49 protein-coding genes and 1 pseudogene (2 of these 50 cut by a window edge) are annotated in these 57432 nt (G+C 64.0%); 23 read left to right on the top strand and 27 right to left on the bottom strand.

The features are described 5' to 3' along the window. A pseudogene (locus HH213_RS30415) lies at positions 1-334 on the top strand (PAS domain-containing protein); its annotated part reaches 2 nt to the left of the window's first position; the annotation flags it as partial. Positions 335-529: 195 nt separating this feature from the next. Continuing rightward, the gene (locus tag HH213_RS29720; protein WP_229263501.1) at positions 530-1609 is read left to right on the top strand and encodes a methyl-accepting chemotaxis protein; all 1080 of its coding nucleotides are present in this window, start codon (positions 530-532) and stop codon (positions 1607-1609) included. A 19-nt stretch (positions 1610-1628) separates the two neighbouring features. On the opposite strand, the gene HH213_RS29715 is transcribed toward HH213_RS29720, so the two are convergent. The 3 genes from HH213_RS29715 to HH213_RS29705 are packed head-to-tail and all read right to left on the bottom strand — an operon-like array spanning position 1629 to position 3248. Beyond that, positions 1629-1856: a hypothetical protein gene (locus HH213_RS29715; RefSeq protein ID WP_169114840.1), complete on the bottom strand. Its 228-nt coding sequence runs from the start codon at positions 1854-1856 to the stop codon at positions 1629-1631. A 19-nt stretch (positions 1857-1875) separates the two neighbouring features. After that, complete coding sequence (locus HH213_RS29710) at positions 1876-2793, bottom strand: PaaX family transcriptional regulator C-terminal domain-containing protein (protein WP_169114838.1); 918 nt, start codon at positions 2791-2793, stop codon at positions 1876-1878. After that, positions 2790-3248 carry a hemerythrin domain-containing protein gene (locus HH213_RS29705; RefSeq protein WP_169114836.1) on the bottom strand — a complete coding sequence of 153 codons (459 nt, stop codon included), beginning with the start codon at positions 3246-3248 and terminating at the stop codon, positions 2790-2792. Before HH213_RS29705 ends, HH213_RS29710 begins: the two co-directional genes overlap by 4 nt. A gap of 131 nt (positions 3249-3379) precedes the next feature. On the opposite strand from HH213_RS29705, the gene ubiU reads away from it, so the two are divergent. The 3 genes from ubiU to ubiT are packed head-to-tail and all read left to right on the top strand — an operon-like array spanning position 3380 to position 5779. Continuing rightward, complete coding sequence (ubiU, locus tag HH213_RS29700) at positions 3380-4399, top strand: ubiquinone anaerobic biosynthesis protein UbiU (RefSeq protein ID WP_169114834.1); 1020 nt, start codon at positions 3380-3382, stop codon at positions 4397-4399. 13 nt (positions 4400-4412) lie between these two features. Further along, positions 4413-5312: a ubiquinone anaerobic biosynthesis protein UbiV gene (gene ubiV, locus HH213_RS29695; protein WP_169114832.1), complete on the top strand. Its 900-nt coding sequence runs from the start codon at positions 4413-4415 to the stop codon at positions 5310-5312. Then, entirely contained in the window at positions 5309-5779 is a 471-nt protein-coding gene (ubiT, locus tag HH213_RS29690) for a ubiquinone anaerobic biosynthesis accessory factor UbiT (protein ID WP_169114830.1), read from the top strand. Before ubiV ends, ubiT begins: the two co-directional genes overlap by 4 nt. A gap of 34 nt (positions 5780-5813) precedes the next feature. Here ubiT and HH213_RS29685 read toward each other — a convergent pair whose 3' ends face one another. The 3 genes from HH213_RS29685 to HH213_RS29675 are packed head-to-tail and all read right to left on the bottom strand — an operon-like array spanning position 5814 to position 9567. Continuing rightward, complete coding sequence (locus HH213_RS29685) at positions 5814-7124, bottom strand: c-type cytochrome (RefSeq protein ID WP_169114829.1); 1311 nt, start codon at positions 7122-7124, stop codon at positions 5814-5816. Then, positions 7121-8860 (bottom strand): GMC family oxidoreductase, encoded by a 1740-nt coding sequence (locus HH213_RS29680; protein WP_169114828.1) that lies wholly within the window; start codon positions 8858-8860, stop codon positions 7121-7123. The genes HH213_RS29685 and HH213_RS29680 overlap by 4 nt, the downstream gene beginning before the upstream one ends. A 2-nt stretch (positions 8861-8862) precedes the next feature. Further along, the gene (locus HH213_RS29675) at positions 8863-9567 is read right to left on the bottom strand and encodes a gluconate 2-dehydrogenase subunit 3 family protein (RefSeq protein WP_169114827.1); all 705 of its coding nucleotides are present in this window, start codon (positions 9565-9567) and stop codon (positions 8863-8865) included. 145 nt (positions 9568-9712) lie between these two features. Here HH213_RS29675 and HH213_RS29670 point away from each other — a divergent pair, with 145 nt between their 5' ends. Both HH213_RS29670 and HH213_RS29665 read left to right on the top strand, forming a co-directional pair. After that, positions 9713-10579: an alpha/beta fold hydrolase gene (locus HH213_RS29670; RefSeq protein WP_169114826.1), complete on the top strand. Its 867-nt coding sequence runs from the start codon at positions 9713-9715 to the stop codon at positions 10577-10579. Position 10580: 1 nt separating this feature from the next. Next, on the top strand, positions 10581-11519 hold the full coding sequence (locus HH213_RS29665) for an AEC family transporter (RefSeq protein WP_229263228.1): 939 nt from the start codon (positions 10581-10583) through the stop codon (positions 11517-11519). On the opposite strand, the gene HH213_RS29660 is transcribed toward HH213_RS29665, so the two are convergent. After that, positions 11520-12515, bottom strand: a complete 996-nt coding sequence (locus HH213_RS29660) for an OmpA family protein (RefSeq protein ID WP_110849273.1) — start codon at positions 12513-12515, stop codon at positions 11520-11522. A 121-nt stretch (positions 12516-12636) separates the two neighbouring features. Here HH213_RS29660 and HH213_RS29655 point away from each other — a divergent pair, with 121 nt between their 5' ends. Next, positions 12637-13140: a hypothetical protein gene (locus tag HH213_RS29655; protein ID WP_169114825.1), complete on the top strand. Its 504-nt coding sequence runs from the start codon at positions 12637-12639 to the stop codon at positions 13138-13140. Here HH213_RS29655 and HH213_RS29650 read toward each other — a convergent pair. Both HH213_RS29650 and cadR read right to left on the bottom strand, forming a co-directional pair. Then, the gene (locus HH213_RS29650) at positions 13137-14258 is read right to left on the bottom strand and encodes a mechanosensitive ion channel family protein (protein ID WP_169114824.1); all 1122 of its coding nucleotides are present in this window, start codon (positions 14256-14258) and stop codon (positions 13137-13139) included. The two genes, HH213_RS29655 and HH213_RS29650, sit on opposite strands and share 4 nt — an antisense overlap. Positions 14259-14342: 84 nt before the next feature. Continuing rightward, positions 14343-14738 (bottom strand): Cd(II)/Pb(II)-responsive transcriptional regulator, encoded by a 396-nt coding sequence (cadR, locus tag HH213_RS29645; protein WP_169114823.1) that lies wholly within the window; start codon positions 14736-14738, stop codon positions 14343-14345. Between the two features lie 60 nt (positions 14739-14798). On the opposite strand from cadR, the gene HH213_RS29640 reads away from it, so the two are divergent. Both HH213_RS29640 and HH213_RS29635 read left to right on the top strand, forming a co-directional pair. Then, positions 14799-15422, top strand: coding sequence for a cation efflux transmembrane domain-containing protein (locus tag HH213_RS29640; RefSeq protein WP_169114822.1), 624 nt, complete (start codon positions 14799-14801; stop codon positions 15420-15422). 81 nt (positions 15423-15503) lie between these two features. Further along, entirely contained in the window at positions 15504-17849 is a 2346-nt protein-coding gene (locus tag HH213_RS29635) for a glycoside hydrolase family 31 protein (RefSeq protein WP_169114821.1), read from the top strand. Position 17850: 1 nt separating this feature from the next. On the opposite strand, the gene HH213_RS29630 is transcribed toward HH213_RS29635, so the two are convergent. Together HH213_RS29630 and HH213_RS29960 are read right to left on the bottom strand one after the other, a co-directional pair. Further along, positions 17851-20112, bottom strand: a complete 2262-nt coding sequence (locus HH213_RS29630; RefSeq protein ID WP_169114820.1) for an acyltransferase family protein — start codon at positions 20110-20112, stop codon at positions 17851-17853. Beyond that, positions 20109-21680: an arsenate reductase/protein-tyrosine-phosphatase family protein gene (locus HH213_RS29960; protein ID WP_217363481.1), complete on the bottom strand. Its 1572-nt coding sequence runs from the start codon at positions 21678-21680 to the stop codon at positions 20109-20111. Before HH213_RS29960 ends, HH213_RS29630 begins: the two co-directional genes overlap by 4 nt. Before the next feature lie 187 nt (positions 21681-21867). Between HH213_RS29960 and HH213_RS29620 the strand changes: the two genes are divergently transcribed. The 3 genes from HH213_RS29620 to HH213_RS29610 all read left to right on the top strand — a co-directional run bounded on the left by HH213_RS29620 (position 21868) and on the right by HH213_RS29610 (position 26495). Next, complete coding sequence (locus HH213_RS29620) at positions 21868-23388, top strand: PAS domain-containing hybrid sensor histidine kinase/response regulator family protein (RefSeq protein WP_169114818.1); 1521 nt, start codon at positions 21868-21870, stop codon at positions 23386-23388. Positions 23389-23466: 78 nt separating this feature from the next. Then, positions 23467-24420: a methyltransferase gene (locus tag HH213_RS29615; protein ID WP_174864445.1), complete on the top strand. Its 954-nt coding sequence runs from the start codon at positions 23467-23469 to the stop codon at positions 24418-24420. A 2-nt stretch (positions 24421-24422) separates the two neighbouring features. Beyond that, positions 24423-26495 carry a Mur ligase family protein gene (locus tag HH213_RS29610; RefSeq protein WP_169114816.1) on the top strand — a complete coding sequence of 691 codons (2073 nt, stop codon included), beginning with the start codon at positions 24423-24425 and terminating at the stop codon, positions 26493-26495. A gap of 52 nt (positions 26496-26547) precedes the next feature. On the opposite strand, the gene cphA is transcribed toward HH213_RS29610, so the two are convergent. From cphA to HH213_RS29590, 4 genes are all read right to left on the bottom strand, one after another. Continuing rightward, complete coding sequence (gene cphA / locus HH213_RS29605) at positions 26548-29199, bottom strand: cyanophycin synthetase (RefSeq protein ID WP_169114814.1); 2652 nt, start codon at positions 29197-29199, stop codon at positions 26548-26550. A 4-nt stretch (positions 29200-29203) separates the two neighbouring features. After that, positions 29204-30031, bottom strand: coding sequence for a cyanophycinase (locus HH213_RS29600; RefSeq protein WP_229263227.1), 828 nt, complete (start codon positions 30029-30031; stop codon positions 29204-29206). A gap of 1 nt (position 30032) precedes the next feature. Next, positions 30033-31436 (bottom strand): iron-containing redox enzyme family protein, encoded by a 1404-nt coding sequence (locus HH213_RS29595; RefSeq protein ID WP_110849284.1) that lies wholly within the window; start codon positions 31434-31436, stop codon positions 30033-30035. 108 nt (positions 31437-31544) lie between these two features. Next, positions 31545-32006: a MarR family winged helix-turn-helix transcriptional regulator gene (locus HH213_RS29590; protein ID WP_169114812.1), complete on the bottom strand. Its 462-nt coding sequence runs from the start codon at positions 32004-32006 to the stop codon at positions 31545-31547. Between the two features lie 32 nt (positions 32007-32038). On the opposite strand from HH213_RS29590, the gene HH213_RS29585 reads away from it, so the two are divergent. Next, on the top strand, positions 32039-32743 hold the full coding sequence (locus HH213_RS29585; protein WP_169114808.1) for a siderophore-interacting protein: 705 nt from the start codon (positions 32039-32041) through the stop codon (positions 32741-32743). Between the two features lie 3 nt (positions 32744-32746). Here HH213_RS29585 and HH213_RS29580 read toward each other — a convergent pair whose 3' ends face one another. From HH213_RS29580 to HH213_RS29565, 4 genes are all read right to left on the bottom strand, one after another. After that, positions 32747-33832, bottom strand: a complete 1086-nt coding sequence (locus tag HH213_RS29580) for a porin (RefSeq protein ID WP_169114806.1) — start codon at positions 33830-33832, stop codon at positions 32747-32749. Between the two features lie 20 nt (positions 33833-33852). Continuing rightward, positions 33853-35136 (bottom strand): gallate dioxygenase, encoded by a 1284-nt coding sequence (locus HH213_RS29575; RefSeq protein ID WP_169114804.1) that lies wholly within the window; start codon positions 35134-35136, stop codon positions 33853-33855. A gap of 8 nt (positions 35137-35144) precedes the next feature. After that, positions 35145-36473: an MFS transporter gene (locus HH213_RS29570; RefSeq protein ID WP_169114802.1), complete on the bottom strand. Its 1329-nt coding sequence runs from the start codon at positions 36471-36473 to the stop codon at positions 35145-35147. Positions 36474-36604: 131 nt separating this feature from the next. Next, positions 36605-37810: a LysR family transcriptional regulator gene (locus HH213_RS29565; RefSeq protein WP_169114800.1), complete on the bottom strand. Its 1206-nt coding sequence runs from the start codon at positions 37808-37810 to the stop codon at positions 36605-36607. A gap of 120 nt (positions 37811-37930) precedes the next feature. Here HH213_RS29565 and HH213_RS29560 point away from each other — a divergent pair, with 120 nt between their 5' ends. The 3 genes from HH213_RS29560 to ligK are packed head-to-tail and all read left to right on the top strand — an operon-like array spanning position 37931 to position 40777. Next, the gene (locus HH213_RS29560) at positions 37931-39043 is read left to right on the top strand and encodes a 4-oxalomesaconate tautomerase (RefSeq protein WP_169114798.1); all 1113 of its coding nucleotides are present in this window, start codon (positions 37931-37933) and stop codon (positions 39041-39043) included. Positions 39044-39056: 13 nt separating this feature from the next. After that, a complete protein-coding gene (locus HH213_RS29555) occupies positions 39057-40082 on the top strand; it encodes an amidohydrolase family protein (protein WP_169114796.1) in 1026 nt (341 codons plus the stop codon). Between the two features lie 11 nt (positions 40083-40093). Beyond that, complete coding sequence (gene ligK, locus HH213_RS29550; protein ID WP_169115508.1) at positions 40094-40777, top strand: 4-carboxy-4-hydroxy-2-oxoadipate aldolase/oxaloacetate decarboxylase; 684 nt, start codon at positions 40094-40096, stop codon at positions 40775-40777. A 5-nt stretch (positions 40778-40782) separates the two neighbouring features. Here the strand turns inward: ligK and HH213_RS29545 are convergent, their stop codons facing one another. Continuing rightward, positions 40783-41670: a LysR family transcriptional regulator gene (locus HH213_RS29545; protein WP_110849292.1), complete on the bottom strand. Its 888-nt coding sequence runs from the start codon at positions 41668-41670 to the stop codon at positions 40783-40785. Positions 41671-41775: 105 nt separating this feature from the next. Between HH213_RS29545 and HH213_RS29540 the strand changes: the two genes are divergently transcribed. Then, a complete protein-coding gene (locus HH213_RS29540) occupies positions 41776-43146 on the top strand; it encodes an MFS transporter (RefSeq protein WP_169114794.1) in 1371 nt (456 codons plus the stop codon). Here HH213_RS29540 and HH213_RS29535 read toward each other — a convergent pair. Genes HH213_RS29535 through HH213_RS29515 form a run of 5 tightly spaced genes read right to left on the bottom strand, consistent with a single transcriptional unit; the run spans position 43139 to position 47838 of the window. After that, on the bottom strand, positions 43139-43858 hold the full coding sequence (locus HH213_RS29535; RefSeq protein ID WP_169114792.1) for a hypothetical protein: 720 nt from the start codon (positions 43856-43858) through the stop codon (positions 43139-43141). The two genes, HH213_RS29540 and HH213_RS29535, sit on opposite strands and share 8 nt — an antisense overlap. Before the next feature lie 18 nt (positions 43859-43876). Continuing rightward, the gene (locus HH213_RS29530; protein ID WP_110849295.1) at positions 43877-44410 is read right to left on the bottom strand and encodes a hypothetical protein; all 534 of its coding nucleotides are present in this window, start codon (positions 44408-44410) and stop codon (positions 43877-43879) included. Then, complete coding sequence (locus HH213_RS29525) at positions 44407-44862, bottom strand: (2Fe-2S)-binding protein (protein ID WP_169114791.1); 456 nt, start codon at positions 44860-44862, stop codon at positions 44407-44409. The genes HH213_RS29530 and HH213_RS29525 overlap by 4 nt, the downstream gene beginning before the upstream one ends. A gap of 13 nt (positions 44863-44875) precedes the next feature. Beyond that, positions 44876-47020, bottom strand: a complete 2145-nt coding sequence (locus HH213_RS29520; RefSeq protein ID WP_169114790.1) for a xanthine dehydrogenase family protein molybdopterin-binding subunit — start codon at positions 47018-47020, stop codon at positions 44876-44878. Then, on the bottom strand, positions 47017-47838 hold the full coding sequence (locus HH213_RS29515) for an alpha/beta fold hydrolase (RefSeq protein ID WP_169114789.1): 822 nt from the start codon (positions 47836-47838) through the stop codon (positions 47017-47019). The genes HH213_RS29520 and HH213_RS29515 overlap by 4 nt, the downstream gene beginning before the upstream one ends. Positions 47839-48040: 202 nt before the next feature. Here HH213_RS29515 and HH213_RS29510 point away from each other — a divergent pair, with 202 nt between their 5' ends. Next, positions 48041-48973, top strand: a complete 933-nt coding sequence (locus HH213_RS29510; protein WP_169114788.1) for a GlxA family transcriptional regulator — start codon at positions 48041-48043, stop codon at positions 48971-48973. On the opposite strand, the gene HH213_RS29505 is transcribed toward HH213_RS29510, so the two are convergent. Beyond that, positions 48970-50259 carry an MFS transporter gene (locus HH213_RS29505; protein WP_169114787.1) on the bottom strand — a complete coding sequence of 430 codons (1290 nt, stop codon included), beginning with the start codon at positions 50257-50259 and terminating at the stop codon, positions 48970-48972. The genes HH213_RS29510 and HH213_RS29505 overlap by 4 nt on opposite strands. 93 nt (positions 50260-50352) lie before the next feature. On the opposite strand from HH213_RS29505, the gene HH213_RS29500 reads away from it, so the two are divergent. Then, complete coding sequence (locus HH213_RS29500; protein ID WP_110849301.1) at positions 50353-50988, top strand: response regulator transcription factor; 636 nt, start codon at positions 50353-50355, stop codon at positions 50986-50988. A gap of 21 nt (positions 50989-51009) precedes the next feature. Continuing rightward, a complete protein-coding gene (locus HH213_RS29495) occupies positions 51010-51915 on the top strand; it encodes a catalase (RefSeq protein ID WP_110849302.1) in 906 nt (301 codons plus the stop codon). Here the strand turns inward: HH213_RS29495 and HH213_RS29490 are convergent. Next, positions 51882-54497, bottom strand: a complete 2616-nt coding sequence (locus HH213_RS29490; protein ID WP_169114786.1) for a sensor histidine kinase — start codon at positions 54495-54497, stop codon at positions 51882-51884. The genes HH213_RS29495 and HH213_RS29490 overlap by 34 nt on opposite strands. Before the next feature lie 227 nt (positions 54498-54724). Between HH213_RS29490 and HH213_RS29485 the strand changes: the two genes are divergently transcribed. Together HH213_RS29485 and HH213_RS29480 are read left to right on the top strand one after the other, a co-directional pair. Next, positions 54725-55219 (top strand): gluconokinase, encoded by a 495-nt coding sequence (locus HH213_RS29485; protein ID WP_229263226.1) that lies wholly within the window; start codon positions 54725-54727, stop codon positions 55217-55219. Positions 55220-55261: 42 nt separating this feature from the next. Next, a protein-coding gene (locus HH213_RS29480; protein WP_169114785.1) for a TonB-dependent receptor plug domain-containing protein crosses the window boundary here: on the top strand, positions 55262-57432 show its 5' portion. 817 nt of this gene lie beyond the right edge of the window; only the first 2171 of its 2988 coding nucleotides appear in the window; its start codon is at positions 55262-55264; the stop codon falls past the right edge of the window.

The following is a 57432-nucleotide window of genomic DNA, read 5'->3' as shown; positions in this document are numbered from 1 at the left end:
GTTGTTGTGGCGACTATATAATTGCCAGCTTAATTTTACGCTGAAAGCGATTATGCGTTTAAACTTGCCTATTAGTGATGTGGAATATGTGCTGGATGCCAGTGAGACGATTGTTTCAAAAACCGATCTGCAGGGGAATATCACTTACGTCAATCGGGACTTCATCAAGATCAGCGGCTACACGGAAGAAGAATTGCTCGGCGCACCGCAGAATATCTTGCGCCACCCGGACATGCCATCGGCCGCATTCGCCGATATGTGGGGCGCGCTGAAGGCGGGCAGGGCGTGGACGGGGATGGTCAAGAATCGTTGCAAGAATGGCGATTTCTATTGGGTTGAGGCGAATGCCGCCCCGTATCTGGAAAATGGCCGCATCGTCGGATATACGTCGGTTCGAGTAAAGCCATCGCGTAAACAAATCGAATCCGCTCAGCGTCTTTATAATACGGAAAACCTTCACTTTCCAGAAAAGCGTAGTATATCGCTGACGTTTAAATTAAATACGCTATTCTTCTTAATAATCGTCCTGATGCCGGCGGCATTGCTATCGCCGGCGATGATGGGCTTGGATATGATGCTGGCGCTGGCAGGATGGATGATGCTGCGCAAAGCCGCCATCCAGCCGCTCAATGACATGCGCGCGCACCTGGAGCAGATGAGCGGCGGCGACCTCACCGCCCGCATCGCGACGCGCGGCAGCAGCGAGGCGACCGAGATGCAGCATGCGCTGCGCATCCTGCAGACCAACCTGAAATCGCTGGTTGGCCAGATCAAGGAGGCCAGCATCTTGGTCAGCGCCGGTGCCGACGATATCGCGCACGGTAACGCCGACCTGTTCGCGCGCACCGAAGGTCAATCCAGCTCGCTGGAACAAACAGCCGCGTCGATGAAGCAGATGACCAGCACTGTGCGCCAGAACGCCGACGCCGCGCATGACGCCAACGAGCTGGCGCTGGCGGCAGCCCGCGTGGCCGGCGAGGGCGGCGCCGCCGTCAACGCTGTGGTGCACACCATGGACTCGATACGCGCCAGCTCCAACCGTATTGCGGACATCATCACCGTCATCGACAGCATCGCTTTCCAGACCAATATCCTGGCGCTGAACGCCGCAGTGGAGGCAGCGCGCGCCGGCGAGCAGGGACGCGGCTTTGCGGTGGTTGCCACCGAGGTGCGCAATCTGGCGCAGCGTTCGGCGACGGCGGCGCGCGAGATCACGCAGCTGATCACCCATTCGGTCAGCGAAATCGAGAGCGGCAGCCGCCAGGCCGCCGACGCGGGCCGCATCATGGCCGGCATCGTGGAATCGGTGGGGAAGGTGGAGCAGTATATGGGCGATATCAGCAATGCCAGCAAGGAGCAAAGCAGCGGCATCGCGCAGATCAACCAGGCCGTGGCGCACATCGACGCCATCAACCAGCAGAACGCGGTGGTGGTGGAAGAAGCGGCGCTGGCGGCGCGCCGCATGCAGCAGCAGGCAGTGCAACTTGGTAGCTTGATCGGCCAGTTCAAGCTGGTGGCCGCCAGCGATGCGTCGAATGTGCTGCGCCTTGTTGCTCGCCGCACGCAGGCGGTGATGCCGGTTGCAGCGCAAGGACAGGCATCCGCATAAGCCTATCCCTCCGATGCAGTCAGCGTCGGCCGGCCTTGATCTTGCGCGCGGGGGCTGCCTTTGGCGCGTGTTCGGCGGCGGCGCCGAACAGCGCCTCCACCATCGGATCGCGGCGGATGCACAGCTTCTTGGCGCGGGTGGGGTAGGTGGTGTCATCGATCAGGCGGTGCACGCGTGCACCTTCGCGGTTAACGGTCACGCTCAAGGTCGGGCCGTCGTAGTATTCCTGTGCCATTTCCAGTTCCATCTTGATTGTCTTTCGATGATTAAGCAGTCATGTAAACGCTGGACCGGCGCACCACTTGCCGGGGCGGCGGCGCTGCAATGACTGGCTGTTCCAGCGCCGGCGGTTCAGTGATTTTGAGGATGTGCCGGCGTGCCTGCGCCGCGCAGCCCGCGTACAGGGCGACATAGGTCTGGTAGGCGGCCATCGCCGGCCACTCTGGCGGCAGCAGTTCCTGTGGCAGCAGCGGATCGCTGCGGCGGCTATGCTGGTAGCCGTGGCTGACAAGCAGCCGCACCATGTAGGCTTGCTGGTCGGTGAGGGCGCCGCGCTTGCCCAGCATCGCGCGCAAAGGCGTAAAGCGCTGCTGAAATTCTTCGTACAATTCCTTCGGCGTCTCCAGATCCCAGTCCATCTTGCCGAACAGCGGTTGGCGCACGGCCGCCGCCAGCTGGCTGCCGTTCACCTCAAACAGCGCCAGGCCGTGGTCTTCGCCGGACTGCACGCCGCGCGCGTAGGACGCCGGTCGCGCCATGATGTTCGGCGCCAGCACGCAGTAGTCCAGTTCCAGCAGCTGCTTGCGCGCGGTGGCGTAGCGCGCGGCGCTGAAGCCGCCCGTGTGTACCAGCATGCTCCAGTCTTCGCCGAAGCTACGCGCGGCAGGCGTGTTGAGACGCTGGCGCGCGGCCTGGATGGCGGCCGCCGTCGATGGCGTCAACATGCACAGGCTGCGGCGACCGTGGCGTTCGATCTTGATCAATTTGCTCTCGGCGAGGCGGAACAGGGCGGTGCGGATGGTGCGCTCCTGGAAGCCGAGCGGCTCGATCAAGGCGATCACGCTGCCCAGCCATTGGGTTTTCTGACCGAAAGCCTGCGCTTCGCTGAACATCAATTTCAGCAGGGTGCTGAGGCGCGGCTTGGCCTGGCGCAGCACGGCCTCGATATGGAATTGGCTGTTCATGCGACGCTCCATGCGTTTTGTTCGAGATTCTCCATGCTGGCCAGGACTTCATCGGCCTGCTGCGCCAGCACGAAGTCGGCCTGCGGATACAGGATGCCTTCTTCTTTCAGGCTGTGTTGGCGCATCAGGAGGCGCAGCATGTCGGCTTGGTCGAAGAAGGCGTCGCAGTCGTGGCGGGCGATGGCGGTTTTCATCTGGTTCAGCATCTCGCGCATGCGGCGGTGCTCGGCGCGCATCACCACCGTGGGGCCGTAGCCGTTGCCCAAGGCGTGACCCAGGCGCGGGAACAGCACGCGTTCTTCTTTATCCAGGTGGAGGCCGAACATGGTCAGGAAACTGCTGAATTGAGCAGTGGCGGCGTCCCAGTGGTGCAGGATGACTTCCGATTCCGCCAGGGCGTATTGATCGTCGCAACGGCGATGATCGTGATCGAGATAGGTGGCGATCTTTTGCATCTTGTTTGTCCTTCATTAAGCGTGCGCACATTGTCCCACCCGATAAAGGTCAAATTCTTTGATTCACATCAAGGATTTCCGGGATCACGAGGCGATACAGTTCGTCCGCCCCTGTTAGCTATCAAAACCTTATGAATCCATCTGAATCTCCTCCCATCGAGCTGGTATGCCCGGCGGGCAGCCTGCCGGCGCTAAAGAACGCCATCGATCTGGGCGCCGACTGCGTCTACCTCGGTTTTCGCGACGCCACCAACGCCCGCAACTTCGCCGGCCTGAATTTCGACGATGCGGCCATCAGCACCGGCATCGGTTACGCTCATGACCACGGCCGCAAGGTGCTGCTGGCGTTGAATACCTATCCGCAGCCGCACAACACCGCGTTGTGGCAAATCGCCATCGACCGCGCCGCCAACGCCGGCGTGGATGCGGTCATCCTGGCCGATCCGGGACTGATGCGCTATGCCGCCGACCGTTATCCGAACCTGCGCCTGCACCTGTCGGTGCAAGGCTCGGCCACCAATGCGGAAGCCATCAACTTCTACCAGAAGCAGTTTGGCGTGGCGCGCGCGGTGCTGCCGCGCGTGCTGTCGCTGGCGCAGGTGGAGCACGTGGTGAAAAACACTTCGGTGGAAATCGAAGTGTTCGGCTTTGGCAGCCTGTGCGTGATGGTGGAGGGCCGCTGCCAGCTGTCTTCCTATGTGACGGGCGAATCGCCAAATACCCACGGCGTCTGCTCGCCGGCCAGGGCGGTGCGCTGGCAGCAGAATCCGCGCGGCCTGGAGTCGCGTCTGAACGGTGTGATGATCGACCGCTATACGCCGCAGGAAAACGCCAGCTATCCCACGCTGTGCAAGGGGCGCTTTGAGGTAGAGGACGAAACCTATTACGCCATCGAGGAGCCAACCAGCCTGAATACGCTGGAGCTGCTGCCGCAGCTGCTGGAGATGGGCGTGCGTGCAGTGAAGATCGAAGGCCGCCAGCGCAGCCCGGCCTACGTGTCGCAGGTGACGCGTGTCTGGCGCGCGGCGCTGGACGACTGCCTGCGCAATGCGGCGCGCTACTCGGTCAAGCCAGCCTGGATGGCGGAACTGAATACGCTGGCGGAAGGCCAGCAGCACACACTGGGCGCGTATCACCGCGCGTGGAAATAACAACGGAGACGTCATGCTGAAACTCGCCCTCGGGCCGCTGCTGTATTACTGGCCGCGCGCCAAAGTCATGGAATTTTATGAAGAAATCTCGGACAGCCCGGTGGATATCGTCTACCTCGGCGAAACTGTGTGTTCGCGCCGCCACGAACTGCGCGCCGCCGACTGGTTGGCCGTGGCCGAGCTACTGCAAGGCTGTGGCAAGGAAGTGGTGATGTCGACGCTGGCGCTGATCGAATCCAGCGCGGACGTCGGCGCGCAGCGCAAGCTGGTGGCCAATGGCCGCTTCCAGGTAGAGGCCAACGACATGGGGGCAGTGCAGATGCTGAGCGGCCAACCGTTCGTCGCCGGCCCGCATCTCAACGTCTACAACCCGCCGACGCTGGCGCTGCTGCACGAACTTGGCGCCAGGCGCTGGGTCATGCCGCTGGAGATGGGCCGTGCGGGACTGGCGCACATGCAGCGCGAACGGCCGCAGGGGATGGAGACAGAGGTATTCGCCTTCGGCCGCATGCCGCTGGCGTTTTCGGCGCGCTGCTTCACGGCGCGCAACCGCAATCTGCCGAAGGACGACTGCCGCTTCAGCTGCATCGATCATCCCGATGGCCTGATGATGCAGACGCGCGAAAAGCAGCCGTTCCTGGTCCTGAACGGCATCCAGAGCCAGTCCGCACTGGTGTACAACCTGGCGGCGGAGATCGTGCAGATGGCGGAGCTGGGCGTGGATGTGGCGCGACTCAACCCCCAGTCAACCCATATGAAACAGATCATCGCCGCATTTGACGCCGCGCGCACCGGTGCGCTGGCCCCGCGCAAAGCCGTCGACATCATCTCGCCGCTGCTGCCGGCCGAGGCCTGCAACGGCTACTGGTACGGCAAGCCCGGACTTGAATACAACATGGAGAGCACAGCATGAACCCAGTCGCAACTAACCATTACAGCGCCGTCCAGCCGTTGCCTGCCTTGCTGGCGACGCTGGGCCAGCGCCTGCCGGCCTTTCCGGGATCGCTACTGTGCGTGGCCGCATTGAACCTGGTGGTCAAGCCACATCTGCCGGACGATGTACGCGCTGGCCTAGCGGGGCATCACCTGCGGGTGCGCGTCAGCGACGCTGGCGTGGCGTTCGACTTCACCTGGCGCGGCGACGGTTTCGCGGCGCTGAAGCGCAACGGCGCGCCAGACCTGGAAATCGGCGCCTGCGCGCGCGACTTCGTGGCGCTGGCCAAACGCGAGCAGGACCCGGACACGCTGTTCTTCTCGCGCCGCCTGTCGATGGAAGGTGACACTGAGCTCGGCCTGCTGGTGAAGAACACGCTGGATGCGATGGAGCTGCCGGTGACGGAACTGGGCCGCCAGGCCCTCAAGCGCTTGTTCCGCCAATAGCCGCCCCGCGCGCCGTGCTGCACCGGCTGGATGTCTAGCGCGGACTGGCGCGCTGCTGCTTCACCTCTGCGGCGCTGATGGTCGCCGCCTGATTGCCCCAGCTGGCACGGATGAAGGTCGCCACATCCGCCACATCCTGGTCGCTCAAGCGCTGGGCGAAGGAGGGCATGGAGAACTGCGCGGGCGTGCTGTCGGTGCGCGCGGTCTTCATGCCTTCCAAAACGATGCGGATCACCGAGTCGGATGGCGCGGCCGCTACTACGGGGTTGCCGGCCAGCGCAGGGAATACGCCCTGATAGCCTTTGCCATCCGGTCGATGGCAGGCGGCGCAATTGTCCAGGTACAGCTGTGCGCCACGCGCCCCGGCGTCGCCGTTGCGCAGCGCCAGGCTCGTGGCGGGATCGTAGACATAGCGACCCATGCCCGCGCCCGTATCGGTCAGCGATTTGAGGAAGTGCGCCACCGCCGCCGCATCATCGCTGCTGAGGAACTGGGTGCTGTTGCTTACCACCTCGTTCATCGACGCGAAGGCGATGCCATGGCGGTTGCTGCCTGTGCGCAGGAACTGCGCGATATCCGCTTCGCTCCAGGCGCCGATGGTGGTGCGGTCGCCGTTGCGCAGACTAGGGGCATGCCAGCCGTCGATGATGGCGCCGGACAGATACGCCGGACCATCGGCCGCGCTCAGCGCGCGTACTTGCAGCGATGGCCCGCGCGGCGTGTGGCAATCGCCGCAATGGCCTAGACCTTCGACGATGTAGGCGCCGCGCCGCAGCATGGCGTCGCTGGTCTGCATCTGGAAGGCGCGCGGCGCGGGGGCGACGGCCCAGCGCCAGATGGTCAGCGGCCAGCGCATCGACAGCGGGAACGGTATGTCGTTGTCACGCCTGGCCACCGCTGCCGGCTGCACTTCGTGCATGAAATAGGCGTATAGCGCGGCCACGTCTTCCGGCGTAGTGCTGGAGTAGGCGCTGTACGGCATGGCGGGATACAGCGTATGGCCGTTGGCCACGCCAAAGCGCAGCGCGCGGTCGAAATCGGCCAGCGTGTAATTACCGATGCCGTGCTGGCGGTCCGGCGTGATGTTGCTGGTGTAGATGGCGCCGATCGGCGTTTGCATGCGCAGGCCGCCGGAATAGGGCGCCTGGCCCGGCGCGCTGTGGCATGCGGCGCAGTCACCGAGGCGCGCGAGATAAGCGCCGCGCGCGATCGTTGCCGTGCTGACGGCCGGCGCTTGCGGGTGCGCACCGGCGTGCGAGTCGGACCAGCGGGTGGCGCTGATTAACGTCAGCAGGCCAATCACCAGCACCGATCCCGCACCGATAAAGAGAGTCCGTTTATTCATGCGTGTACCAGTGCTCCGCCGGTTTTCAGGTAGGTGGACCGGATTTTGGCGGCGGCGAAATAGGTCAGCGCCGCAACCAGGCCGGTAGGGTTGTAGCCGATGTTCTGCGGGAAGGACGAGGCGCCGAACACAAACACGTTCGGCACATCCCAGCACTGCGAATAGCGGTTCAACACGCTATTAGACGGATTGGTGCCGATAATGGCGCCACCCGTGTTATGCGTGGACTGGTAGACGCGCACGTCGTAGCTGTCGCCCGGCTTGAGGATGTGCTGCGACATGCGCTGCGGCTTCATCGCACTGACGATTTCGCCGGCGCGCGCCGAGGTGAACGCGGTCATCTTGTATTCGTTTGGATGCCAGTCGAAGGTCATGCGCAGCAGCGGCACGCCGTGGGCGTCGCGGTAGGTCGGATCCAGGTCCAGATAGCGGTCGCGGTAGGACATGACGGAACCCATGGTGGCGACCGAACTGCTATGCGCATAGTGCTTGCGCACCGCGCTTTTCCAGCCGCTGCCCCAGCGCGGCGCATCGGGCGGCAACGGCATCTGCACGATGGGACGGCCGCCGGTGGCGCCGGCGAAGATCATCGCGCCGCCGACGAAACCGTGCTTGCCATGGTCGAAGTGGTCGGCGTTGTAATCGTCGATGGCCTGCTGGCCTGCGGCCCCGGCACCGATGAAGGGATTCATGTTCACGCTCTCGTCGAAGAACGCGGTGCTGCTGCTGACCATCTGGTAAGCGTAGTTCTTGCCCACCACGCCCTTGCCCGTGACCGGATCGTAAGGCTTGCCGATACCGGACAACAGGAGCATGCGCACGTTATTCATCTGGAAGCTGGCCAGCACCACCATCGCCGCCGGCTGGTCGACCTGCTTGCCGTTGGCGTCGATATAACGTACGCCGGTGGCCAGCTTGCCGCTGCTGTCGAGCAGGATGCGGGTGACGTAGCTGTTGTGGCGCACTTGCAGGTTGCTGCGGCCCTTCAGCACCGGGATGATGGTGGTCTGCGGCGCCGCCTTGGAATACAGGAAGCAGCCGAAGCCCTCGCAGTAACCGCACAGATTACATGGGCCCATGCGCACGCCGTACGGGTTGGTGTAGGCGGCGGTGCTGTTCGCGGCCGGCACCGGGAAGGGCTGATAGCCCAGTTCACGCGCGGCCTTTGCGAACAGCTGGGAACTCAGTATCGGCGGCATCGGCTGCTGCGGAAACGGATTACTCCGTTTTCCCTCAAACGGATTGCCGCCGGCCGTTCCGGCCACGCCGGTGACTTTTTCAAAGTGGTCGAAATAGGGCTCCAGCTCTTCGTAACTGATGCCGTAGTCCTGAATGCTCATGTCGTCCGGGATGAATTTTTTGCCGTAGCGTTCTTCGTAGACGCTGCGGATGCGCAGGTCGTTGGGCGAAGCGCGCCATTGCTGGCCGTTCCAGTGCGCGCCGGCGCCGCCGGTGCCGTTACCAAGGATGAAGGAACCGTACTGGCGATACGGCACGGCGATTTCGCCAGGCTTGTGGCGGATGGTCACGGTTTCGCCGGCCAGCGGTTGCCACAGGTCGCCGCGCACGGCGTACTTCAGTTCATCCGCGATGCGCGGGTATTCAAAGTCCGGTGCGGTGTCGCGTTCAGGGCCGCGCTCCAGCACCAGCACCGACAGGCCGGCGTCGGTCAGTTCCTTGGCCATGATTGCGCCGGTCCAGCCGTAGCCGATGATGACTGCATCTACTGGTTTCATGGTCAGCCTCGCGATCCGTCTATCGCCACCGGGCCATAGGGATACTTGCGTCCCTGCTGATCGATGAAATCGGTGAAATCGGCGCGCGCACCGGGAAAGCCGACCATCTTCCAGGCCGCCATGTCGCGGTTGCCGCCGTAAAGCGGATCGGCGAAGTAGCCTTCGCGGGTATTCCGCAGCAGCAGGGCGAAGAAGGCCGCGGCCAGGAGGCTGTCTTCCGGCAGGTGGCCTTGATCGGCCTGCGTCAGCAGCGCGTCGCGCTGGGCCGCGTCCAATTGGGCGAATGGCTTTTTGTGCGCGTGCACGGCGGCGCGGTCGATCAGGGCGATGCCGGCGCGGTACAACTCGCGCGGCGTCTGGCGCAGCTGGTAGCCCAGCGTCGGTGGCGTCTCCGGGTGAAACGGTCCTTGCATATACCAGTAGGCGCCGTGGCCGTAGGGTAGCTGCATTTGCTTGTCGAGGAAAACCGGCACGCCGGCGTCCACGCCGCCGGGACCATTGCCGTCGTTAGGTATCAGGCGCTCGACGGCGGCGTTGATGAAGGCCCATTCGGCGGTCGTGAAGTAGGTGGGCGAATAGGGCTTGGACTGCGGACCGGCGGTGGCGGCGGTGGCGCCCACGCCGACGCCGACGCCGACGCCGGAGGCCAGCGCAAAACCCGCCGCGCCGCGCAGGAAGTCGCGTCGCTTGAGGGGAATCTCACTCATCTTTTTTTCCTTGCTTGGATGTCATCCCCGGAGTGTAGGCGCGCCCGTCCTGATTTCTCCTCTCCCCAAAGTACTCATCCTAAGATAGTGTTGATTGACAGGCCAAACTGATTTAATCGGCGAGTTATCCAATCGCGAGGAATCTATGAGCATCGACATCAAGCACCACACGGTGGAGGCCAACGGCATCCGTCAACACTACCTGGAAGCGGGCAAGGGCGCCCCGGTGGTACTGCTGCACGGTTTCCCTGAAACGAATTTCGCCTGGCGCTTCCAGATCCCGGAACTGGCCAAGCACTATCGCGTGATCGCGCCGGACCTGCGCGGCTACGGCGAAACCGACAAGCCGGCCGGTGGCTACGACAAGCGCAACATGGCGCGCGACCTGGTGGAGCTGTTGAAGGCACTGGATATTCCGAAAATCGCGCTGGTCGGCCACGACCGCGGCGCGCGTGTGGCGACCCGCTTCGCCAAGGACCATCCGGAACTGCTGGATCGCCTGGTAGTGATGGACAATGTGCCGACTCGTATCGTCGCCCGCGAATTCAGTCCGGCACTGGCGAAGTCGTACTGGTTCTTCATCTTCAACCAGGTGCCGGATCTGCCGGAGGCGCTAATCTCCGGCCGCGAAGACCTGTGGCTGCGCCACCTGTTCTCCGACTGGTGCTACAACCCGCTGGCGATCGACGGCAAGGCTTTCGACACCTATGTGCAAGCCTACCGCCGTCCCGGCGCGCTGCGCGGCGCCATGTCGGACTACCGCGCCATCGGCGAGGATGTGGCGCAAGACACGGTCGATGCCGACATCAAGATCGCCTGCCCGACGTTGGCCCTGTGGGGCGAGGACTTCCACGCGGTCGGAAAGATGTTCGACATGGCGAAGATATGGTCTGAAATGGCCAGCGACCTGCGCACCGCGCCAATCGCCCAGGCAGGCCACCTGCCGCAGGAAGAGCAGCCGGAGCGCGTCAACGAAGCGCTGCTGGACTTCCTGCTCGGCTGGAAAGGATAACGTGCAGGTTCTGTTCTCCATCGTGCTGCCGATCTTCGCGCTGATCGGCGTCGGTTGGCTGGCGCGCTATCGCGGCTGGATGGGCGAGGCAGGTGCCTTCGAGATGAACCGCTTCGTGGTCTATCTCGGCATGCCGGCCTTGCTATTCCAGATCATGGCCAAGTCCAGCTGGAAGCAGCTGGACCAGCCGGGCTTCATCGCCGCCTTTGGCCTGGCCAGCGGCGCGGTCTACGCGATCACAGTAGCGGTGAGCCGCATGCGTGGCGGCGAGCTGGCCGACGCCAGCCTGGAAGGGCTGAACGCCGCTTATGCCAACGTAGGCTTTATCGGCTTTCCGTTGGCGCTGGCGGCGTTCGGGCCATCGAGCATGATGCCGGCGACGATCACGTCCATCCTTACCGTGTGCGTGTTGTTCGGCATCGCGGTGACGGTGGTGGAGCTGGGCGTGAGCGAGGGCGGCGGCATCGGCCGCATCCTGAAGAAGGTGAGCTGGTCGCTGGCGCAGAATCCGATGCTGCTGGCGCCCGTGCTCGGGGCGCTGTACGCCGGCTATGCGCCGCCGCTGCCGGAAGGCGTGGACCGCTTCCTGTCCTTGCTGGCGCATGCGGCCAGTCCGTGCGCGCTGGTGTCGCTGGGACTGTTCATCGCCGACCAGCGCGGCCGGCCGCAGATTCCGGCGCTGAGCGCGCAGGTGGCGCTCAAGCTGATTGGCCAGCCGGCGCTGACGTGGGTGCTGGCGGTGTATGTGTTCCATTTGTCGCCGGCGATGACCGGGCTGGCCGTGGTGCTGGCGGCGCTGCCGACCGGCACCGGCCCGTTCATGCTGGCGCATATGTACAAGCGCCAGGCGGTCGGCATCGCCGGCAGCATTCTGGTATCCACCGTGCTGTCAATCGTGACCATCTCGGTGCTGGTCAGCTGGTTCCGTACGACCAGCTGATTACTGCTTGACCAGCTCCACGCGGCGGTTCTTCTCGCGTCCCGCTTCGGCGTCGTTGGAGGCCACCGGGGCATAGGAGGCTACGCCTTTGGCGGCGAGACGCCTTGCATCGACCTTGTAGTCGGTGGCGAGCGTCTTGATCACGGCGTCGGCGCGCTTCTGCGACAGCTCCACGTTGTGCGCCAGCGCGCCCTGGTTGTCGGTGTGGCCGACCACGAACACCTTCAACTGGGGATTCTGTTGCAGCAGTTTGGCCATCTCGCCCAGCGCCGCCTTCGATTCCGGCTTGACATCGCTCTTGTCGGTGTCGAAGTAGACGCCGTACACCGCGACCTTGCCGTCGGCCGCGATGCTCTTCGCCATCTCCCCGGCGTTCAGGTTCACGCTGACCTTGCCGCCTTCCATCGGCTTGCCTTCGACCACCTGCATGTAGAAGCCGCCGTTGCGGTTTTCGGTTGGTGCCACCACCCACAACGCCACGTGCACCAGCGTGCCGTCGGCGGTAGCGCCTTTGGCCACCAGATAGCGGTCATCGCGGCGGCCGTAGATGAACGGTTCGTATTGCTGGCCGCCGTCGATGAAATTGTTCCCGAGGTTCTTGTCATACATGTATTCGCCGAAGTTTTCGCCGCACGTCTCCTTCACGCAGGAGAACACGGTTTTCAGGCCGGCCTTTTCCAGCGCGGCCTGGTAGTTGCGCATCACCTCGACGGCGGAGCGGGTCTTCGGATAGTTGTACGCGATGCGGGTATAGCGGCCTTCGACCGTCAGCGAATTTTCGAATCCCGGCTTGCCGCTTTTGTCCGCCACCCGTTTGCCTGCGGGGATCGTCACTTCGTCGAACTCCTTGAAGTCGTAGCCGACGATCTTGGAATCGGCAAAGCGCGACAGCAGCGGATGGTCCTTGGCGCCTTTGCCGATATCCTTGGCCGGCATGTCGGCATAGACTGCGGAGGCCAGAGTGGCGCCGAGCAGCAGCGGGAGGATCTTTCGCATGGCATTGCCTTGTAAAGTTAATAATAGCTGCGATTATAGAAACAATCTATGTGCCCTAGCGCACGATTAGCGCCGACGCTGCGCTCTACAATTGTTCAATTCAACTGCTGGAGAATCAACAATGAAACAACTGATGATGGCGTTTGGTGTGGTCCATGCGGCGATTGCCTTGCTGTTTGCCGTGGGCGCGCTGTTTTTGATCATGATAGGCGCAGAAATGGGCTGGCATGCATTGCAGGCGGACGGGGTGGTGGCTGCGCAGGAAGTGATCGAGGCGATCGGCATCCTGGCCGCCGCCGTGGTGGCGCTGCAAATCGCCGAGACCATCATCGAAGAAGAAGTGGTGCGCGACGCCGACATCAGCGCGCCGACCCGCGTGCGCCGCTTCCTGTCGCGCTTCTTCGTCGTGGTCGTGGTGGCGCTGGCGATTGAGGGCCTGGTCGCCACGTTCCACGCGGTGCACGAAGATGTCAGCGAACTGCTGTATGTCGCAGCACTGGTGAGCGGCGTGGGTGTGCTGCTGGCCGCATGGGGGGTCTTCGTTCACCTGAATCGCTCGGCCGAGGAACTCGAGCCGGAAGCGATGCAGGATGCCCAGGCCGAAGACGAAAAGCTCAAGCCTTAATGTGCGCGGGCGGCGAGACGGGGCTCTGGTTGCTCCGTCTCGTTGGCCGCTTCCGCACCTTTCTCGAACAGCAGGCGACGTGTCGGCGCGTTGGCGTCCACGCCCAATTCGCTGAACACTTCCAGGGCGCCCAGCAATACCGCCTGCTGCGCATTCATGAAGTTGGCATACGACGAATTCAGAATGTAGAACACCAGTTCATATTCGAGCGCATCCTGCGTGACGGACTTCAGGTGCACGCGGTCGGCGCGGACGTCGGGCTGGCGTTCCACCACGGCTCTCAATGCATCGGGCACCTTGGCCGCCAGCGCCGCCGGCGTGGCCGGATTGATACGCAGCGAAAACTGCACGCGGCGGGTCTGCATACGCTTGTAGTTGCGGACCACGTTTTTCAGCAGCTCCGCGTTGCCGATGATGATTTGCTCGCCGCTGTCGGCGCGGATGCGGGTGGTTTTCAGGCCCACATGCTCCACCGTGCCGGAGACGTTGGTGATGGCGATGGAATCGCCCACCTCGAACGGTTTGTCGACCGCGATGGCCAGTGAGGCAAACAGGTCGCCCAGCACATTCTGCACCGCCAGCGCGACCGCGATACCGCCGATGCCCAGACTGGCCACCAGCGCGGAGACGTTGATGCCAAGGTTGGACAAGGCAGCCAGCATGAAGATGACCCATACGGTGGTCTTCAAAGCCCACACCATCAACGTGTTGGCGACGGTGGTTGGCGAGTCCGGATTTTCGGAGTGATTGCGGAAGTAGCGGCGCGCGCCCAGCGTGGCGGCGCGGTCGAGGTACAACACCAGCTGGAAGCCCAGCACGATGAACCACAGATGGCCAAGGCGATCTTCCCAGATCGGCGGCAGTTCCAGCATTTTCAGGCCGACCAGCAGCGATATCGCCAGGACCGCCAGCATGCTGGTGCGGTTCAGCGTTTCCTTGAACAGCTGTACCGCAGGACGGTCCGGGCGGCCAGCTTCGTCATGTTTGCAGAGGCGTCGACGGAGCAGCCGTAATACGCCGTAAATGGCACAGAAGGTGATGGCGGCAGCGCTGGCCGCAACTAGCAGCTCCTCGCCGTCGACATTGGAAAAGGGGGCCAGATAGCGTTGAATATTCAAACCATGCTCCTGTTCTTCGTTGTGGCGGTAAGCGCCACATCTTAGACGCGCGGCAGGCAATGGTCTGTTCGGTGCATCACATTGCTATGGCGTGCTGCCAAGACAGCGCAGAATGGCGCAGTCCCTGGCTGCGTGGCTATCGCCGCACAAGCCGCGAATGTCGCGCAGTTGCCGTTCCAGTGCGCGCAGCTCCGCGATGCGCGCGCGGACCTGGACGATCTGCTGGTCCAGCATGGCGTTGACCGTGGCGCAGCTTTGTTCCGGCTCATCGCGCACCGCCAGCAGGGTGCGGATCTCTCCCAGTCCCATGTCCAGCGAACGGCAATGGCGGATAAAGCGCAGCCGTTCCAGGTGCGCGCTGCCATATAGCCGGTAATTGCCAGACGAGCGGGCAGGCTTGGGCAGCAGCCCCGCGTGTTCATAGTGGCGGATCGCCTCCACAGTGTAGCCGGTGTGGCTGGCCAGCTCTCCAATTTTCATGGCTTGACCTTGTAGTGACTTCAGGGTTTGTAATGGCGACTATACATCAAGGGAGGACGCATGTCTGATTGCTGTTCCGGCGGCTGCGCGCCGGCCAAACCGGTGGTGGACCGCCGCTATCGCCGTATTCTGTGGATCGCGCTGGTGGTCAACGCCTTGATGTTTGTGGTGGAGCTGGCCGGCGGCTGGCGCGCCGGTTCGGCCGCCTTGCTGGCAGACGCAGTCGACTTCCTTGGCGACGCTGGCAACTACGCGGTGTCGCTGCTGGTACTGGGCGCGTCGCTCGGCTGGCGCGCCCGCGCTGCCATGGCCAAGGGCCTGACCATGGCGGCCTACGGCAGCTTTGTGCTGGCCAAGGTCATGTGGGACACGGCGAACGGCGGCGTGCCTGCGCCGGCGGTAATGGGCGCCATCGGCCTTGCCGCACTGCTGGCCAATGGCACGGTCGCCTTGCTGCTGTACGCTTATCGCGACGGCGACGCGAATATGCGTTCGGTGTGGCTGTGCACCCGCAATGACGCCATCGGCAATCTGGCCGTGATGCTGGCTGCGCTGGGCGTATTCGGCACCGGCACGCGCTGGCCGGACCTGATGGTGGCGGCGGTGATGGGCGGGCTGGCCGTCAGTGCCGCGCGCCAGGTGATTCATCAGGCGCGCGGCGAGTTGCGGACGGCAGAAACATAGTGCTATTTGGTGATTTTCGTAATTGCCATTTCGAAAATGAGGACGCACAATGCTGGCACATCTCCACACTAAGAGAGGCTTATGAGACTGCTCGCCCACACGCCGGTATTCACCGCGCTCGCATCGATTTTCGTGTTGTCCTCCTCCGCGCTTGCCGCGCCGATCGCCACCCTGGACCGCGACGGCGCCTATGTTTCGATTGAAGCGTACGGCCCCAATGTCGTTCATGTCACGATCGCCGTCGACAAGGACCAGGTGCTGAAAGGGCCGGGCTACGGCGTCCTGCCGAAGAACGCTGACAACACCGCCTTCCGCCACAACGGCGGCAAGGACGGCGATGTCTTCACCTCGTCGGCGATGACGGTGCGCGTCAATCCGTCGCCGCCGCCCGCCGTGCCGACCCAGGGCCAGAAGTATTTCGCGCCGTCGCTGGCGCCAGTCGGCCTGCAGGTGTTGAACGCCAAGGGCGAGACGGTCGTCAGTATGAACGGCTGGGAGATGTCGCCGCAGACCGTCAACACCGAAAAGACCTTCCAGGTCGGCGCGTCGTTCTCGGTGGCGCGCGACGAGCATTACTACGGCATGGGCCAGAACCAGGAATCGCTCGGCGCGCTGGATCTGCGCGGCCGCGTCCTCGATTGCAAGCACTGGTACGACGCGCCGGCCGGCGAGACCGTGTGCGTGCCGTTCATGGTGTCGTCCAAGGGTTACGGCATTGTGTGGGATAACCCGTCGGCCACGCGCTTCATTGCCGGCGTCAACGGCCGCACGGCATTCCAGTCGAATGTGGGGGAGCGCGTCAGCTTCTTCGTCATCACGGGTTCGACGCCGGAAGAAATTTACTCGGGCTATGCGCGCGTGACCGGCAAAACGCCGATTCCGCCGAAATCCGCCTTTGGCCTGATTCAGTCGAAAGCCCGCTACGACAGCCAGCAGGAAGTGCTGCGCGTGGCGAATACTTATCGGCAGAAGAAGTATCCGCTGGACGTGATGGTGGTGGATTGGTTCTACTGGACCCGCATGGGCCAGATGGATATCGACCCGGCGCAGTTCCCTGATCCGAAAGCGATGAACAAGCAGCTGCATGATATGGGCATGGAGTCGATCATTTCGATCTGGCCGCGCTACGAAACTTCCGGCCGCTACTTCAATGAGCTGGATCACAAAGGTCTGCTGTTGAAGGACAAGGACGGCAAGACCGTCGATGGCTTGCCGTTCCGTTCCGATCGCACCGGTGGCCTGATCGATCCGACCAATCCAGCGGCGCGTAAGTGGTTCTGGGAAAAGGCGCGCGACAATATCCTGTCGCAGGGCTTCGATTATCCGTGGCTGGACGAGACCGAGCCGGATCTGGTGCCGGATGGTTTCTTCTATTCGATCGGTTCGGGCGACCGCTATCACAACCTGTTCCCGCTGATGCACGTCGAAGGCGTGGCCGAGAACATGCGCGCGTGGAAGCCGAACAAGCGGGTGCTGATCCTGTCGCGCGCCGCTTATCTGGGTTCGCAGCGCACCGGCGCCTTGTTCTGGTCTTCGGACATCCAGCCGACCTGGGAAGCGCTGACGCGCCAGATCCCGACTGGCCTGAACATGACGGCGTCCGGCATCGCCTACTGGGGCAACGATATCGGCGGCTGGCAGAAGCTGGCGGCGGAAAGCAGCGCGGTCAAGCCGCCGTTGCTGGACCCGTCGGATGCCCGTAATGTGGTCGGCAATAACCACGACTATCCGGAGCTGCTGACGCGCTGGTTCCAGTACGGGACGTTCCTGCCGACGCTGCGCCTGCACGGCGACCGCAAGGAGGCCGAGATCTGGTCCTTCGGCAAACAGGCGGAGGCCGTGATGGCGCGCTACGATACGCTGCGCTACCAGCTGATCCCTTATATCTATTCGCAAGCCAAGTTCACGCACGATACTGGCGCGCCGTTCATGCGTCCTTTGTGGATGGACTTCGCCAACGATCCAAACGTGGCAAACATCGGCACCCAATATATGTTTGGACCTGCCTTCCTGGTCGCGCCGGTCACGGAGCAGGGCCAGACCGAAAAGGATGTCTACCTGCCGGCGGGCACGGACTGGTATAACTTCTGGACCAACGAGAAGCTGACCGGCGGACGCTGGGTCAAGGTGGCCGCGCCGATCGACCAGATTCCGGTGTTTGTGAAGGCCGGTTCGATTGTGCCGATTGGCGCCGAGGTGCAGTCGACGGCGACCAAGCAGGGCATCGCTGCGATCAACGTTTATCCGGGCAAGAGCGGCGAGTTCCGCCTGTATGACGACGATGGCGTGAGCTACGACTACGAGAACGGTAAGTCGACCGTGACGCAGCTGAAGTGGGATGACGCATCCGGCAAGCTGAGTGCCAGCGGCGGCGATGCCGGCTTGGTCAAGTCGGCGGCTGGCCTCGTGAAGGTGATCGGCAAATAAGTCACTTTGCCTTGTTCAGGTAGCGCTGTTCGCGCAAGCGCTGTATTACGCTGTGGCGCAGGTCGCGCCACAGCGGCAGCGGATCGCGCCAATCGTGGATAAAGTAGCAGGCGCGCGGGTGCAGGAATTCGCTCAGATAAGCCGCCAGTTCGCGCCAGCGCCCGGTCTGCGGTGAGGGCCGCATCAGCAGATGCAGCAGGCGGCGCGTCTCCGCTGTCATGAAGCGGCAGCGCACGCCGGCGCGATACGGGCTGGCGGCAATCGGCCGCTGAAGGCCCAGCGTCTGATAGCAGTACCACGGAAAGCTCGCGCCTGCGTGGCAGGCCAGCGGCAGACTGCCCCAGAAGCGGCCATTCACCTCCATCAGCGCTGCGCGTCCGGTAAATGGATCGTAGCGGTACTCGACCATCGCCACCCCTTCCCACTGCAACGCGCGCAGCAGGGCCACTGATTGCCGCATCAGCTGCTTCGACACCGGCATCGATATGCATAGCGTGGAGGTGCCTCCTTCCGGCGGCCACTCATGCAGGCGTCGATGCTGGAATTGATACAGCGCCTCGCCATCCTTCATCAGCACGAATTGTCCCAGGCCGTAGCCGTCGCAATATTCCTGCACCATGGGATAGCGGCCCAGCGCCTGGTAGCGCCGCAGGGCGGTCACCAGCGCCTGGGCGTCGCCGCAATGCTGCGCCTTTTCCAGCGCCATTCCGGCCTGGCGCAGCAACGGCGCAACGGCGTTTGGATCGGCCCATTTCAGCACCACCGGATAGCGCGCCTCGCGCGCAGCGGCAGATACTTGCGCGTCCGATGCGGGATGCCAGGTGCGCGGCACGAATATGCCTACATCCGCCGCCGCCGCATACGTCAATTCCTTGCGCAGCACTCTCTCCATGCGCGGAGCGTCGGCAAACATCATCCGATAGCCGGGCAGCGTGTTGCGCGCCTGGTTCAGTATCAGGATATCGGCCTCCGAAATGGCGAACAGCGCGGCCGGGCCAATCTCTTTGCCAAGCTGGCGCAGTTGGGGGATCACGTCGTCCGCTCGCACCACGCTGCGGTGCAAATAGCGCGAGCCAAGTCCCAGCGCCTGCTCGCTGCGCGCCATGCCAACCACCTTGACGCCATGCCGGCCAAGATCGCGGATGATGGCCAGCCCGATGGGCGTATCGATACCCAGCACCACCGCCGGCAACGGCTGCGGCGCGGGCGATGCCAGTAGCCGGTGTATAGCCCGCCGCCAATGGTGCCGCTGCTGCTCGGTGACTGTGCCGATGGCGTAGATGCTGGCGAAGACCGCCAGCATAGTGGCGATGTAGAACCACGGCGCGGCCGGATCGCCGCGGAACAACGCGGCGTAGAACTGAATCAGCGGCTGGTGCAGCAGGTAGATGCTGAAGGTGTAGGCGGCCAGCGGCCGCACCACGGACGCCAGTCGCTCAAGCGGCAGCGCCAGCGCGCGCACGCCGACGAAATGACAGGCTACGATGACCGCCAGCAGGTAGTCCGTTATAAAGTAGCGCGAGAACGCGAACTGCTGGTGCCAATGCGCGCCGACGATCTGGCGCAGCCACGCGCTGCCGGCCTCCGTCAGCTGGTAATGATGGAACAGCGCATAGCCGATGCAGGAAGCGGCCAGCAGCAAGGCGCCGGCCACACGACCTACATGCTGCAAGGCAGTCCAGCGCTGCAGCAGCACGCCAGTCGCCCACACAGGCGCCAGCAGCAGGATCTTGGGGCCGATCAGCAGCGCGACCGCGCAGCACCACAGCAGGCGCTTGCGGCCACGCGTGAAGGTGAGGACGGCAAACAGCACGTAGTACCAGAACTCGTAACACAGCGACCAATACGGCACGTTGGAGAAGGACATGATCGACAGCGTCCAGACCTCGTTGAGGAAGGCGAGGCTGGTGAGGATGCGCAGCCAGGCCAGATCGTGGGTGGTGCGGTCGCCATAGAACTGCGGCGCCATTGCTTCGCCAATGCTATCCAGCAGGGGCGTGAGCAGCACGGCAGGCAACGCCAGCGAGTAGAAACGCGCCAGGCGGCTGGACCAGTATTCCAGCGGCGTGTTTTCACGGGTGCTGGTGATGTGGGCGATCACGTAGCCGGAGAGGACGAAGAACACAATCACCGCGGCGTGACCGTGAGTGCTGAGTGGCAGTTTTTCCAAGGTGAGCAGGCGGAGGTTGGAGTGATACAGCACCACCAGCAGCGCGCTGACGATGCGCACCAAATCGAGGTAAATCGAAAACGACCGGTTCATGTGGCGTTCCGTTCCAGGGTGCGGTGCAGCCCGTGGACCGCTTGCCGCAGGCGCGCGAAGCACCGGTCGAAGTAGGCGTCGCTCAGCGTGTAGGGATCGTGCAGGTGCGGCATGGGCGGATCGCACCAGAGTCCCAGCAGCGCGATCTGGATATCGTGGCGGGCGATCAGGCGTTGCTGGAGCGCTTGCGCGTGACGCACTTCCATTGTCACCAACAGGTCTCCGGGCTGTATGTCGAAGTCGCGAATATCTGTCGCGCGGTGTGCCGACAAATCTTCGCCGCCGCGTTGCGCCGCGCGCAGGGCGGATTCGGGGCAGGATGCGCCGGTGGTGGTGGAAAGGCCGATCGATACCGCATCCATGCCGAGGCGATCCGCCACGCGCTGCGCATAGGCACTGCGGCAAATATTCCCCAGGCAGACAAATACCACGCGCCGCACGCGGTCCGGATGCTGAAGATGAAATGCCGCCAGCCGTCCACTGCCCAAATCGATCCGCGCCAGCCAGGCCCGCACCGTGCCACGCCACGTCCCGTGCTGCTGGTCCATGCGCAGCCTCGCAATGGCGCCGTCGAGCGCAAGCGCCCATCGGCCGTAACGGTCATAGACGGCCTGCGTGGCGATCCGGCAGGCGGTACGCCATGCCCGGCCGCGCAGCAGCGGATTATTCGATGAGGTAGCCGTCAACGGCTGGCTGGCCGCAGCCGCCATGCCGCACGCCTGGAAACGCTGGGCATGCGCCGCAAGGTAGGCGCACAGCCGCCGCATGCGCGCCTGATTCAGCGCATGCCGCCGCAACTGCCGGAATCCCTCGTCACCGCTTTGCACATACTCGAATGGATGGGTGAGGATCACCACCAACTCCATGCCTGCCGCATACGCCTGTTCCAGCAGCGCGCGCATCTCGGCAAAGCTGGTACTGGAAACCGCCACCGACTTCAGATGCACGCCACGGTCGCGGTAACTCAGCACGGGACACTCCACCACACCATGCCGCCGATGCCGCCCGGCGTACAACTGATAGGACGTCAGTCCGGCGTTGTAGATGCCCAGGCCAATGTTGGAGCTATACGGAATGCCCGCCGCCGCCAGCGCGCGAAACAGATTGTCGTCATATTGCAGGTTACCGGCGCGGAATACCCGCGGCGGCGGCAAGCCCCATTCAGCAAATGTGGCCTGCCCGTGCCGCAGCAGCGCCAGGGTCGATGCCACATCGCGTCCGGCCAGGTCATCCTGGCGCGGTTGCTGCCGCACGCGCTGCGGCCAGTCGGGATATTGGAATACCGCCCAGCAGGGATGCACATGCAGTTGCACCTCATGGCCGGCGGCAGCGATTTGCGTCGCCAGCGCGCGCATCGGATCATCGTTGAAGTGATATCGTTGTGCCGTCTCCACAAAAAACGTCGCCTGCACGCCATGCCTGCGGAAGCAGTCAAGCAGAAAGCCCAGTCCCTGCGACCGTCCGCCGACCTCGCAACGCACCATCTGCGCGCCCACTGGCCGCCGCGCCGGATCGGCAAACGCCCCGGCGATGCTGAACTCCGTATCGATTGTGATGCAGACGCGCATGGCGGCCACCCGGCAACGGCAATCCGGCCAGTGTAGCCAGCGCGATCCCAGCCGGCATGCGTTTGATCAAGCGCAAGGCAAAAACAACGCTGCCCTCGGATGAGCTGGTTTGTCCAGGACAGGAGATTGTGTGCGTGTTTTCTTGTCTCTCTAGTAAAATCGGATGATAAGAGCAATCGAGGAAGCCATGCACAGTGTTCAGCCAAATGTAGATGCGATAGAAGCAGAACGGTTCCGCCAGTTCATTATGGGCGTGACCGACTACGCGATCTACATGCTGTCGCCCGAAGGCGTGGTGGTCACCTGGAACGCCGGCGCGCAACGCTTCAAGGGCTATCCGCCGGAGGAGATCGTCGGCCGCCACTTCTCGATGTTCTATACCGAGGAAGACCGCGCCGCCGGCCGTCCCGCGTATGCGCTGGAACTGGCGCGTACTACCGGCAAGTTCGAAGACGAGGGCTGGCGCGTGCGCAAGGACGGCAGCCGTTTCTGGGCCAGCGTGGTGATCGATCCGATTGTGGACCCGGCGGGCGAACTGCTGGGTTTCGCCAAGATCACGCGTGACATCACCGAACGGCGTGTGGCCGCCGAAGAGCTGGAGCGCGCCCGCGAAGCGCTATTCCAGTCGCAGAAGCTGGAAGCCATCGGCAAACTCACCGGCGGCATCGCGCACGATTTCAACAACCTGCTGAACGTGATCATGAACGGGCTGGAACTGCTGCGCATGTCGCGCGATCCGGCGATGCACAGCAAATCGATCGACACCATGTCGCGCGCGGCCCAGCGTGGCGCTTCGTTGACGCAGCAGTTGCTGGCCTTCGCGCGCCAGCAGCCTTTGCGCCAGGACCCGCACGACGTCGCGCGCGTGATCCGGTCGTTCGAGTCGGTGCTGCGGCGCGCGCTGCCGGACGACATGCGCCTGCACCTGCAGCTGGAAAACGATCTGCCGCAAGCCATGCTCGATCCGACGCAGTTCGAGTCGGCGCTGCTCAACCTCGTGGTCAACGCGCGCGATGCGATGGACGGCCGTGGCGAAGTGCTGATGGACCTATCGGCCGTCACGCTGGCCGAGGCACAGGTCGAACAGCTGCCGGCCGGCCGCTACGTGCGCGTAATGGTCAAGGACCGCGGCGTTGGCATGGCGCCGGAAGTGATCAAGCGCGCGGTCGAGCCGTTTTTCACCACCAAGGAAATCGGCAAGGGCACCGGTCTTGGCCTGAGCCAGGTGTATGGCTTGATGCAGCAATGCCAGGGCGCGCTAACGCTGGAATCGCAGCCGGGCGAGGGCACCTCGGTGTCGATGTACTTCCCGGCCGTGCGCCGGCAGGGGCCGATCAATGACACCAAGGGAGCGGCCGAGAAGGTGCTGCTGGTGGACGATCAGCCCGAGGTGCTGGAAACCGCCATCAGCCTGTTCACGCACCTGGGCTACGAGGTACTGTCGGCCGATAACGGCATGCAGGCGCTGGAGACCCTGCGCCTCAATCCCGGCATCTCCATCCTGTTCAGCGATGTGGTCATGCCGGGGATGAGTGGCGTTGAATTGGGCAGGATCGCGCGCGAGGAAGTGCCCGATCTAAAAATCGTGCTGGCTTCGGGTTACGTCAAGGCGGCGCTGGGCGACCAGATGCCGGACATCGGCAACTTTGAGCTGATCGCCAAGCCGTATCGGCTGAGTGATCTGATCCGCACGCTCAAGGTGCTGTAGCGATTACGTTGCAACGTGCGCTAGCGCACCCAAGCCGCCACCGGTGTGCGTCACTATCAAGGTTTCATAGGAGCCTTCGTGACCACCCCGTTTCTGACTGCCGTTCAACATCAGGCGTTGCTGGCGCTTGGCGCCGCACTGCGCGCGCGTAAATACCAGTTCACCACCGTGACGCCCGCCACACAAGCGCGCGTGCTCGCGCGTCCCTCTGCGCCGGAACATGCAACCTTGCGCGACATTTTCGGTTGGAGCCGGCCCTTTACTGCAGCTGCCATCGACGATGAACTGCTGGCTTGCATGCGCGCCGCCGGCGTGCTGGAGGAACAGGATGGACTGCTGCGCAGCACCGTGCGGATGTCGACACTGGCCGGCGAGTGGCTGTTCCATTCAGCCTATCCCACCACGCAGGCGGACGCGGTGTTCTTCGGACCGGACACCTGCCGCTTTGTGCGTGCCATGGAGCAGACACCTGCGCCGGCGGCCGAGCCGGTACGACGCATCGTCGATATCGGCTGCGGCAGCGGCGTTGGCGCCATTACGCTGGCGCGTCGCTTCCCGCAGGCAGAACTGCTGGCGGTCGACATCAACGACCGCGCGCTGGCGCTGGCCGACGTCAATATCCATTTGGCCGGCGTGGAAAACGCCAGCGCGCATCACAGCAATTTGCTGACGCAGGTCGATGGCCTGTTTGACCTGATCGTCGCCAATCCGCCGTATCTGCTGGATGCGGCGGAGCGCGCATACCGGCACGGCGGCGGCAAGCTCGGCGCCGGCCTGTCGCTGCAAATCGTGCAGGCGGCGATTGTGCGGCTTGCGCATGGCGGCGCACTATGGCTGTATGCCGGCGTGGCGATGGAACATGGCGAAGACGCGTTCCTGCGGCAGGCTACGGCGATGCTGGAAGAAGCAGGCCTGCGCTGGACCTATGAAGAAATCGATCCCGACGTGTTTGGCGAAGAACTGGAGACCACGGGGTATGCCGACGTTGAGCGCATCGCCGCAGTGTGGCTGGTCGCGAGCAAGGAGGCCTGAGTATGCGGTTACTGCAACAACGTCTGCTGCGCGGCGCGAATCTCTACAGTCCCACGCCGTGCATCGTCGCAGTGATTGAGTCGCCCCTGGCGGAAGCCGGCCACCAGCTGGCCTACACGGCGCGATTCCTGCAACAGGCTTGCGGCGAAGCGGTAGCGTTTATGCACGCCGAATTGGCGGACAAGAACGAGGACGTGGAGCCGGCGCGCTGGCGCGTGGTGGTGGAGTACACGGTGGAGCATCTGGGCCAGGCTGCGCTGGCGGCTGCGGCGGAGTTGATCGCTGCGACCGAACGTGGTGAAACGCCCGATGTGCCGGCGGCGGTGGCGTCGCTGCGCGCGCTGGCCGCATCAATGCAGCTGCCGCCAGCCGCACTTGCGGTGCTGCGCGAGGCCGCTACGCTGGGCATTCCGGTGCAGCGGATCAGCGAACATGGCGGCTTGCTACGCCTCGGCTGGGGTCAGCGCCAGTGGCGTTATCTGGCGCACGCCGACGACGACAACCGGCTGCTCACCAATACCTTGCTGCGGGAGCGCCAGTTAATGCGCTCGTTGCTGATCGAAGCGCAGCTTGACGTACCGGCAGAGGATTTCCATGCTCCGCAACGGCAGGCGGGCGAGCGCTTGCGCGTACAGGTGCTTAACGGCGAGGCACAGCATGCCGATCCGGCGGTGCGTCGCGTCGCCCGGCGCGCCGCCGTCACACTGGGATTGACCAATGCGCAAATTGATCTGCTGCCGGGCCGGCGCGCTCCGAAGGTGGACGCGGTACTGGCTGCGCCGCCTTCCAGCCACGAGCAACGCGCGCTATTGCGGGCGCTGCACACCGATCCGGCAAAAGGCCGGATACCTGTCATCGGCGTCACTGGCACCAACGGCAAAACCACCACCACGCTGATGATCGCGCACGCGGTACAACTGGCGGGCTTCCGCACCGGCTGCGCCAGCACGCAGGGCATTACCATAGATGGCGACTTGTACGGCGAAGGCGATTGCACGGGCTACTGGTCCCACCGCGCGGTGCTGGCGTCGCCGCAAACCGAATTCGCCGTGCTGGAAACGGCGCGCGGCGGCCTGCTGAAGCGCGGCCTGGCGTACGACCGTTGCAGCGTGGGCGTGATGCTGAATGTCTCGGACGACCATCTGGGCATGGACGGCGTCGACACGGTGGAGCAACTGGCGCGGGTGAAGTCGCTGGTGGTGACCACTGCCGATACAGCCGTGCTGAATGCCGATGATGCGCACTGCGTCGCCGCGCGGGCGCGGTTGGCGCCGGGTTCACGCGCTGTCTATTTCTCCATGAAGCCGGACAACGCGGTGGTGCTAGCGCATCTGGCGCAGGGTGGCGACGCGGTATGGCTGGAAAATGAGGTCATCATGTTGAGCCAGCGCCAGGTGCGTCAGCGCGTGATGCCGGCCACGCATATCCCTGCCACCAGCGGCGGGCTGGCACGCTACAACATCGCCAACAGCCTGGCGGCGACGGCGGCGTTGGCGGCCAGCGGTTTCACGGTGATGCAGATCAGTGCCGGCCTGTTAAGCTTCGAGTCGAATGCAGCCACCAACCCCCTGCGGTCGAATGTGTTTGAACTGGGCGCAATGACCATCGTGCTGGATTACGCACATAACTCAGCGGCTTACGCGGCGCTGGCGACGCTGGCGCGCGGTCTGGCGCAGGGGCAGGGGCAGAGCAAGGCCACTGGCCAGGCGCCAGGCCGCGTGCTGGCGGTGGTGACGTCGCCCGGCGACCGCCGGGATGCCGATCTGGCCCGCACCGGCGCCACCTGCGCTGCGCATTTCGATGAATTGTTCGTCTACGAGTCGGCTTCGCGCGGCCGCGCGCATGGCGAGGCAGCGCAGATCATCGCCGACGGCGCGCGTGCGTCGGGCGGCGCTGCGATTCATACGTACGACCAGGCGTCGGCAGCGGTGCAGGAGGCATATCTGACTTGCCGGCCAGGCGACGTGCTGGTATTCGCATGCGGGACCGAAGTGGCGACGCTGATTGACGCCATTCGGACTATTGATGCGCCGGCGGCGGCGCGGTTGGCGCAGCAGGCGGCGCCCGCAACGTAATGTGAAATGAGCTAAAAAAATGGCCCGCAGTTGCGGGCCATTTTTCTTCGGCTTAGACCAGTGTGGCGTCGATGCGCGCCGCGCTGACGGGATCGACCGGCCGCAGCGCATCCACCAGTTCGGACACTGACGAGCCGCAGGCATAGACCAGTACATCGCCGGCGCGGCATTGCGACAGGCCGAGACGCAAAGCCTGCGCCGGATCGGCCTCCAGCAGCACGCCACTTTCGTTGCCGCGTGCGGCATGTGCCGCCGATTGCATCATCGCGGCGCGCTGGCCGGCCTCACGGCCGCGATGTTCCGCCGGCCATTCATAAAATACGGTGGTATCGAAGCCGCTGCCGCAGATCTGACCGATCTGCTGGAAGTCGCGTTCGCGGCGATCGCCTGGCGAAGTGACCACTGCCACGGTGCGGCCTTGTGTCATGGTGCGCGCGGTGGACGCCAGCGCTGCAAAAGCAGCCGGATTGTGGGCAAAGTCCACGATGACCCGCACGCCGTTGACGTCGTACAGATTGCCGCGCATCGGATTGTGGCGCGCGTCGGAGATAAAGCTGCGCAGGCCGGCGGCAATCGCGCCGTTACCCAGGTCGCTGGCCATCAGCGCCGCTGCCGCCGCCAGACCGTTGGCGATGTTGTGGCGCGCGCAGCCGCCCAGCGTGGACGGCATCTCGGCGGCATCCAGCAGCACATGGCGCTGACCGTCGCTATCGGAGGCCATCAACGCGCCATCTTCCAGCCAGGTTGCGCGGCCGCCGGCCTGCACGTGCTCCAGCAGCGCCGGATGCTGGGCGTCACAGCTGAAGTAGATGCGTTCCACTTTTTCGTCCAGGCCGGCGCCGATGGCGCAGCAGCGCGCATCTTCCGCATTCAGCACCACAGCGCGCGAGGCGGCTTGCAGCACCACGCCCTTGACGGCCGCCAGGTCTTCCAGCGTTTCCACGCCTTCCAGGCCGATATGGTCTTCGCTGACGTTCAACAGCACCGAGACGTCGCAACGGTCGAACGCCAGGCCGCGTTTCAGGATGCCGCCGCGCGCCGTTTCCAGCACCGCGAATTCCACTTCCGGCGCCGACAGCACGGTGCGTGCCGACCAGTAGCCGCTGCAATCGCCGCGCTTGACCGTCGAACCGTTGATGTAGACCCCTTCGCTGGTGGTGCAGCCGGTGGCAATGCCGGCCTGACGCAGCGTGTGCTCGATCATCAGCGTGGTGGTGGTCTTGCCGTTGGTGCCGGTGACCGCGATCACGGGGATGCGGCCGTCCTCATTGCCGAACATGGACTCGACGATGGCGGCGCCGGCGTCGCGCGGCACGCCGGCACTGGGATATTCATGCATGCGGATCCCCGGCGCGGCGTTGATCTCGATGACCGCGCCATTGCGGCCGTCCAGCACCTGCGAAATGTCCGCGCATACCAAGTCGATGCCGGCGACGTCCAGGCCGATTTTGCGGGCGGCGCGCACGCACATGTCCAGCGTTTCCGGCGGCAGCTTGCCGGTTACGTCTTCGGCAGTGCCGCCGCTGGACAGGTTGGCGTTGCCGCGCATGACCACGCGGCGGCCACTTTCCGGCACACTGTCGAAGTTCAGGTTCTGCGCCGCCAGTGTGGTTTCGGCATGGCCGTCCAGCGGAATGCGGGTGAGGATATTGGTGTGGCCCTCGCCACGTGCCGGGTTACGGTTTTCCTGCTCCACCAGCTGGCGCACGGTCGATTCGCCGTCGCCAATCACGGCGGCTGGACGGCGCAGAGCGGCGGCCACCACGCGTTCGCCGGCCACCAGGATGCGGTAGTCATCGCCCGGAATGTAGCGTTCAATGATGATGGTGCGGCCATGTTCGCGCGCGCGCTCAAACGCCAGTTGCACTTCATCCGGCGTGCCGCAGCGGGTGGTGACACCGCGGCCGTGGTTGCCGTCCAGTGGCTTGACGGTGACCAGGCCTTCCAGTTCGCTGGCGGCGCGCAGCGCCTGTTCCAGCGTGCGCACGCTGACGCCTTCCGGCACTGGTACGCCGGCTTCCTCCAGCAGCGCCTTGGTCAGCTGCTTGTCCGAGGCGATGCTGACGGCGATGTGGCCGGTGTCGCCGGTGATGGTGGCTTGCAGTCGCTTTTGTTGTGCGCCCCAGCCGAGCAGAAACATATTGGCGTCGTCGGTCAGGCGCTGATACGGAATGCCCTGGCGGATCGCCGAGCGCAGAATGGCGCCGGTACTGGTGCCGATCGCGTGCTGTTCGGCGGTATCGCGCAGTGCGGCGACGCCGGCTTCCAGTTGCTGCGCCAGGCCCTGCGCGCCGGTGGCCAGACCACGCACCAGCGACATGGCGAGGTCGCAGGCGTCAATCGCGACGTGCTCCGATTCATACGAACATACCACGCGGTACTGGCCAGGTGCGTCCTGCACTTCATGCGTGCGACCCAGATAGGTCGGGGTGCCGGCCAGGCATTGCAGCGCGATCGTCACGTGTTCCACCACGTGCGCCAGATTGGCGCCGTTGTTCAGGGCTTGCACAAAGCCGCCGTATTGGCCCACCGAGCAGCGATGATCGTACAGCGACGGCAGCAGTTCCAGCAGCTGCTGGTTAAAGCCGTCGATGCTGGTGCTGGTGCGGTCGCGCAGTGCTTGCAGGTCGATGATACTCAGCAGGCAAGGCTGGTTGGAATACAGATTCGGGCCACGGAGTACGTGCTGTTTGACGATGTTCATGCGATCAGGTCCTGTCGGTTAAATATTGGATGAAATCTGCCAGCGCGCCGCCTGCTGCGGGGCTGGTAAAGCGGGAGCCGGACGGCAGCAGGTGCAACCGCACGTCCTGCATTTGCGGTACTTCCCCGCGCGCGATGTCGGCAATGGTGGTGACGGCGTTGCGGCAATCGACGACCGTCACGCCGCCGGCGCCCGCCACTTCGATGGCGTGGTCCTTGACGATCAGCGCTGTGTCTTCGTCAATACCGGCGCCCAGCAGGAACGGGCTTTGCGCGATGACGCTCAACAGCCGGTTCAGCCGATGACGCTGCGAAAAGTGCTGGTCGATGATCACGCGGGTGACATAGCCCAAGCCGGCCCCAAGCCGCACCGCACCTTTTTCAGGCGCGAGATCGGCCTTGCCCTCAGCCAGCATGTGGGTGCACAAGCCGGATGCGCCGGCACTCGTGCCGGCGATGCAGGCGCCATTTTCCAGATAAGCCATGCGCATGGCGCGGTCCATCTGGGTGCCGCCGATGAAGGCCATCAGGCGCTTCTGGTCGCCGCCGGTCATGAAGATGCCGCGCGCCTCGGCCACCCGCAGCGCCAGCATCTCATCGTCGGCATCGGCGCGGCTGTCGATGCGCACGTGGGTGACATTGGTGGCGCCGAGTGCATCGAAGGCGACGCGGTACATCTCCCAGACGTCCTCCGGCACCGTGCTGGCGGCCGTGGTGACGACGATCGGGCTATCCAGGCCGCCCGCCAGTTCCACGAATTTTTGCAGCACATCCTTATTATCGGTGCGGTCTTCATTACCGCCGATGATCATTAAACTACCGGTTTGGTTCATATCAGGCGATCAGTTGTCGGTACATGCGGGTCGCCATCAGGCCCAGTGGGCGGTGATGCTGGGCGGGTGTCATCAGCGTCTGCAGCAGCTGCACGGCGGCCTGCTTGCTGCCTAGCGTGGCGACTTGCTGTTCCAGCTGGCGCAGCGGGCTGCTGTCGTCATCGTTGGCGTGGTGGCGCACGATGCCGCGCAAGGCCCCGTGGCGCGGCGTCTGGTGCAGGCCCAGCGAATCCAGCGAGCGTTGGCGCGCGCGGAAGCTCGGCACCCGCGCCGGCGTCACGATCCAGTCGCGCAGCACCTGCTGTTCGTAGGCGCTGAAGACGCCGAACATCTCGGCGCGTTCGCTCTGGATCAGGCGCCAGAAACGGCTGTTCTCCGGCGGCTGGCCGCGCTGTATCCAGCCGGCGCTTTCCAGTTCCGCCAGCATTTGCGGGATCTGCTGCGGATCGCTGAGCCATTGATTGATGCTGCGGCCGGCCAGGCGGCAGTAGTCGGAATGCATATTGGCGCCGGCATGAGCCTTGGCGGCCATGATATTTTCCAGCTCTTCCTGCAGGTCGAAGCCTTCGATGATCGAGGTGGTGCAGGCGCCAAGGTCGTTGAGGCGATAGCCGTTTTGCACGCGCTGCCACACGCTGGCGCTGTCGCCAAAGCGCGGCAACAGCTGCAACAGCGCCTGAACCGCCTTGTGCGCGTGGCCGGTGCTGCCGTTGTCCACCGTGATGTGCAGCGTGAAGTAGTAAGGGTCGATGCCCAGTTCATTCAGCTCATAGGCGGTGATTAGCAGGTGCAGCGGCAGCTGTTCGTAACCGAGGTTGTAGCCGATGATCTCGGGCAGGAAGCGTTCCGCGTCATAGGCCAGCGCGAGCTGGATCGCGCCCTGTTCGAAATAGGTGTCCGGCAGCTGCTGCCAGTCTTCGCAGTCGTGCGCGGCCAGCAGCTTTTTGTACAGCAGGACGTGATTCTTTTCCGGAACGCCGTCGCCCAGTTCTTCCAGATAGGTCTGGATCAACGGGCGGAAGTCGGGATCGTCCCAGCGTGCCAGCAGGCCATACAGCCAGGCGCCGTCCACCAGCTTGGTGGGCGCCGCATACTTGAGGAAGTGCAGCGCGTGCGCCTGGTTGCTGAAATAGCGGCGCGGCGCGCCGTCACGGCGGCCTTGCAGGTAAGCCTGATATTCGACGCCGACGGTGAAGGCGCGGCTGGCGATCCATGGCGCCAGCTGCTGCGGATCGGACGGCAGGTCGTCACGCAGCTGTTGCGCGGCCTGCAGACGCTGCCCCAAAAAGGTGCGCGCATCGGCCAGCGCCGCATCGTCCGGCGGCCCGGCGTTAAGTGAACGGTAAATCGCTGCGGCGCTGGTGGCGACGACAGGGGCGGAGACGGCATACGCAAGCTGTGACATGAGATTCCCGATAAGTGGGGTAGTTAGTCCGTTGATTATCAACGGTGCCAGCTATGCCCCACATCGGTGCGCCTCTTGTGTTTGTGTAAGAGTAGGCCGACAGAGCGTCTACATTTTGTCGTCTGCTTCCAGGTTATTGCGGATCTGCTGCAATAGTTCTTGCAATTGCGTCAACTGGTCGGCGTTCATGCCGGTGACGGCGGCGGACGACGCCTGCACGCCCAGCTGGTGCAGGCTGTGGAAGATCCGCTGGCCTTCCGCGCTGAGGGACAGGCGGGTGATGCGGCGGTCCGCTTCATCGGCGGTGGCCTCCAGCAGCTGCTTGTCGCGCAGGCCTTTGAGCAGGCGCGCCAGCTGCGCCTTGTCGCGTCCCGAGTGGGCCACCAGGTCACCCTGGGTGGCGCCGGGGCGGCGGAAGAAGAAGCCCAGTGCCTTGTATTCCATGTGGGTCAACTCGTGAGGATTGTCGCGCAGGCCGCGCAACTGGCGCGCGCGGAACAGGTGCATGATCGAGTGGATGGCGTCGAACACCTGTTCCGATTGGTTGACTTTATTAACTTGTTTGGTCATAATAGGTGACATTATCAACTAAGGAGCGGAAGATGAGCAATCGAATTCAGCGCGTGCGGCACGAAATCAAACGGCGCGAACTGCAAGTGGCCAAGGTACAGCATCTGGCTCCGGACTATGTCAGCGTAACATTCAAAGGCGAGACCTTACACGATTTCGTCTCGGCTTCCTACGACGACCATGTCAAATTCATGTTGAGTGACGACGACCGTCGCGATTTCACTCCACGCAGCTACGACAACGTGGCCGGCGAACTGACCATCGAATTCGCGCTGCACGCCACCGGCGCTGCCTCCGACTGGGCGCGCCAGGCGGCTGTGGGCCAGACTGCCGTCATCGCCGGTCCGCGCGGCTCGATGATTATCCCGATGGACTACGACTGGTATGTGCTGACCGGCGATGCGACCGCGCTGCCGGCAATTCGCCGCCGCCTGGAGGAACTGCCGCGCGAGGCGAAAGTGACGGTGCTGGTGGCGGCGGAGAGTGCGGTTTCGCTGCCGTTCCGCAGCGAAGCGCAGATGGCGCTGCAACTGCTGGACAGCCAGGAAGCGCTGCTGGCCGCCATCCGCGCCTTACAGCTGCCGGCGGGCGATGGATTCTTCTGGTTTGCAGGTGAAGCGTCGGTGGCCGCGCAGGTGCGCGACGCGGTGTTTGTCGACAAGGGCCACCCGCGTGAGGCAGCCCGTATCTCCGCGTACTGGAAGCAGGGCGCTTCCGGCCACCACGAAGACCTGTAATGGTCAGAAGGTGTGCTTGATGCCGGTGATGATGCCGGTCTGGTTGAGGCCCGCGCCGACCGAACCGCCGGCACTCAACGCCACCGCCGCCGCGCCGCTGTTGTTAACGCGGCCCGCCGCCACGTAGAACGCACTGCGCTTGGACAGGTTGTACACGCCGCGTATCAGCACCTGCGCCGAGTCGTTATTGGTGGCGCGGTAATCCAGCTTGGCGATCTGGCCATCCAGCGTAAAGAACGGCGTAACGTTGTAGGCCGCGCCGATGTAGACCAGGTTACTGCGCGGCTGCGTCGCCGAGCCTTCGTTGTTGCGGTTGATGATGCCGACGCCCAGCTTCCAGTCGTTCTGCTTGAGGAAGAAAGCGACGTGCGCGCGGCTATCGGTCTTGTCGCTGCTGTTCAAGCCATTGGCTGCGCCAACGCCGCCATAGATGCGGTCATAGGCGCTGATCAGCGCATAGCCCGGCGCATCGTAGCGCAGCAGCGCAGACCATTCGCGGCAGGCAATGGCGTCGGTGGCGCTTTCGCCGGCGCAGCCGGTGCCTGCTGGGCCGCCGGCCGCTGAGGTGTCGCGACCCAGGCTATAAGTGCCGCCAACGGTCACGCCGCTGAAGGTGCCGCGATAGGCGACCGAGTTGTCGCTGCGGCCATTCGGAATGAACGAGTCCAGCGAACCGAGGCCGTATTGCGACGGGCCGATAATGTCGACGTCATAGGTCGAGATATTCAGCATATTGTAGTTGCGGCCAAACGTCACCTGGCCCCAGTTGCCTTGCAGGCCTACCCAGGCCTGGCGGCCGAACAGGCGATTCTGCCCCAGCGTTCCGGTGTCTGGCGCAAAACCGTTCTCCAGCTGGAAGATGGCTTTCAGGCCGCCGCCCAGGTCCTCCGTGCCACGGAAGCCAAGGCGCGACGGGAACATGCCGCCGCCCAGGCTGGGCATGCGGGTCAGGCTGTTGCCGGCGGCGTCGGCGTTGTTGTAGTACTCGACGGCGGCGTCGATGATGCCGTACATGGTGACGTTGCTTTGCGCGTGGGCGGCGCCCACGCTCATGGCTGCTGCCAGGGCAGCATAGATGTTCTTCTTCATTTAAGTCTCCTCGTTTTAGTTTATTTTTTGTCCCAGGCGGCGCTTGAGCCGACCGAGTACAGCGCGCCCGGCGCGTTGCGGGTTTGCTGGAAGTCTTCCAGCGACTGTCCGCGCATGGCGGCGTAGATGTGCAGGTTGGAGACGCCCACCACGGCACCCAGCTTCTCCAGCAGGAAGAAGATCACGCCGTACTGGATCATGCCGTGCCAGTCGCGGCGGTTGATCAGGTCGCGCTCCTGCGGCGTCAGGCCGGCCGCATCGTAGGTCGCTTCCGGCGCCGCCCGGAACTGATCGCGGAAGGCCGGATCGACCAGTTGGTGCAGGTACTTGTTGACGCGGTAGGCGCGCACGCTGGTCTCCAGCGTAAACGGGTAGGTGCCCGGCAGTTCTTCCACGCCCTTGGTCTGATGGGCGATGTGGGCGCGGTGCGCTTCGTTGGCCGCTGCATTGAGCGCCGTGTCGGTCGACGCGGCGTTCTCGTACAGCGCCACCGCGATGCCGGTCATCGACGGCAGGTAGTATTCGCGGTGCACGCAATTGAGCTTGGCCGACATGGCGCCGCGCATCGCCATCCACATCACCACTTCCGCGCTTTCCCAGCCACCCAGGCGGGCGAAGTCGGCGTGGGTCATGTTGAGCAGCGTGTCCGGATCGTTCTCGAACAGGTCGAGGAACTGGTGATCCCACGGCGTGTTGTTGAAGCCAGCCCGTTCTCCGTGTACCTGGTGCGACAGGCCGCCGGTGGCCACCAGTACCACGTTCAGGTCTTCCGGATAGCTTTCGATGGCGCGGCGCAGGCCTTGTCCCAGCTTGAAGCAGCGGCGCGCCGACGGCACAGGGAATTGCAGCACGCCGATTTGCAGAGGCACGATCTTGCCCGGCCATTGCTGCTCGTGCGGCCACAGGATGGAGAGCGGCGAGAAGCAGCCGTGGTCCAGCCCTTTATCCTGGAAGAAGGACATATCGAATTCGTCCGCCATCAGTGACTGGCCGATGTGGCGCGCCAGTCCGGTGTGGCCGGCTATGGGCGGTAGCTTGCGCGCCCCGCCGCCTTCATCGGCGGCGTGGTAGCTGTCGCCGATCCCCAGCGAGAACGCGGAGTAGTGATCGAAGAAGAACGAGGTAACGTGGTCGTTGTAGATGACCAGCATGACGTCCGGCTTCTTCTCCGCCAGCCATTGCTGCACCGGTTCATAGGCCTTGAAGATGGGTGCCCACGCAGCGTCTTGCTGCTTATTGGCGTCCAGCGCGAAGCCGATGGTCGGGGTGTGGGATGAGGCGATGGCGCCGATGATGTTTGCCATGATGATTCCTAAGCTGCTACGGTACGTTGACCAAATTTATTCGCAATGATGAAGATGGCCGCCAGCGTCGCCGGTCCCGCCAGGATGGCGATCACCGCGCTGAAGCCCCAGCCCATCGACAGCAGCATGCCACCGGCGAAGGAGCCGAAGATGCTGCCGAAGCGGCCCATGCCCTGCATCCAGCTGACGCCAGTGGCGCGCACCACGGTCGGGTAGCACGACGGCGCATACGCATTCAGGCCGGTCTGGGCGCCGCTCATGCAGAAGCCTGCCAGCAGCACGAACAACGAGAACAAGGACGATTCTACGCTGCCGGAGGCCAGGCACAGGATGAAGATGGCGCCGCCCATGTAGGCTGCGGAGATGACCCGGTTCGGCGACAGACGGTCCATGAAATAGCCTACCAGCAGCGCGCCGACGGTGCCGCCCAGCTGGAACAGCGCGGTGATGTTGGCGGCGCGTTCGATCGGCAGACCGGCATCCTTGATCATGGTCGGCAGCCAGCCGCTCAGCAGGTAGATCACCAGCAGGCCCATAAAGTAGGTGCCCCACAGCGACAACGTAGTGGCGCGATAAGCGGATGATAACAGCACCTTGCCCGGCTGCGAGCCAGTCACTTGCGGTTCGCTGATGGTGAAGCTGGCGTTGGCCGGCACGTCGCCCCCGACCACGCGGCGCAGCGTGCGGCCGATGCGCTCGGCCGGGAATTTGCGTACCACGAGGAAGCGCACCGATTCCGGTATCAGCAGCAGGTAGACCGGCAGGCAAAGCAGCGGAACCGCGCCGCCGGCGATCAGCACCGCGCGCCAGCCGTAGTGCGGCAGGATGGCGGCCGCGCCAAAGCCCACCAGCGCCGAGCCGAGATTAAAGCCGGTGAACATGATGGCGATCAGCGTCGAGCGCGAACGCTCGGGCACGTACTCCGACAGCAGGGTAGTGGTATTCGGCATGGCGGCGCCGAGACCGAGACCGGTAACGAAGCGGAGCAGCGACAGCGTGGTGACATCCTGCGCGAAGGCGCTCAGCACGCTGAAGGTTCCGAACCAGGCGACGGAGGTGAGCAGCAGTTTCTTGCGGCCGAAGCGGTCCGACATCGGGCCGACCAGAATCGCGCCGATGGCCAGGCCGATCGGGGCGGCGCTCATGACGACGCCGAAGGCAGCGCGCGAGATGCCCCATTCCTTGGTGATGTCCGGTGCGAGGAAGCCCATGATGGCGACATCCATGCCGTCGGTGGCGACGATCAGGAAGCACAGGGCCAGCAGCAGCCACTGGTAGCCGCTCATCTTTCTGGCGTTGATGTGCGCCCGGACGTCTAGCGTTTGTCCTATATTCATTAAGTCTCCTGTCTGGATTATGGTTTTATGTAAAGAGGTGTAAAGGCCAAGGAGGCCCCTACCACTTCACCAGTGTACGTTTGGACAGGAGGAGATGTATTGCTTTTGCTTGCCGGACCGTTTCAATCTGCTTATCGCCAGCGCGCGCTGATGGCCTCGATCTCGGCCAGCAACGCGTAGGCGCCAGGGGACAGGTGAGCGTTCTTGCGAGTGGTGATGCCGATGTTACGTTCCATGCCTGGCATCTCAAACGGCAGCACCACCAACTGGCCGGTCTGCACTTCGTGGTGCAGTTGATGCGCCGATAACACGGTCAGCATGTCGCTGGAGACCAGCAGGCCGCGCAGCAGCGCCAGGTCGCCGGTTTCCACGGCGGGAGAGGGTGCTGCTTCGCCCTGGCGTTCAAAGAACTGCACCAGCGATTCGCGCAATGGCGTGCCGCTGCGCGACAGCACCCATGGATAGCCGCGCAGGTCTTTTAGTGTGAGTTTGCTGCGCCGCGTGAGCGGATGGCCGCTGCGCGCTACCAGCGCTGCCTTGTCCTGAAACAGGGAGCGAGATTCGAAGACGTCGGCCGAACCGGCGCGCTGGGCGCCGACGATGAAGTCGATGCGGCCGCTCAGCAGGCTGGCGGTCAGTTCTTCGTACGGGCTTTCCAGCGAGCGGATATGTAATTGCGGATGGCGCTTGAGTACCGAGGCGATGGCGGTCGGCAGCAGTTGCGAACGGGCCAGCGGCAGTGCGCCCATGGTCACGACGCCCAGTACCACGCCGGCCAGTGCGGCGATATCTTCGGGGATGTGGCGCAGTTCCGATAAGACGCGCTCAAAGGATTCGGTCCAGCGCCGGCCGGCGTCGGTGGGCACCATGCCGTGGGCGGTGCGCAGGAAAAGGGGCTGGCCCAGCATATCTTCCAGCCGGGCGATGGCCTGGCTGACGGCCGATTGCGAGACGCCCATTGCATGCGCCACGCTTGGCATGTGGTGCATTTCCGCCAGCAGCGTGGTGGCTTGCAGGCGGCGCTCGTTGAGCAGCGCTTCGATGCCACCGACCTTGGCGCCATTGCGGTCGCGCAGGCGCATGGCTTCTTCGCGCACGGCGTGCAGCTCAGCTTCGATACGTTCCGCGCGCTTGCGGACTACGTCGCCAGCAGCGGTCAGCAGCATGCCGCGGCCTTTGCGTTCGAACAGTTGGGCATCCAGGCTTTCCTCCAGCGCCGCCACCGAACGTGCGATGGCGGAGGATGCGCGGTACAGGCTCTCGGATGAGCGGCGGATGCCTCCGCTGGCAGCGACGGCGTTAAACGCATGGAGGTGGCGCAGGCTGACCAGGAACATGGTGAGTAAACAGTAGGCGTGATAAGCAGATTAGAACAAATCATCGCCTACAACGCAACCACGCTTTGCAGTGTGACACGGATACTGGGCGTATTCATACAGCCTGATCGCAACGTCACCATGAGCAATCCACCTCTTTCCGACCAACGCGCCGTGCCTTGCATGGTGATGCGCGGCGGTACTTCGCGCGGACCGTTTTTCCTGGAATCCGATCTACCGACGGATGCGATGGAGCGCGACCGCGTGCTGCTGGCGGCCATGGGCTCACCCGATCCGCGTCAGATCGATGGCTTGGGTGGCGCGCATCCGTTGACCAGCAAGGTGGGCATCGTCCGCCGCAGCACGACGCCGGGCGTGGATCTGGACTTTTTGTTCGCGCAGCTGCAACCGGATAACGATACGGTGGATGTCACGCCCAACTGCGGCAATATGCTGGCGGCGGTGCTGCCGTTTGCGCTGGAGCGCGGACTGCTGCCGGTGGCGCACGGTACCACCACGGCGCGCATCCTGACGCTGAATACCGGCATGCAGTGCGATGTGACGTTACAGACGCCGAACGGCCGGCTGCAATACGGCGGCGATGCGCGCATTGACGGTGTGCCGGGCACCGCGTCGCCGATCAGCATTAACTTCCTCGATACGGCTGGCTCGGTGTGCCCGGCGCTGCTGCCGACTGGCGCGCCGCTGGACCGCATCGCCGTCCGTGGTGCAGACTTCGAGATCGACGCCACGCTGATCGACAACGGCATGCCGATGGTGCTGGTGCGTGCTTCCGATTTCGGCATCACCGGCTACGAGCCAGCCGCCGAGCTGACCTCCAGCGTAGAACTGCGCGCCCGTCTGGAAGCGCTGCGTCTCGCCGCCGGCCCGTTGATGGGCCTTGGCGACGTGAGCGCCAAAAACTACCCGAAAATGTGTCTGATCTCCGCTCCTCGCGATGGCGGTGCAGTCAACACGCGCTGCTTCATCCCGCACGTCTGCCACGACTCCATCGGCGTGCTGGCCGCCGTCACCGTGGCCACCGCCTGCGTCCTGCCGGGCACTATCGCCGACGGCATCGCCGCAACGCAGCCAGGCGTGCGCCAGACACTCTCGATCGAACACCCTACCGGAGAATTCAGCGTCGAGCTGGAACTGGATCCGAACAATCCCGGACAAGTGCTGCGCGCTGCGCTGCTGCGCACCGCCCGTCCCATCATGCGGGGCGAAGTGATGATCCCCGCGCATTTCTGAAAAGGATCACCCAATGATTATCGACTGCCACGGCCACTACACCACTGCGCCGAAAGCGTTGGAGGAATGGCGCAACCAGCAAATCGCCAACCTGAACACGCCGCACCTCGGCCCGAAAGTCGCCGACCTGAAAATCAGCGACGACGAACTGCGCGAATCGATCGAACTGAATCAACTGCGCCTGATGAAAGAGCGCGGCTCCGACCTGACCATCTTCTCGCCGCGCGCCAGCTTCATGGCACACCACATCGGCGACTTCAACACCAGTGCCACCTGGGCCGCCATCTGCAATGAGCTGTGCGCGCGTGTGGCGCAGCTGTTCCCGGATCACTTCATCGGCGCAGCCATGCTGCCGCAATCACCGGGCGTTGATCCTGCGACCAGCATCCCGGAGCTGGAGAAGTGCGTCAAAGAGTACGGTATGGTCGGCATCAACCTGAATCCCGATCCGTCGGGCGGCCACTGGACGTCACCGCCGTTGTCCGATAGATCGTGGTATCCGATCTACGAGAAGATGGTGGAATACGATATCCCGGCCATGATTCACGTTAGCACCAGCTGCAACGCGTGCTTCCACACCACCGGCGCGCACTACCTGAATGCGGACACCACCGCCTTCATGCAATGCCTGACCAGCGATTTGTTCAGGGACTTCCCGACGCTGAAATTCCTGATCCCGCATGGCGGCGGCGCGGTGCCGTATCACTGGGGACGCTTCCGCGGCCTGGCGCAGGAGATGAAAAAGCCGCTGCTGAGCGAGCACCTGCTCAATAACATTTACTTTGACACTTGCGTCTATCATCAGCCGGGGATTGACCTGCTGACCAAGGTCATGCCGGTCAAGAACGTGCTGTTCGCCTCCGAGATGATCGGCGCCGTGCGCGGCATCGATCCGGAAACTGGCAACTACTACGACGACACCAAGCGCTATATTGAAGCGGCCAACCTGACCGACACCGATCGCGCCAACATCTTTGAACACAACGCGCGCCGCGTCTTCCCGCGCCTGGACGCTGCACTGAAGGAAAAGGGATTATGACCACACCACTGATCAACCAACTGGGCGTCGTCAAGCGCGGCATCGTGCGCGCCGAACGCGAACACGTCGACCATCTGGGACAGCTGGGCAGCGCCACCGTGCACGAAGCCATGGGCCGCGTTGGACTGCTCAAGCCTTATATGCGGCCGATCTACGCCGGCACGCAAGTGGCTGGCACCGCCGTCACCGTGCTGCTGCATCCGGGCGATAACTGGATGATGCATGTGGTGGCGGAGCAGATCCAGCCCGGCGACATCGTGGTTGCCGCCATCACCGCAGATTGCACCGACGGCTACTTCGGCGACCTGCTGGCCACCAGTTTCCAGGCGCGCGGCGCAAAGGCGTTGGTGATCGACGCCGGCGTGCGCGACGTGCGCATCCTGAAGGAGATGGGTTTCCCGGTTTGGAGCAAGAATATCAGCGCCAAGGGCTGCATCAAGTCGACACTGGGTTCCGTCAACATCCCCGTGCTGTGCGCCGGCGCGCTGGTCAACCCCGGCGACGCCATCATCGCCGACGATGACGGCGTCGTCGTGGTACCAGCGGCCGACGTCGCGCGCGTCGCCGCCGTTGCGCAGAAGCGCGAAGACCTGGAGGGCGAGAAGCGCGCCAAACTCGCCTCCGGCATACTAGGCCTCGACATGTACAACATGCGGGGCCCGCTGGAGCAGGCAGGCCTCAAATACATCGACTGAGCAGGCTATAGCCGCAACGCGTCGACTACCAGCTGGAAGGCAGAGGAGGACTGGCGGCGGCTTGGGTAGTACAGGTGGTAGCCCGGGAAGGTCGGGCACCATTCTTTCATCACGCGTATCAGCGTGCCTTCTTTTACCAGGTCGCACACCATATCTTCCGGCACGTAGGCGAGGCCATACCCAGCCAGCGCTGCGCGCAGGCGGGAGGTGGTGTTATTGAATACCCATTGACCGTCGACGCGCACATTCAGTTCGGTGCCGTTCTTTTCAAATTCCCAAATTTGCAGATTGCCATGCGTGGGCAGGCGCAGGTTGATGCAGCTATGCTGTTGCAGGTCCTGCGGCGTGCGCGGCTTGCCACGCTTGGCAAAATACTCCGGCGTCGCCACCACCGCCATGCGCAGGTCGGGACCGATGCGCACCGCGATCATGTCCTTCTCCACCTGGTCGCCCAAGCGCACGCCGGCGTCGAAGCGCTGCGAGACGATGTTGGTCATGCTGTAGTCGACGTTGATGTCGATCTTCACGTCCGGATAGTCGTGCATGATGGGCGACAGCTTGGGCCACAGCACATTGTTGGCCGCATGTTCGGCCGCCGTGATGCGGATGGTGCCGGCCGGCTTGTCGCGCAATTCGTTGAGCGAGGCCAGTTCCTGTGTGATCTCGTCAAAGCGTGGCGCGGCGGTGTTGAGCAACCGCTCGCCGGCTTCGGTGGGACTGACGCTGCGCGTGGTGCGGGTTAGCAGGCGAATGCCGAGGCGTGTCTCCAACCCGCGTATCGTGTGGCTCAGCGCCGACTGCGATACGCCCAGCTGCTTGGCCGCCTTGGTGAAGCTGCCCTCGCGCGCCACCGTCACGAACGCCAGCAGGTCGTTGAAATTCTCGTATTCCATTGATGAAGACTCCTCATAGGCTCATGCGGATTATACCGTCTTATCAATAGGCCACTGCGGGCCTAGACTGTCGGCCATACTCTCCAATCTGGAATTCGTGACGTTATGAATAAGCGTGCCATCCTTGCCATCATTTTGGCCAGCTATGTGATGATTGTGCTGGATACTTCGGTGGTCCTGACCGGCCTGCCGAAGATCCACCTTGAAATGGGCTTCAGCGACAGCGGCTTGGCGTGGGTGCAGAGCGCCTATACATTGACCTTTGGCGGCTTCCTGCTGCTGGCCGCGCGCGCCGGCGATGTGGTTGGGCGCCGCCGTATGCTGGTGGCGGGACTGGCGCTGTTCACGCTGGCATCGCTGGCGATCGGCGCGGCGCAGACCCCGGCCATGCTGGTGCTGGCGCGCGCGGTGCAGGGGCTGGGGGCGGCCATCCTGGCGCCGTCCACGCTGGCGCTGCTGCAAACCACCTTTGCCGAAGGCGCGGAGCGCACGCACGCCGTATCGCTGTACAGCGCCACCGCCGGCATTGCCGCCAGCGTCGGGCTGGTGCTGGGCGGCGTGCTGGCCGAGTGGATGTCGTGGCGGGTCGGCTTCCTGGTCAATTTGCCGATCGGCGTTGCGATGATCTGGGCCGCGCGCCGCTATATTCCGGAAAGCCCGCGTAGCAGCGGCCAGTTCGACGTTATCGGTGCACTCACGTCGACCATCGGCATGAGCGCGTTGGTATATGCCCTCATCCGCTCGGCCAGCGCAGGCTGGGGCGACTTGTTGACGCAAGCCGCGCTGGCGGCTGGTTTGTTGTTGCTGGTGACGTTTGTGGCCAATGAGCGGAGTGCGGCGCAGCCCATCATGCCTTTGCGGCTGTTCGCGGACCGCCAGCGGGCTTCGGCGTATGCGGCACGTGTGCTGTTCCTGGGTGCGATGATCGGTTTCTTTTTCTTCACCACGCAGTATCTGCAGACGGTGTTGAACTATTCGCCGTCGCTGACCGGCGTGGGCTTCCTGCCGATGACGCTGATGAATTTCGCCGTCGCGCTGCAAGTGCCGCGCTTGACGCGCCGCTTCGGCAATGCGCGCCTGCTGGCGTTTGGCTTGCTGGTATGCCTGATCGGCATGGCGTGGTTAAGCCGCGTTTCGGTGCATAGCGCTTACCTGACGGCGGTGGCGCTGCCGATGGTGCTGATCGGCGCAGGGCAGGGAATGACGTTGAGCCCGTTGACGGCGGCCGGTATCGCCGGCGTGCCGGCGCAGGATGCCGGCGCGGCGTCGGGTGTGGTGAACGTGGCGCACCAGTTAGGCAATTCGCTTGGACTGGCGGTGCTGGTGGCGCTGCATGCGACAGGCGCGCATCAGCTATCCGGCGCGGCGCTACTGGCGCACCGTGTGACGACAGCGCTCACCGCATCCAGCATCTTTCTGATACTGGCGCTGCTGCTAATGGTGCGGCTGCAGCGAGCGCCGGTGGTGGTCAGCTGAATTTGATCTGGCTGACCACGATCGACACCACCAGCGGCTCCGGCTGGTGCCCAAGGTCGGCGTCGCGCACGTAAATCAGGTGGCGGGTTGGCATGCTGATGCCGTCGAAGGTGCCGTAGTCGTGGAAGTAGTGCACTGCCGGTGTGCCGCCGCTGATGTCGACGTCATAGTCGTGGCGACGCAGCTTGCCGTCTTCGGCGAAGTAGAAAGTCTGTTCGCGGCTATGGGTGGCGATGCTGTCCGGGTAGCGCACCTTCAGGCGGCGCAGCGATTCTCCGCCTTCCTGCCACGGCGCCAGTTCTTCGAACTCGAAGCCTGGTTCGGCAAATGCGAATGGCAGCGTCAGATAGTTCCAGATGGCGTAGCCGACGAAGTAGGCCAGTTGCGGCTCGCTCCATTGCGTCTCCAGCCCATAGCCGGCAAACGAATCGCGCGGCGACGACAGCGAATCGATCACCGTGCCGTCCGTGGTTTCGATCATGGCGCGTTGCGGCGTGACCGAGGTGCGGCGATCCGCTGCGCCAAATGGCGCGTGCGAAGTCCACTGGCGATGCAGTTCGATGCTGACATCCACTTCATCCAGTTTGCCGCCATGGCCCTTCAATGGCCAGAGAATGCCGCCCTGGCCCAGGTGTGCGCTCAGTTTGTTCAGGCTTTTCCAATGTTGCAGGCCGCCGTGTGCTTTCAGGACTTGTTCGAGTAATGCGTTCATGATATTCGTTGGTGAGTGTTATTGAGGGCAGGGCATGCCGGCATCCGCCCATTTTTCCAGCGCCTTGATGAAGTCTTCGTGCGACATCGGCGGCAGTGTGCGCTGCGCACCCGGATTCCAGGCCCACAGCACCAGCGGATCGGTTTTCATATGTTCGATCACCTGTTCGCCGGTCTTGCGGTTGCCGTTGCGTTTCGGGTCTTTCATTTGCTGGCACACGCCTTTCTTGTCCAGGCCTTGCCACTTCATGCTGAGTGGCGCCAGATGCCAGTTGGGTGCACCCGGCACGCGGCCTTGCGCACTGTTGGATGCCTGATGGCAGGCGGCGCAATGCAGCACCGCCGAGCCGTGGCCGTCGGCGCCGCGCACTACCTGCTGCGCGTGGACGATGCCGATGTCCTTCTGGTGCGGCGCTTCCACCTGGTGGCAGTTGATGCAGCGCGGCGACATCACCACGCTGGCCACCGGGTCGAACAGCTTGCCGTCACCTTTGGGTGCGGCCTGCGCCAGGCCGGCCAGCGCGGTACAGATCAGCAGGAGCGCGCGCATCATGCTTTCCCCGCTGCTTTGTGAATCGCTGCGCGGATGCGCGGATACGTGCCGCAGCGGCAGATATTGCCGGACATGGCCTGGTCGATATCCTTGTCGGTCGGCTTGGGAATCGCCTTTAACAGCGCGGTCGCCGCCATGATCTGGCCGGACTGGCAGTAGCCGCATTGCGGCACGTCGATTTCCGCCCATGCCATTTGCACACGCTTGCCGACCGCCGAGTCGCCGATCGCTTCGATGGTGGTGATCTTCTTGCCCGCCGCTGCCGATACCGGCGTCACGCAGGCGCGCGATGACTGGCCGTCGAGGTGCACGGTGCAGGCGCCGCACAGCGCCATGCCGCAGCCGAATTTGGTGCCCGACATATGCAGTTCGTCGCGCAGCACCCACAGTAGCGGGGTGTCCGGTTCGGCCTGTATGTCGACCGCCTTGCCGTTGATGTTCAGTGAAGTCATGATGTTGCTCCTGTTAAGTGGTGGCCGCGGCGAGGGCCGTGGCGATTGGCAGCTTGCGCACGCGCGTACCGGTGGCGGCATATACCGCGTTGGTCAGTGCTGGCATCAGCGCCGAAGTGCCCGGCTCGCCCATGCCGCCCGGGGCTTCATTGCTGCTGACGATGTAAGTCTCGATGACCGGCGTTTCGTTCATGCGCAGCACGCGGTAGTCATGGAAGTTGGTCTGTTCGACGCGACCGTCCTTGAAGGTGACGCTGCCATACAATGCGCCGGAGATGCCGAAGATGACGGCGCCTTCCACCTGCGCCCGGACGGTGTCCGGATTGACGACCACACCGCAATCGAGCGCGCACACCACACGGCTGACACGTACTTCGCCGTCTTCAACGTGGGCATCGACCACCATCGCCATGTAGGTGCCAAAAGCGAATTGCACCGACAGGCCGCGGCCAGTTTTGCCTGCGCGCGAACCCTTCCAGCCGGCTTTTTGCGCCGCCAGCTTCAGCACCTGTTCGGCGCGTGGATTCTGCTTGAGCAGTGCCAGGCGGTATTCCAGCGGATCGGCCTTGGCGGCAGCGGCCAGTTCGTCGATGAAGCTCTCCACCACGAATACATTGTGGGTCGGGCCGACGCCGCGCCAGAAGGCGGTGGGAATATGCGGCGGTTCGTGGCGCGTGTAATCCACCTTGATCGACTTGAAGGCGTACGGCGGCGTTTCGGCGCCGTCCAGGGTTTCCGAGTCCCAGCCGTTGTTGAACGCCGCCGGCATGAAGCGTCCCAGCACCGAGGAACCGGTGACATGATGCGACCAGGCCACCGGCGCACCGTTTTCATCCAGGCCGGCGCGGATGCGGTCGTAGAAGTAAGGGCGGTACATATCGTGCTGGATGTCTTCCTCGCGGCTCCAGATCACTTTGACCGGGTAGTCGACCTGGCGCGCGATCTGCACTGCGCGCTCGACGCCGTCGATTTCCAGCCGGCGGCCGAAGCCGCCGCCCAGCAGGAAGTTATGCACCGTGACTTTCTCAATCGGCAGGCCGGTGACTTTGGCAGCCACCGAACGGGCCAGCGTGATCACCTGGGTGCCGGTCCAGACTTCGCAGCTGTCGGCGGTAACGTGCACGGTGCAGTTCATCGGCTCCATCGTCGCGTGGGCCAGGAACGGCTGCTCGTAGGTGGCTTCGATAATGCGCGCGGCGCTGCTGAAGGCTTTCTCCGGGGCGCCCTCGCTGCGCACCTTGGCGCTGCCGGCATCGGCCGCGCGCACCATGTCGGCGACGATGTCGGCGCTGCTCAGTTTCGCATTCGGTCCGTCTTCCCAGCGCAGATCCAGCAGCAGCAAGGCCTTGTGCGCGGCGCCGTAGCTGTCGGCGATGACCGCGGCGCCGTCGTCCAGCCTTACCACCTTGCGTACCCCGGCCACCTTCAGCGCGGCGGTGTCGTCCAGACCCGCCAGGCGACCGCCGAGCACCGGCGAGATTGCCAGTGCGGCGATCTTCATGCCCGGCAGCTGGACGTCGATGCCGTATTCGGCCGACCCATTGAGTTTTTCCTGCGTATCGAGGCGGCGCGTGACCTTGCCGACCAGACGGAAGTCCTTCGGCTGTTTGAGTACGATGGCCTTCACGTCCGGCAGCGGCAGTTTGGCGGCGGCGTCGGCCAGCGCACCGTAGGGCAGCTTGCGGCCGGATGGCGTGTGGATCACCGCACCATGTTCGGCGCGGCAGCTGGCGGGCTCGACCTGCCATTGCTGCGCTGCAGCCTGCACCAGCATCATGCGGGCGGCGGCGCCGGCCTGACGCATCGGCAGATAGGCGACCCGCATGGTGGTCGAGCCGCCGGTAACCTGGAAGCCCAGCGCCGGATTCATATAGCGCTTTTCGTCGGCGCCGGCATGTTCCAGCATGACGTCTTTCAGGTCCACTTCGAGTTCTTCCGCGATCAGCATCGGAATCGAAGTGTAGGTACCCTGGCCCATTTCGACATAGGGCATGGTCATGTGGACTTTGCCGTCGGTGGTGATGCGTACCACGGCGTTCGGCTCGAAGACGGTGGTGGCGACGGCGTCGCGTGCGCGCGCCGCGGGAATGGCGATTTGCAGCATCAGGCCACCGCCGGCGGCGGCCATGGCCTTCAGGAATAAGCGGCGGTCGGTCATGCGAGCTCCTTGCGTAAGAAAGTATCGACCTGTTCGACGAACAGCGAAGGGTATTGGAACAGCGAGGCGTGGCCGGCGTCCGGGTACAGACTCAGTTGCGCGTTCGGCAGGTGCTGGAACAGACGGATCGACTGCTCGGTCGGGAACATGGTGTCATTGCTGCCCTGGACCACCAGCACCGGCTGTTTGATGCGCTTCAGTAGCGCGTACCCGGCATCGCGCTGGCCGCACCAGCTTTCGATGGCCAGGTACTGCGCGGTGAATGTCTGCGACGGCGGATTGGGCCCGGCTTCGTCGCGCAACTTCAGGCGTTGCAGGAAGGCCTTGCCGCGCTGCTGGCTGTTGGCCGTCGGCGTGAAGAACAGGTGCAGCAGGATTTCCCCCGGCGTTTTGCCGCCGATTTCGCTGATCACCTTGCGAAAGTCGCCTGCACCCTGGCCCTGCGGACAGCCGCCGACCAGCACCATGCGGCGCACGCTCTTCGGCAGGTTGGCGGCGATTTCCTGCGCCAGGAAGCTGCCCAGCGAGAAGCCCAGCAGGTCGACCTGCCCCAGTCCCAGCGCCTCGATCACGCTCAGTGCATGCTGCGCCATCTCCGGCACGTTGGACGGCGTAATCCCATGCGAAGCGCCGACACCGGCGTTATCGAATACAACCACTTGCCGATGGCGGGCCAGGCCCTCGATCACCAGCGGGTCCCAGTTGTCCATGGTGCCGGTGAAGTGTTGCATCAGGAACAGCGGTGGTTCGGCGCCGCGCACGCCGTACAGGCGATACGCGGTCTGGATGCCGTTGACCGTGATGTATTGGGTCGTCATGGGAGCTCCTTGCGGGGTGAAATGAAAAAATTATATGAGCGCGCTCCCCGCAATTCGGGACGTAAACCACGCAATTCGGGACATGCTCCCCATATGAGGGGGTGCTGCACAGCAGTCGTGTGCAAGCTAGCCCCCGAAAGAGGTTAGATGCCCCCGCTTACGCTGGATCGCGGCGCGCACCACGCTCCGCTAACATCGGCGCATGAAATCAATCGCCTTGTTTGTGTTCCCTGGATTCGAAGTGCTGGACTTCGCCGCCGTGACGGTGTTTGAGCTGGCGAACGTACTCTCGGGCGCGCGTTTGTATGAAATGACGATGCTGTCGCAGAGCGGCGGCAGCGTCCCCAGCTCGGCTGGTCCGGCGGTTGATACGCAGGCAGGTGGCGGCACGGCCGCCGTCATGGATACGGTGCTGGTGTTCGGCACTGTAGGCAGCATACCAACCACCGCGCCGCTGCTGGAGATGGTGCGCAGCGCCTGTGTGGCCGCGCGCCGCGCAGGCAGCATTTGCACCGGCGCCGAACTGCTGGCCGCCACCGGTCTGCTGGACGGACGGCGCGTTACCACGCATTGGGCGCGCGCCGCCGAGCTGCAACAGCGTTTTCCGCTGCTCAAGGTGGAGCCGGAATCGATTTATATCCATGATGGGAAGTACTGGAGCTCGGCCGGCATGACCGCCTGTATCGATCTGGCGCTGGCCATGGTGGAGCAGGATCACGGCGAGGAACTGGTGCTGCGCATCGCGCGCCAGATGGTGATCTATCACCGCCGCGCCAGCAGCCACTCGCAGTTTTCCACGCTGCTGGAGATGGCGCCGCGGTCGGACCCGATACAAAAAGTGCTGTCGTATGCGCGCACGCATTTGCGGCGGCACCTGTCGGTGGATGAGCTGGCCGGCGTGGCGAACCTGAGCCGGCGCCAGTTCAGCCGGCGCTTTCGCGACGAAACCGGGCAGTCGCCGGCCAGGGCGGTGGAGTCGCTGCGGCTGGAGTCGGCGCGCGCGATGATTGAAAACACGCGCCACACGCTGGACTACATCGCCCGCGAATCCGGCTTTGCGCAGCTGGAGCAGATGCGGCGCGCCTTTGTGCGCGTCTGTGGCGCACCGCCGCAGTCGCTGCGGCGGGCAGCTTAGGACTGAGCCTTGCGCACGAACAGCGCGGTCAACATGCCGATCAGGCAGACCGCGATCACATAATAGGCCGGCGCCAGCGGGTCGTTCTTCAGCATCAGCGTGACCACCACCGGCGTCAGGCCGCCAAAGATGGCGTAGGACAGGTTGTACGAGAACGACAGGCCGGAAAAGCGCACCTGCGGTGGAAAGGCCTGTACCAGCACGCACGGCACCGCGCCGACCACGCCGACGAAAAAGCCGGTCAGGCCATACAGCGGCAGCAGCAATTCCGGCTGCGTGCGCAGCGTGGTGTAGAACACCCAGGTGCAGATGGCCAGCAGCAGGGCGCCGACCAACAGCACCGGCTTGGGGCCGACGCGGTCGGCCAGCATGCCATAGAAGACGCAGCCCAGCGCCAGGCCGACGGTGGCGAGGGTGTTGGCCACCAGCGAGGTGCGGGCGTCGATGTGATAAATCTTTTGCAGCAGCGCGGGCGTCATCAGGATCACCACTACGATCCCGGCCGACAGCATCCAGGTCAGCAGCATGGAGACGGCGACGGCGGCGCGGTGGCTGCGCAGCACCGTCTTGAGCGGCATGTCGGCGGCCAGCGCCTTGCGCTGCGCCATTTCGGCAAACACCGGCGTCTCGTGCAGCCAGCGGCGCAAATACATCGAAGCCAGGCCGAAAAGGCCGCCCAGCAAGAACGGCCAGCGCCAGGCGCCTGCCAGCACTTCCGCAGGCTGGTAGGCGGTATTGAGGCCGGTGGCCATCAGCGATCCAAGCAGAATGCCGAAGGTCAGGCCGGCGGTCAGCACGCCGCAGGCGTAGCCGGTGTGACGCGCTGGCACATGCTCAGCGACGAATACCCAGGCGCCCGGCACTTCGCCGCCCACCGCCGCGCCTTGCAGCACGCGCATCAACAGCAGCAGCATTGGTGCGGCCAGGCCGATGCTGGCGTAGGTCGGCAGCAGGCCGATGGCCAGCGTCGGCACCGACATCAACAGGATCGACAGCGTGAACATGCGCTTGCGGCCCAGCAGGTCACCGAAGTGCGCCATAACGATGCCGCCCAGCGGCCGCACCACATAGCCGGCGGCGAAGATGCCGAAGGTTTGCAGGGTGCGCAGCCAATCCGGCATTTCGGGCGGGAAGAACAGCTGGCCAATGGCGTTGGCGAAAAAGACAAAGATGATGAAATCGTAGAATTCCAGGGCGCCGCCCAGCGCGGCCAGCGCCAGTGTCTTGTAATCGTGGCCAGTCAGCGGCCGGCTGGCGGCGGCCGGCGGAACGGAGGTGGCGATCATGAGCGTGGGTCTCTTCTGTCAGTGGGGATAGGGGCGTATGCTACCCTAGAACGGGGGATGCCGGCTTGCGCCAAAATGCGTAGAATCACTGACATGAGCTACCCACACTCCATCCGTGTCATGATCGTTGACGATCACCCTTTGCTGCGCGAGGGGTTGCTGGCTATCCTGGCGAAAGCGCCGGATATCGAGCTGGCGGCGGAAGCCGATAGCGGCGAGGAAGCGGTGGCGCGCTTTGCCGAAGCCCGGCCGGACGTCACGCTGATGGACTTGCGCATGCCGGGACTGGGTGGCTTGAATGCGATTTCGGCGATCCGCCGCAACCGCCCCAACGCCCGCCTGATCGCCTTGAGCACCTATGCCGGCGGCGCGCTGGTGCAGGCCGCGCACAAGGCTGGCGCCAGTGGCTATCTACTTAAAAGCATGTTGGCCGAGAATGTGCTCGACAGCATACGCACGGTGCACCGCGGTCGCGAAGTCTGGCCATCGGAGCTGCTGGGCGGGCAGATTTATTTTGACCGCGACCGCTTGAGCTTCCGCGAGCTCGATGTGCTGCGTAATGTGGCCGGTGGCCTGTCCAACCGCGCCATCGGCGAAAAGCTGGGCATCAGCGAGGAAACCGTCAAGAGCTATATGCGTACCGTGATGACGAAACTGGACGCCAATGACCGTACCCACGCGGTCACCATCTGCCTGCAACGCGGCCTGCTGGAAACCTGGGAACTGTAGGCAGGACGGGCACACGGCACGATGACGACTCCCCCCGGCCGGCAGCCCTTGCTCGATGCCCTGACCCATCTTGGCGCCCATGCCGGCAAGCGCGCCAGCCACGCGCGAGGTTATTGCGCCGTGGGCCACTTCGTGCCACATGACGACGCCGTCCACTTTGCCGACCTTGCGATACTGCGTGACGGCCCGCTGCCGGCCACCGTGCGCTTCTCGGTTGGCGGCAGCGATCCGGCGATCTCGGAAAAGACCCGCAACCTGCGCGGCATGGCGGTGCGGCTGCACGGCGTCCATGAAGCGTATGACATGGTGCTGGTATCAGAGCCGATTTTTTATGCCGCCACGCCGGTTTCCTTCCTGAGCTATCTGGAGGCGCACGCCGCCGATCCCGATACCGGCATGCCTGATCCGCAGCGCATCGCCGCCCACGAACTGCGCCACCCGGACACGCTGCGTCTGCCGGCGCTGCTGGCGTCGCACGCGGCGCCGGCCTCGTATGCCTGCACGTCGTACCATTCAACGCACGCGTTCCTGTTCACCGGCGCGGATGGCGCGGCGCGGCCGGCACGCATCATGGCGGCGCCGGAAGCTGGCGTGCGGTATCTGAGCGAGGCGGAAGAGCGCCAACTGCCGCCTGCCTTTCTTGAACATGAGATGGACGAGCGCCTGCTGCAAGGGCCGATCCGCTTCCAGCTGTACGCGCAGCTGCCGGCGCCCGGCGATCCGCTGGATGATCCCAGCATGCCGTGGCGGGGAGGGACGCGGGTGCCGCTGGGCGTGCTGCTGATCACCGCCCTGGCCGACACCAGCTGCGACTTCATGACCTTCATGCCGACCCGGCTGCCGGCCGGCATCGCCGCCAGCGACGATCCGATGCTGCTGGCCCGCGCCAACGCCTACGCCTCGGCCTCGCTGGCGCGGCGGCGATAGGCCAGTACGGCCGGCACGCTGATGGTCCATTCGGTGCCGCCGGCGCCGGTCTCCAGTCCCAGCACGGCTTGCAGGCGATGCGCGCGCTCGTGCAGGCCTTCCAGTCCCCAGTGTCCGGGTTTGCTCTGCGTGGCCGCCACTTCCGCCGGCATGCCGACGCCGTTGTCGCTGACCACCAGCTTGAGCGTGCGCTCGCCCCATTGCAGCACGACCTTTACCTCGCTGGCCTGCGCGTGGCGGATGGCGTTGAGCAGACATTCGCGTCCCATGAGCAGCAGTTCGTCATGGACGACGGGGTGCAGTTCGCGCGGCGCGCCTTCGCTGCGCACCGCAATTTGCGGGGCGGCGCCGGCATGTTCGGCGGCGATGGCCTGCAGGGCGTCGCTCAAATTGAGGCGCGTGGCGGCTTCGGCGCGCAGTTCGCTGACGCGGTCGCGGCCCTCAACCAGCGCGTCGGTCGCCAGCTTGACGGTGCGATCCATCGCTCGCCGCATCGGTTCCTGCGGCGGCAAGTCCATGGCCATCGCCTTGACGCTGTAGATCACCCCTTGCATCGATTGCAGCAGCGTGTCGTGCAGGTCGCGGGCGATGCTCTCGCGCTCTTCCACGCGCAGGTTGAAGCGCTCCAGCGCGCGCCGGGTGTTGATGCGCAGCCGCTGGCGGTACAGCAGATAGAGCAGGGCGGCCGCTAGCAGCGCCAACGCCAGCTTGAACCAGACGCTTTGCACCACGGTGGGTTCGACACTGAAAGACAGGCTTTCTTCCTTGCTCCAGATGCCGTCCTCGTTGACGGCGCGCAGGTGGAAGCGGAAGTCGCCCGGACCCAGGTTGGTGTAATAGACGCTGCGCCGGGTGTCGGCGTCCTGCCAATCCTGGTCGATACCATCGAGGCGGTATTGGAAGCGCAGCTTTTCCGGCTTGCCGCTTCCCAGCCCGGTGTAGTCGAGGCGCAGCTGCGAGGTGCCGGGCGCCAGACGCAAGCCGCTATGCGGCGCGTGCGCTTGAGCGGCTTGCAGCAGCAGGATCTCGGCGCGCGGCGTGCTCTTGTGGCGCCATAGTTTGGCCGGGTCCAGGCGATACAGGCCGGTGGTGCTGGCAAACCACAACTGGCCATTGCCGTCGGTGAGCGCGGTGTTGTCCCACACGCCGGTCGTGGCTTCGCCGATATAACCGTCGGTGGCATCAAACAGATCGTAGCGCAGTGGCTGCGCCGGCTGTGCGATGGCGCGCTGCCAGTCAGCCTGCGTCACGTGCAGCACCCCGCGCATGCCGTTGATCCAGCGGTCGCCGTTAGCGCCGATGGTCACGCCGGTGACGTTGGTCAGTACCGCCGGTTGGGCCGCCGTCAGCTTGTGCCACTGGCCGTCGACCAGCACGAAGCTCGCGCCATTGATCCTGGCCCAGATGTAGCGGCCATCGTCGAATATGGCGTGTGTGGAGACCTTGCCGGAGCCCGTGGGCCAGGCCAGGCGTTCGACGCGTTCTCCCTGGCGCCGGTCCAGGTAGTCGCTGGTGGCCAACAACAGTCCCCAGTCGCGTCCCGCCGCGACATATTGGTACTCGTCGTGGCGTTTGGGCGGCTGGCCCGGCGCCATCAGCCAGACATTGTGTTTGCGGCGATCGCTGACCCAGACGTCGCCGCCGATGCCGCGCATCAGGACGTAAAAGCCATCGGCGCCGCCGACCCGCGCCGGCAGCATGGCGCTGTTGCGAAAGCGTTCCAGCCCGGCCTGCGTCGACAGCCAGATGTTCCCCAGCGGGTCTTCCAGCAGCAGGTTGGTGGACAAGTTGCCGAGCTGCCATGGCTGGTCGAAACGGTCGGTAGCGTCGCGCGAGGGCACCAGGTGATCGCCTAGCCGGTCGGCGCCCCGTACCACGCACAGTCCGATCGGGCAGCGCAGCGCCCACAGGTTGCCATCGCGATCGAAGATACCAGCGGCATGGCCTTCGGCCTGATTCATCCAGTCCGGTCGCGGCATCCGTGGCGCAGCGGTCGGCACCTGATGCAGGTTGTCGTCGCCGCCGCCCCATAGCCGGCCATCCGGGGACTGGACCAGCATGGTGTTCGGCTTGTCGTCGGTGGGCTCGAACCTGCGCGTGGCACGGTTTAGCCGTAGCGTGCCTTTGTCGGTACTCAGATACAGTTGTCCGTGCTGGTCGGCCAGCACGCTGCGCGCAACGCCGGTCACGCCCGATTCCGCACCGATGGTCTGCCAGCGGCCTTCAGCCAGCCGGCGTACCGCCGTTACCGTGGCCACCCAAAGGCTACCGTCGACATCGCGTGTCATTGTCAGCACCTGGCGCACCTGGTCACCCGCTTGCGCCAGGTGTTCAAACCGGCCATCGGCGTAGCGTACCGATAAACCTAGCCATATGTAGCCGATCAGCAGGTCCCCATTCGGCAGGACGAGCAGTTCACTAATGCGTGAGTGTGCCAGCTTGCTGCCCGGTGGCGGCACATAGGGTTCGAAGCGCACGCCGTCGAAGCGGTAGATGCCGGTCGGTGTGCCCAGCCACAGCCAGCCATCGGGCGTTTGCGCCATGCTGGTGATTTCGGCCGGCGCGCCAATAGCATGCTGCAATCCTCGCAAGGATAGAAGCTCAACCGTTGCGGCGCCGCGACGGTCATGGTGCGATGCAATATGAATAATGCTTTACAAATTCCTACGGTGAGCTAAAGTTCATGGCAAATGATAACGCTAACTTAGCGCGCATGGACCTCCCTCGATACCTTGTTGGTAGATGCTTTCACGCGGCATCGATTCTCGCAGGAGGGCAATGTTAGCGCTATCTAATTTTGGAGACGTGGATGCAGAGTATCCGTTGGGTGGTGATGGGCGTTAGCGGCTGCGGCAAGAGCACGGTCGGGCAGGCGCTGGCGACTGCGAACGGCGTCGGCTTTGTTGAAGGCGACCAGTTTCACCCAGAGGCCAACGTGGCCAAGATGTCGGCCGGTGTGGCGCTCAACGACGATGACCGCGCCGATTGGTTACTGACTTTGCAAGCGCAGATCCGCGAAGCGCGCGAGCGCGGCGAGGGACTGGTCATTTCCTGTTCAGCGCTGAAGCGGCGCTACCGCGATCTGCTGCGTGAAGGCGATCCGGCGTTGCGTTTCGCGCACTTGAACGGACCGAAGGAACTGATCGCGGCGCGCATGCAGGCGCGGGTTGGCCACTACATGCCGACCTCCCTGCTGGACAGCCAGTTCCGCGATCTCGAACCGCTGCAAGCCGACGAAGCAGGCATCACGCTGGACATAAGAATACCGCCCGACGATCTGGTGACGCAGATCCGCAGGGAGTAGCAGCAAAGTAGCACAACACAAAAAAACTATATGGAGACCTACATGACTACACAGACTACCCGTAACACCATCATGCGCCTGGCCGTGGCCAGTGCATGCAGCTGGCTTGCCGTCGCCCATGCGCAGCAGGCCACGCCGCCTACACCGGCGGCCGATGCGCAACCCGCCGCGCAAACCGACACGCCACCAGCTTCCCCTACCGAACCGGAAGCCAAGGTGGAAAACGTGGTGACCGTTTCCGGTTCGCGCATTGCGGCGCGCGGCTTCTCGCAGCCGACGCCGACCACCGTGCTGAGCGCCGAAGACCTGGCCAAGAACGCCAAGCCCAATCTGTTCAACGCCATCGCCGAGCTGCCGGCCCTGCAGGGCAGCACTGGCCGCACCACCAGCACCAACAGCACCAGTAGCGGCATCCAGGGTCTGAGCTCACTGAGCCTGCGCGGTCTCGGTCCGATCCGCACCCTGACGCTGCTGGACGGCCAGCGCGTGGTCGGCGCCAACGTCACCGGTGTGACGGATGTCAGCCAGTTCCCGCAACTACTGGTCAAGCGGGTGGACGTGGTGACCGGCGGCGCCTCGGCGTCCTACGGCTCGGACGCCATCGGCGGTGTGGTCAACTTCATCACCGATAAAAAATTCGAAGGCTTCAAGGCCAACGTCGAAGGGGGCCAGACCACCTACCACGACGACAAGAACGGCACCCTGCAAGCCGCATGGGGCAAGGCGTTCCTGGACGACCGCCTTCACGTCACTGCCAGCGTGGAATATGGCCGCGAGAAGGGCATCGATTCGCCGGGCTTTGGCGAAGTCGGTCCGAACGGCCGCTCGTGGTACAAGAATCCCGCCTACCAGGTACGCCCGCTGAGCGCCACCAACGACGGCAAGCCACAGTACACCTTCATTGAACACGCGCAGCAGTACCAATACGCCAAGTACGGCCTGATTACCAACGGCCCGCTGCAAGGGACGGCGTTTGGCGTCAACGGCCAACCGTACAAGTTTAACTATGGCTCCGGCGGCGTACCGACTGGCACCGGCGCGGTGACCGGCTGCGTTAATCCGTTCTGCGTCGGCGGTGACTTGAGCGGCAGCGTGGGCGCCGGCACCAACCTGGCGATGGACCTGACGCGCCAGGTGGCTTACACCCGCGTGGGCTTCGACATCAACCCTGATCATGAGATCTATTTCACCGCCAACTTCGGCAAGGTCAAGTCGGAGTTCACGCCCAATCCCGGCGCGGCCAAAAACGCTAATCTGACTGTGCAGTGCGATAACCCGTACTTGCCGGCGTCGATTGCGGCGGCGTGTGCGGCGAATAACATCACCAGCTTCCAGTATGGCACGGCCAACGGCCAATTCCCGGAAAGTATCAACGTCCATCCTACGCGCGAGATGCGCCGCCTGGTACTGGGCGCCGACGGCCACTTCCCGCTGTTCGGCAACGACTGGTCGTACGACGCCTACGTGGAACGCGGCATCAACTTCACCGACATCATCGTCCACGACATGACGCTGAATAACCGCTACACCGCCGCCATCGACGCGGTGCGCCTGGCGGATGGCTCTATCGCCTGCCGCAGCCTGACCGCGCGCGCCGCCGGTTGCGTCCCGATGAACATCATCGGCAATGTGCCGGTCAGCGCGGCCACTTGGGCGTATGTGGCGCCGGAATACGGTCCGCAGCAGCACACCCGCCAGCAGCAGGACGTCGGCAGCTTCAATCTGAATGGCGAAGCGTTCAAGACCTGGGCCGGCCCGATCAACTGGGCGACCGGCGCCGAGTGGCGTCGTGAGAGCTATCGCGTCGGCGGCGACCCATACGGCAACGGCGTGAGTACCGATACGCCGAACGACGCCAAATACCCGGCCGATCCGGTGCTGAATCCGATGAACAACTGGTACGCGGGTAACTACCACAATGCGTCCGGCACCTACAACGTGCGCGAAGCGTATGTTGAAGCCAATCTGCCGGTCCTGAAGTCCGATGGCTGGGGCGAGGCGAGTCTGAACCTGGCCGATCGCCATACCCACTACAGCACCTCCGGCCACGTGGAAAGCTGGAAGCTGGGTGCGACCTGGAAGACCGGCATCGATGGCCTGCGTCTGCGCGCCGTCACGTCGCAGGACGTGCGCGCACCTAACCTGAGCGAACTGTATGCGGCGCCGGTGGTGGTCAACGCGGCGGTGCTCTACCAGGGCGCCAACGTGACGAT

This window comes from Duganella dendranthematis (assembly GCF_012849375.1).
In the GTDB taxonomy this organism is placed as follows: domain Bacteria; phylum Pseudomonadota; class Gammaproteobacteria; order Burkholderiales; family Burkholderiaceae_D; genus Rugamonas; species Rugamonas dendranthematis.
Note: the sequence above shows the minus strand (reverse complement) of the source record. Positions and strands in the feature narration are given on the sequence as shown.

Bases quoted from the DNA above. Each gene is read 5' to 3' on its own strand.
- HH213_RS29720 (WP_229263501.1), top strand. From the start codon at position 530: ATGCCGGCGGCATTGCTATCGCCGGCGATGATGGGCTTGGATATGATG.
- HH213_RS29715 (WP_169114840.1), bottom strand. From the start codon at position 1,856: ATGGAACTGGAAATGGCACAGGAATACTACGACGGCCCGACCTTGAGC.
- HH213_RS29710 (WP_169114838.1), bottom strand. From the start codon at position 2,793: ATGAACAGCCAATTCCATATCGAGGCCGTGCTGCGCCAGGCCAAGCCG.
- HH213_RS29705 (WP_169114836.1), bottom strand. From the start codon at position 3,248: ATGCAAAAGATCGCCACCTATCTCGATCACGATCATCGCCGTTGCGAC.
- ubiU (WP_169114834.1), top strand. From the start codon at position 3,380: ATGAATCCATCTGAATCTCCTCCCATCGAGCTGGTATGCCCGGCGGGC.
- ubiV (WP_169114832.1), top strand. From the start codon at position 4,413: ATGCTGAAACTCGCCCTCGGGCCGCTGCTGTATTACTGGCCGCGCGCC.
- ubiT (WP_169114830.1), top strand. From the start codon at position 5,309: ATGAACCCAGTCGCAACTAACCATTACAGCGCCGTCCAGCCGTTGCCT.
- HH213_RS29685 (WP_169114829.1), bottom strand. From the start codon at position 7,124: ATGAATAAACGGACTCTCTTTATCGGTGCGGGATCGGTGCTGGTGATT.
- HH213_RS29680 (WP_169114828.1), bottom strand. From the start codon at position 8,860: ATGAAACCAGTAGATGCAGTCATCATCGGCTACGGCTGGACCGGCGCA.
- HH213_RS29675 (WP_169114827.1), bottom strand. From the start codon at position 9,567: ATGAGTGAGATTCCCCTCAAGCGACGCGACTTCCTGCGCGGCGCGGCG.
- HH213_RS29670 (WP_169114826.1), top strand. From the start codon at position 9,713: ATGAGCATCGACATCAAGCACCACACGGTGGAGGCCAACGGCATCCGT.
- HH213_RS29660 (WP_110849273.1), bottom strand. From the start codon at position 12,515: ATGCGAAAGATCCTCCCGCTGCTGCTCGGCGCCACTCTGGCCTCCGCA.
- HH213_RS29655 (WP_169114825.1), top strand. From the start codon at position 12,637: ATGAAACAACTGATGATGGCGTTTGGTGTGGTCCATGCGGCGATTGCC.
- cadR (WP_169114823.1), bottom strand. From the start codon at position 14,738: ATGAAAATTGGAGAGCTGGCCAGCCACACCGGCTACACTGTGGAGGCG.
- HH213_RS29640 (WP_169114822.1), top strand. From the start codon at position 14,799: ATGTCTGATTGCTGTTCCGGCGGCTGCGCGCCGGCCAAACCGGTGGTG.
- HH213_RS29635 (WP_169114821.1), top strand. From the start codon at position 15,504: ATGAGACTGCTCGCCCACACGCCGGTATTCACCGCGCTCGCATCGATT.
- HH213_RS29630 (WP_169114820.1), bottom strand. From the start codon at position 20,112: ATGAACCGGTCGTTTTCGATTTACCTCGATTTGGTGCGCATCGTCAGC.
- HH213_RS29960 (WP_217363481.1), bottom strand. From the start codon at position 21,680: ATGCGCGTCTGCATCACAATCGATACGGAGTTCAGCATCGCCGGGGCG.
- HH213_RS29620 (WP_169114818.1), top strand. From the start codon at position 21,868: ATGCACAGTGTTCAGCCAAATGTAGATGCGATAGAAGCAGAACGGTTC.
- HH213_RS29610 (WP_169114816.1), top strand. From the start codon at position 24,423: ATGCGGTTACTGCAACAACGTCTGCTGCGCGGCGCGAATCTCTACAGT.
- cphA (WP_169114814.1), bottom strand. From the start codon at position 29,199: ATGAACATCGTCAAACAGCACGTACTCCGTGGCCCGAATCTGTATTCC.
- HH213_RS29600 (WP_229263227.1), bottom strand. From the start codon at position 30,031: ATGAACCAAACCGGTAGTTTAATGATCATCGGCGGTAATGAAGACCGC.
- HH213_RS29595 (WP_110849284.1), bottom strand. From the start codon at position 31,436: ATGTCACAGCTTGCGTATGCCGTCTCCGCCCCTGTCGTCGCCACCAGC.
- HH213_RS29590 (WP_169114812.1), bottom strand. From the start codon at position 32,006: ATGACCAAACAAGTTAATAAAGTCAACCAATCGGAACAGGTGTTCGAC.
- HH213_RS29585 (WP_169114808.1), top strand. From the start codon at position 32,039: ATGAGCAATCGAATTCAGCGCGTGCGGCACGAAATCAAACGGCGCGAA.
- HH213_RS29580 (WP_169114806.1), bottom strand. From the start codon at position 33,832: ATGAAGAAGAACATCTATGCTGCCCTGGCAGCAGCCATGAGCGTGGGC.
- HH213_RS29575 (WP_169114804.1), bottom strand. From the start codon at position 35,136: ATGGCAAACATCATCGGCGCCATCGCCTCATCCCACACCCCGACCATC.
- HH213_RS29570 (WP_169114802.1), bottom strand. From the start codon at position 36,473: ATGAATATAGGACAAACGCTAGACGTCCGGGCGCACATCAACGCCAGA.
- HH213_RS29565 (WP_169114800.1), bottom strand. From the start codon at position 37,810: ATGTTCCTGGTCAGCCTGCGCCACCTCCATGCGTTTAACGCCGTCGCT.
- HH213_RS29560 (WP_169114798.1), top strand. From the start codon at position 37,931: ATGAGCAATCCACCTCTTTCCGACCAACGCGCCGTGCCTTGCATGGTG.
- HH213_RS29555 (WP_169114796.1), top strand. From the start codon at position 39,057: ATGATTATCGACTGCCACGGCCACTACACCACTGCGCCGAAAGCGTTG.
- HH213_RS29545 (WP_110849292.1), bottom strand. From the start codon at position 41,670: ATGGAATACGAGAATTTCAACGACCTGCTGGCGTTCGTGACGGTGGCG.
- HH213_RS29540 (WP_169114794.1), top strand. From the start codon at position 41,776: ATGAATAAGCGTGCCATCCTTGCCATCATTTTGGCCAGCTATGTGATG.
- HH213_RS29535 (WP_169114792.1), bottom strand. From the start codon at position 43,858: ATGAACGCATTACTCGAACAAGTCCTGAAAGCACACGGCGGCCTGCAA.
- HH213_RS29530 (WP_110849295.1), bottom strand. From the start codon at position 44,410: ATGATGCGCGCGCTCCTGCTGATCTGTACCGCGCTGGCCGGCCTGGCG.
- HH213_RS29525 (WP_169114791.1), bottom strand. From the start codon at position 44,862: ATGACTTCACTGAACATCAACGGCAAGGCGGTCGACATACAGGCCGAA.
- HH213_RS29520 (WP_169114790.1), bottom strand. From the start codon at position 47,020: ATGACCGACCGCCGCTTATTCCTGAAGGCCATGGCCGCCGCCGGCGGT.
- HH213_RS29515 (WP_169114789.1), bottom strand. From the start codon at position 47,838: ATGACGACCCAATACATCACGGTCAACGGCATCCAGACCGCGTATCGC.
- HH213_RS29510 (WP_169114788.1), top strand. From the start codon at position 48,041: ATGAAATCAATCGCCTTGTTTGTGTTCCCTGGATTCGAAGTGCTGGAC.
- HH213_RS29505 (WP_169114787.1), bottom strand. From the start codon at position 50,259: ATGATCGCCACCTCCGTTCCGCCGGCCGCCGCCAGCCGGCCGCTGACT.
- HH213_RS29500 (WP_110849301.1), top strand. From the start codon at position 50,353: ATGAGCTACCCACACTCCATCCGTGTCATGATCGTTGACGATCACCCT.
- HH213_RS29495 (WP_110849302.1), top strand. From the start codon at position 51,010: ATGACGACTCCCCCCGGCCGGCAGCCCTTGCTCGATGCCCTGACCCAT.
- HH213_RS29485 (WP_229263226.1), top strand. From the start codon at position 54,725: ATGCAGAGTATCCGTTGGGTGGTGATGGGCGTTAGCGGCTGCGGCAAG.